General features: G+C 71.5%; 49 protein-coding genes and 3 pseudogenes. 34 read left to right on the top strand and 18 right to left on the bottom strand.

The features are described 5' to 3' along the window. Nucleotides 1-490 precede the first annotated feature (490 nt). Nucleotides 491-646, bottom strand: a pseudogene (locus tag Vqi01_RS16905) (acyl-CoA dehydrogenase); the annotation flags it as partial. Between the two features lie 108 nt (nt 647-754). After that, nucleotides 755-1432 carry a Crp/Fnr family transcriptional regulator gene (locus Vqi01_RS16900; protein WP_204035759.1) on the bottom strand — a complete coding sequence of 226 codons (678 nt, stop codon included), beginning with the start codon at nt 1430-1432 and terminating at the stop codon, nt 755-757. A gap of 246 nt (nt 1433-1678) precedes the next feature. Here Vqi01_RS16900 and Vqi01_RS16895 point away from each other — a divergent pair, with 246 nt between their 5' ends. From Vqi01_RS16895 to Vqi01_RS16870, 6 genes are all read left to right on the top strand, one after another. Further along, entirely contained in the window at nt 1679-2335 is a 657-nt protein-coding gene (locus Vqi01_RS16895) for an adenosylcobinamide amidohydrolase (RefSeq protein ID WP_204035758.1), read from the top strand. Nucleotides 2336-2392: 57 nt separating this feature from the next. Further along, nucleotides 2393-3535 (top strand): CapA family protein, encoded by a 1143-nt coding sequence (locus Vqi01_RS16890; RefSeq protein WP_204035757.1) that lies wholly within the window; start codon nt 2393-2395, stop codon nt 3533-3535. 92 nt (nt 3536-3627) lie between these two features. Continuing rightward, nucleotides 3628-4407 (top strand): endonuclease III, encoded by a 780-nt coding sequence (gene nth / locus Vqi01_RS16885; protein WP_204035756.1) that lies wholly within the window; start codon nt 3628-3630, stop codon nt 4405-4407. A gap of 35 nt (nt 4408-4442) precedes the next feature. Then, nucleotides 4443-5012, top strand: a complete 570-nt coding sequence (locus Vqi01_RS16880) for a TlpA family protein disulfide reductase (protein ID WP_372444372.1) — start codon at nt 4443-4445, stop codon at nt 5010-5012. 13 nt (nt 5013-5025) lie between these two features. Further along, nucleotides 5026-5745: an NUDIX hydrolase gene (locus tag Vqi01_RS16875; RefSeq protein ID WP_204035754.1), complete on the top strand. Its 720-nt coding sequence runs from the start codon at nt 5026-5028 to the stop codon at nt 5743-5745. A gap of 63 nt (nt 5746-5808) precedes the next feature. Further along, on the top strand, nt 5809-6987 hold the full coding sequence (locus Vqi01_RS16870) for a MarP family serine protease (protein WP_204035753.1): 1179 nt from the start codon (nt 5809-5811) through the stop codon (nt 6985-6987). 66 nt (nt 6988-7053) lie between these two features. Here Vqi01_RS16870 and mycP read toward each other — a convergent pair whose 3' ends face one another. Next, a complete protein-coding gene (gene mycP, locus Vqi01_RS16865; RefSeq protein ID WP_204035752.1) occupies nt 7054-8379 on the bottom strand; it encodes a type VII secretion-associated serine protease mycosin in 1326 nt (441 codons plus the stop codon). A 73-nt stretch (nt 8380-8452) separates the two neighbouring features. After that, entirely contained in the window at nt 8453-12397 is a 3945-nt protein-coding gene (eccCa, locus tag Vqi01_RS16860; protein ID WP_204035751.1) for a type VII secretion protein EccCa, read from the bottom strand. Nucleotides 12398-12498: 101 nt separating this feature from the next. On the opposite strand from eccCa, the gene eccD reads away from it, so the two are divergent. After that, nucleotides 12499-13899: a type VII secretion integral membrane protein EccD gene (gene eccD, locus Vqi01_RS16855; RefSeq protein ID WP_204035750.1), complete on the top strand. Its 1401-nt coding sequence runs from the start codon at nt 12499-12501 to the stop codon at nt 13897-13899. 27 nt (nt 13900-13926) lie between these two features. Here eccD and Vqi01_RS16850 read toward each other — a convergent pair whose 3' ends face one another. Then, on the bottom strand, nt 13927-14433 hold the full coding sequence (locus Vqi01_RS16850) for an inorganic diphosphatase (RefSeq protein ID WP_204035749.1): 507 nt from the start codon (nt 14431-14433) through the stop codon (nt 13927-13929). A gap of 410 nt (nt 14434-14843) precedes the next feature. Here Vqi01_RS16850 and dacB point away from each other — a divergent pair, with 410 nt between their 5' ends. Genes dacB through tilS form a run of 3 tightly spaced genes read left to right on the top strand, consistent with a single transcriptional unit; the run spans nt 14844 to nt 18495 of the window. Then, complete coding sequence (gene dacB, locus Vqi01_RS16845) at nt 14844-16337, top strand: D-alanyl-D-alanine carboxypeptidase/D-alanyl-D-alanine endopeptidase (protein WP_204035784.1); 1494 nt, start codon at nt 14844-14846, stop codon at nt 16335-16337. 51 nt (nt 16338-16388) lie between these two features. After that, nucleotides 16389-17456: an Rv3626c family coenzyme F420 biosynthesis-associated protein gene (locus Vqi01_RS16840; RefSeq protein WP_204035748.1), complete on the top strand. Its 1068-nt coding sequence runs from the start codon at nt 16389-16391 to the stop codon at nt 17454-17456. A gap of 10 nt (nt 17457-17466) precedes the next feature. Next, nucleotides 17467-18495 carry a tRNA lysidine(34) synthetase TilS gene (tilS, locus tag Vqi01_RS16835; protein WP_204035747.1) on the top strand — a complete coding sequence of 343 codons (1029 nt, stop codon included), beginning with the start codon at nt 17467-17469 and terminating at the stop codon, nt 18493-18495. Here the strand turns inward: tilS and Vqi01_RS31625 are convergent. Beyond that, a pseudogene (locus Vqi01_RS31625) lies at nt 18456-18569 on the bottom strand (AraC family transcriptional regulator); the annotation flags it as partial. The gene tilS and the pseudogene Vqi01_RS31625 overlap by 40 nt on opposite strands. Before the next feature lie 210 nt (nt 18570-18779). Between Vqi01_RS31625 and hpt the strand changes: the two are divergent. The 3 genes from hpt to folE all read left to right on the top strand — a co-directional run bounded on the left by hpt (nt 18780) and on the right by folE (nt 22390). Continuing rightward, nucleotides 18780-19355, top strand: a complete 576-nt coding sequence (hpt, locus tag Vqi01_RS16830; RefSeq protein ID WP_204035746.1) for a hypoxanthine phosphoribosyltransferase — start codon at nt 18780-18782, stop codon at nt 19353-19355. A gap of 321 nt (nt 19356-19676) precedes the next feature. Next, entirely contained in the window at nt 19677-21692 is a 2016-nt protein-coding gene (ftsH, locus tag Vqi01_RS16825; RefSeq protein ID WP_204035783.1) for an ATP-dependent zinc metalloprotease FtsH, read from the top strand. A 38-nt stretch (nt 21693-21730) separates the two neighbouring features. Next, complete coding sequence (gene folE, locus Vqi01_RS16820) at nt 21731-22390, top strand: GTP cyclohydrolase I FolE (protein ID WP_204035782.1); 660 nt, start codon at nt 21731-21733, stop codon at nt 22388-22390. A gap of 84 nt (nt 22391-22474) precedes the next feature. Here folE and Vqi01_RS16815 read toward each other — a convergent pair whose 3' ends face one another. Together Vqi01_RS16815 and Vqi01_RS16810 are read right to left on the bottom strand one after the other, a co-directional pair. Then, nucleotides 22475-23167, bottom strand: coding sequence for a hypothetical protein (locus tag Vqi01_RS16815; RefSeq protein WP_204035745.1), 693 nt, complete (start codon nt 23165-23167; stop codon nt 22475-22477). Beyond that, complete coding sequence (locus Vqi01_RS16810; protein ID WP_204035744.1) at nt 23164-25737, bottom strand: FtsK/SpoIIIE domain-containing protein; 2574 nt, start codon at nt 25735-25737, stop codon at nt 23164-23166. The genes Vqi01_RS16815 and Vqi01_RS16810 overlap by 4 nt, the downstream gene beginning before the upstream one ends. A 197-nt stretch (nt 25738-25934) precedes the next feature. On the opposite strand from Vqi01_RS16810, the gene Vqi01_RS16805 reads away from it, so the two are divergent. After that, a complete protein-coding gene (locus Vqi01_RS16805; protein WP_204035781.1) occupies nt 25935-26492 on the top strand; it encodes a hypothetical protein in 558 nt (185 codons plus the stop codon). Between the two features lies 1 nt (nt 26493). Here the strand turns inward: Vqi01_RS16805 and Vqi01_RS16800 are convergent, their stop codons facing one another. From Vqi01_RS16800 to Vqi01_RS16770, 7 genes are all read right to left on the bottom strand, one after another. Continuing rightward, complete coding sequence (locus Vqi01_RS16800) at nt 26494-27093, bottom strand: hypothetical protein (protein WP_204035743.1); 600 nt, start codon at nt 27091-27093, stop codon at nt 26494-26496. A gap of 13 nt (nt 27094-27106) precedes the next feature. Next, entirely contained in the window at nt 27107-28282 is a 1176-nt protein-coding gene (locus Vqi01_RS16795) for a M23 family metallopeptidase (protein ID WP_204035742.1), read from the bottom strand. Further along, nucleotides 28279-28836, bottom strand: coding sequence for a hypothetical protein (locus Vqi01_RS16790; protein WP_204035741.1), 558 nt, complete (start codon nt 28834-28836; stop codon nt 28279-28281). The genes Vqi01_RS16795 and Vqi01_RS16790 overlap by 4 nt, the downstream gene beginning before the upstream one ends. After that, nucleotides 28833-30770 carry an MraY family glycosyltransferase gene (locus tag Vqi01_RS16785; RefSeq protein WP_204035740.1) on the bottom strand — a complete coding sequence of 646 codons (1938 nt, stop codon included), beginning with the start codon at nt 30768-30770 and terminating at the stop codon, nt 28833-28835. Before Vqi01_RS16785 ends, Vqi01_RS16790 begins: the two co-directional genes overlap by 4 nt. 1 nt (nt 30771) lies before the next feature. Next, complete coding sequence (locus tag Vqi01_RS16780; RefSeq protein WP_204035739.1) at nt 30772-34041, bottom strand: ATP-binding protein; 3270 nt, start codon at nt 34039-34041, stop codon at nt 30772-30774. A gap of 97 nt (nt 34042-34138) precedes the next feature. Continuing rightward, nucleotides 34139-34501 (bottom strand): hypothetical protein, encoded by a 363-nt coding sequence (locus Vqi01_RS16775; RefSeq protein ID WP_204035738.1) that lies wholly within the window; start codon nt 34499-34501, stop codon nt 34139-34141. Nucleotides 34502-34514: 13 nt separating this feature from the next. Then, nucleotides 34515-34832 carry a hypothetical protein gene (locus Vqi01_RS16770; RefSeq protein WP_189048808.1) on the bottom strand — a complete coding sequence of 106 codons (318 nt, stop codon included), beginning with the start codon at nt 34830-34832 and terminating at the stop codon, nt 34515-34517. A 342-nt stretch (nt 34833-35174) separates the two neighbouring features. Between Vqi01_RS16770 and folP the strand changes: the two genes are divergently transcribed. The 7 genes from folP (at nt 35175) to Vqi01_RS16735 (ending at nt 39814) form a co-directional block, all read left to right on the top strand. Next, complete coding sequence (gene folP / locus Vqi01_RS16765; protein ID WP_239098445.1) at nt 35175-36119, top strand: dihydropteroate synthase; 945 nt, start codon at nt 35175-35177, stop codon at nt 36117-36119. Then, the gene (gene folB, locus Vqi01_RS16760) at nt 36116-36481 is read left to right on the top strand and encodes a dihydroneopterin aldolase (protein ID WP_204035737.1); all 366 of its coding nucleotides are present in this window, start codon (nt 36116-36118) and stop codon (nt 36479-36481) included. The genes folP and folB overlap by 4 nt, the downstream gene beginning before the upstream one ends. Beyond that, complete coding sequence (folK, locus tag Vqi01_RS16755; protein WP_204035736.1) at nt 36478-37005, top strand: 2-amino-4-hydroxy-6-hydroxymethyldihydropteridine diphosphokinase; 528 nt, start codon at nt 36478-36480, stop codon at nt 37003-37005. The genes folB and folK overlap by 4 nt, the downstream gene beginning before the upstream one ends. 29 nt (nt 37006-37034) lie before the next feature. Further along, nucleotides 37035-37520: a DUF3180 domain-containing protein gene (locus tag Vqi01_RS16750; protein WP_372444371.1), complete on the top strand. Its 486-nt coding sequence runs from the start codon at nt 37035-37037 to the stop codon at nt 37518-37520. 136 nt (nt 37521-37656) lie between these two features. Next, nucleotides 37657-38877, top strand: coding sequence for an ABC transporter permease (locus tag Vqi01_RS16745; RefSeq protein WP_204035734.1), 1221 nt, complete (start codon nt 37657-37659; stop codon nt 38875-38877). Nucleotides 38878-38941: 64 nt separating this feature from the next. Next, on the top strand, nt 38942-39247 hold the full coding sequence (locus Vqi01_RS16740) for a hypothetical protein (protein ID WP_204035733.1): 306 nt from the start codon (nt 38942-38944) through the stop codon (nt 39245-39247). A gap of 75 nt (nt 39248-39322) precedes the next feature. Beyond that, nucleotides 39323-39814 (top strand): hypothetical protein, encoded by a 492-nt coding sequence (locus tag Vqi01_RS16735; protein ID WP_204035732.1) that lies wholly within the window; start codon nt 39323-39325, stop codon nt 39812-39814. 12 nt (nt 39815-39826) lie between these two features. On the opposite strand, the gene Vqi01_RS16730 is transcribed toward Vqi01_RS16735, so the two are convergent. Continuing rightward, a complete protein-coding gene (locus Vqi01_RS16730) occupies nt 39827-40822 on the bottom strand; it encodes an ABC transporter ATP-binding protein (RefSeq protein ID WP_204035731.1) in 996 nt (331 codons plus the stop codon). Nucleotides 40823-40824: 2 nt separating this feature from the next. On the opposite strand from Vqi01_RS16730, the gene Vqi01_RS16725 reads away from it, so the two are divergent. The 4 genes and pseudogenes from Vqi01_RS16725 to Vqi01_RS16710 all read left to right on the top strand — a co-directional run bounded on the left by Vqi01_RS16725 (nt 40825) and on the right by Vqi01_RS16710 (nt 45174). Further along, nucleotides 40825-41511, top strand: a complete 687-nt coding sequence (locus Vqi01_RS16725; RefSeq protein ID WP_204035730.1) for an ABC transporter permease — start codon at nt 40825-40827, stop codon at nt 41509-41511. A 49-nt stretch (nt 41512-41560) separates the two neighbouring features. Then, a complete protein-coding gene (locus tag Vqi01_RS16720) occupies nt 41561-42283 on the top strand; it encodes an ABC transporter permease (protein ID WP_204035729.1) in 723 nt (240 codons plus the stop codon). A gap of 4 nt (nt 42284-42287) precedes the next feature. Beyond that, nucleotides 42288-43502, top strand: a pseudogene (locus Vqi01_RS16715) (ABC transporter substrate-binding protein). A 145-nt stretch (nt 43503-43647) separates the two neighbouring features. Beyond that, complete coding sequence (locus tag Vqi01_RS16710) at nt 43648-45174, top strand: hypothetical protein (protein ID WP_204035727.1); 1527 nt, start codon at nt 43648-43650, stop codon at nt 45172-45174. Between the two features lie 46 nt (nt 45175-45220). On the opposite strand, the gene Vqi01_RS16705 is transcribed toward Vqi01_RS16710, so the two are convergent. Together Vqi01_RS16705 and Vqi01_RS16700 are read right to left on the bottom strand one after the other, a co-directional pair. After that, on the bottom strand, nt 45221-46402 hold the full coding sequence (locus tag Vqi01_RS16705; RefSeq protein WP_204035726.1) for an NADH-quinone oxidoreductase subunit D: 1182 nt from the start codon (nt 46400-46402) through the stop codon (nt 45221-45223). A 52-nt stretch (nt 46403-46454) separates the two neighbouring features. Next, a complete protein-coding gene (locus Vqi01_RS16700) occupies nt 46455-47864 on the bottom strand; it encodes an SAM-dependent methyltransferase (RefSeq protein WP_372444369.1) in 1410 nt (469 codons plus the stop codon). A gap of 112 nt (nt 47865-47976) precedes the next feature. On the opposite strand from Vqi01_RS16700, the gene Vqi01_RS16695 reads away from it, so the two are divergent. From Vqi01_RS16695 to Vqi01_RS16655, 9 genes are all read left to right on the top strand, one after another. Then, a complete protein-coding gene (locus tag Vqi01_RS16695; protein ID WP_204035725.1) occupies nt 47977-48936 on the top strand; it encodes a Rossmann-like and DUF2520 domain-containing protein in 960 nt (319 codons plus the stop codon). Continuing rightward, the gene (panC, locus tag Vqi01_RS16690) at nt 48933-49823 is read left to right on the top strand and encodes a pantoate--beta-alanine ligase (protein WP_239098443.1); all 891 of its coding nucleotides are present in this window, start codon (nt 48933-48935) and stop codon (nt 49821-49823) included. The genes Vqi01_RS16695 and panC overlap by 4 nt, the downstream gene beginning before the upstream one ends. 32 nt (nt 49824-49855) lie before the next feature. After that, nucleotides 49856-50275 (top strand): aspartate 1-decarboxylase, encoded by a 420-nt coding sequence (panD, locus tag Vqi01_RS16685; protein WP_204035724.1) that lies wholly within the window; start codon nt 49856-49858, stop codon nt 50273-50275. 152 nt (nt 50276-50427) lie between these two features. Further along, the gene (locus Vqi01_RS16680; protein ID WP_204035723.1) at nt 50428-51324 is read left to right on the top strand and encodes a septum formation family protein; all 897 of its coding nucleotides are present in this window, start codon (nt 50428-50430) and stop codon (nt 51322-51324) included. 62 nt (nt 51325-51386) lie between these two features. Beyond that, nucleotides 51387-53081: an L-aspartate oxidase gene (locus tag Vqi01_RS16675; protein WP_204035722.1), complete on the top strand. Its 1695-nt coding sequence runs from the start codon at nt 51387-51389 to the stop codon at nt 53079-53081. A 76-nt stretch (nt 53082-53157) separates the two neighbouring features. Continuing rightward, a complete protein-coding gene (gene nadC / locus Vqi01_RS16670) occupies nt 53158-54087 on the top strand; it encodes a carboxylating nicotinate-nucleotide diphosphorylase (protein WP_372444368.1) in 930 nt (309 codons plus the stop codon). A 32-nt stretch (nt 54088-54119) separates the two neighbouring features. Then, nucleotides 54120-54878: a type III pantothenate kinase gene (locus tag Vqi01_RS16665; RefSeq protein ID WP_204035721.1), complete on the top strand. Its 759-nt coding sequence runs from the start codon at nt 54120-54122 to the stop codon at nt 54876-54878. 270 nt (nt 54879-55148) lie between these two features. Next, the gene (lysS, locus tag Vqi01_RS16660; RefSeq protein WP_204035720.1) at nt 55149-56657 is read left to right on the top strand and encodes a lysine--tRNA ligase; all 1509 of its coding nucleotides are present in this window, start codon (nt 55149-55151) and stop codon (nt 56655-56657) included. A 115-nt stretch (nt 56658-56772) separates the two neighbouring features. Further along, a complete protein-coding gene (locus tag Vqi01_RS16655) occupies nt 56773-57123 on the top strand; it encodes a histone-like nucleoid-structuring protein Lsr2 (protein ID WP_204035719.1) in 351 nt (116 codons plus the stop codon). Nucleotides 57124-57671 lie beyond the last annotated feature (548 nt).

Below are 57671 nucleotides of genomic sequence, written 5' to 3'. Positions count from 1 at the left end.
CAGCGGTTACTTCCCGCCGAGATATGCGGCGTGCTTCGTCAGGTCGTCGAGGCTCTGCAGCAGGGTTTGCGGTGACGAAGAGGATCTTGAAGTCGTGCTGCGGAGACTGCGGGAGGCGCGTCGCGCCGTCACACGTGGACGGAGGGGCCTGAAGGAATAGAGCCCGCCCTCCTCGACACCTGCGTTCTATGGCCCAGCCTGCAGCTACCGGCCGATCATGCTGAGGGGCTCTTACCCAGCACCGTCGCGCAGGATGCCGCAACTCGTGGTCTTTGCACGAGATGCCGCAACTCGCGGCCTCAGCGGCCCCGGACACCCCGACACGCCGCAACCCGCGCCGCCCATCGGACCGGAGACCGCTGCATGCCGCACCTCGCGCCTACCCGATCGGCCCGAGATACCGCAACCCGCGCCACCCCAGGCACAGCATCACCGGGCCCGACGGCCCGCGGCCCGGCTCACTCGGCGGCTCGGGACCCACCTCGTCGCCACCACCTATTGCCGGTCTCTCTTTGGTGCGACTTGTCCTGGCCGAGTTTCCGGCTGCGTACTTCGCCATGTTGGCGGAGATGCCGGCCTTCAGGCCCTGGCCGGCGTCGTACAGCACGGCAGCCTTCTGAATCATCAGCCGGGCCAGCTCGACCTGCGACCACCGCGAGACCTATCCCAGCGGCACGCCGGCCGCCCCGGACCGCCCGGCCACCGACCTCGCGCAGGTGCGCCAGCAGCTCTGGGACTCGGCCACCTCGGGGCGTCAGACGCGGGCGCGGCGGGCCAGGCGCTCCGGGTCGAGGATGATGATGCTCTTGCCGTCCAGTCGGAGCCAACCGCGCGAGGCGAAGTCCGCGAGAGCCTTGTTGACCGTCTCCCTGGAGGCGCCGACGAGCTGGGCGATCTCCTCCTGGGTCAGGTCGTGCGTCACCCGCAGCACGCCGCCGTCCCGGGTGCCGAACCGGCCCGCCATCTGGAGCAGGTTCTTCGCGACCCGCCCCGGCACGTCGGTGAAGATCAGGTCGGCGAGCGCGTCGTTGGTCCGGCGCAGCCGGCGGGCGAGCACCCGCAGCAACTGCTCGGCGATCTCCGGACGGTTGTTCAGCCAGGGGCGCAGGGCCTGCTTGCGCAGCCGGGCCAGGCGGCTGTCGGTGACCGCGGTGGCGGTCGCCGTACGCGGGCCCGGGTCGAACAGCGACAGCTCACCGACCATGTCCGAAGGGCCCATCACCGCGATCAGGTTCTGCCGGCCGTCCGCTGCTCGGCGACCTACCTTGATCTTGCCAGACAGCAGGATGTAGAGGCTGTCGCCAGGCTCACCCTCGTTGAAGACGACCTCGCCCTTGCGGATCTCGATCGTGTCCATCTCCTTGGCGAGCGCCTCGGCCGCCTCCGGGTCGACGCCCTGGAAGATCCCGCTGCGGGCCAGTACCTCGTCCATCGCGCACCTCCGGTTACGCGTGCCGTCCGTCGGCGGGGTTTGCCGTCCGCTGATCCGTCGCGCGCCGACCAGTCTAGGCGCACGTGAGCAGGAATCGGAGGTGCACCCCTGGAATCTTGATCGTTGGATGTGCAATCCTCCGTCGAGATCACCCAGTGGTGTTCCACGCCGACCCCGGCCGTCCCGTCGGCCCGCCCGGTCCGGGCCGCCGTCGGCCGAGGCCGCCGCCGGCCATAGGGTCACGGCGTGCTGAGTGACCCCCTGCTGACCGAGCGCCACGAGAACGGACGGGACGTGCCGCTGCTCGTGTGGCGTGCCGGACGCCCCCTGCGCGCGGTCAGCACCGCGCCGTTGGGCGGCGGGATAGGCGTACGGCGGTGGGTGCTGAACGCGACCGTGCCGATGTCGTACGACCGGGACGACCCCGCCGACCACCTGGCCGGCATGGCTCGGTGCCTCGGGCTCGACGGGCCCGGGGTGGGGCTGTTGACCGGGGTGGACGTGGGCGAGGTGGTGGCGCGGACGGACGGCGGCGTGCGGGTCTGGGCCACCGTCGGCCTGGGCACCCCGGTGCCGGCGGCGGCCCCGGCCGTGCCCGTGCCGCAGCGGGTCGGCACGGTCAACATCGTGGCGTACGTCCCGGCCCGGCTCGGCGACGCGGCACTGGTCAACGCCGTGGCCACGGCCACCGAGGCCAAGGCGCAGGCGATCGGGGACCTGGGCCTGCCCGGCACCGGCACCCCGACCGACGCTGTCACCGTTCTCTGCCCGCCGGACGAGCCGGTCTGTGACTACGGCGGGCCGCGTTCGACCTGGGGGGCACCGCTCGCCCGGGCGGTGCACGCCGCAGTGCTGGCGGTGGGGACCGACACCGTCCCATGGTCGGATCGGCTTCCGGGCTGATTCTCCCACCCGATCGGCCCTCGTGATCGAGTTACCCGCCCGGTAGCGTCGCTCACGATGTACTCTGCCGCCCCTCTCCCGTCCCGTTCGCGTCGCCGCATGGTGGTCAGCGCGTTCCTCGTCGCCCTTCTGTTGGCCGGCTGCGGCGACTCCGGTGAGCGACCGGTCTGGCAACCCGGTGCGGGTGGCGGTGCCACCGGTGGGCCGGTCGAGTCGAGCGCCCCCGCGGTCAAGCCGATCTCGCTCTCCGCCACCGGCGACATCGTCATGGCGATGGCACCCAACCGGCTACCGCCCAACAACGGCAAGGGCTTCTTCGACTCGGTCAAGAAGGCGCTCGCCGCCGACCTGGTGATGGGCAACCTGGAAGAGCCGTTGACCGTGGACACCGGCACCGGCAAGTGCGGGGCCAACTCCACCCGCTGCTTCCAGTTCCGGGCCCCGCCCGAGTACGCCGCACATCTGGCCGACGCCGGGTTCGACCTGCTCAACCAGGCCAACAACCACGGCAACGATTTCGGGCCGAAGGGGTACGAGAACACCCAGAAGGCCCTGGAGGAGCACGGTCTCGCGCACACCGGGGCGCCCGACCAGATCACCGTGGTCGACGTCAAGGGCGTCCAGGTGGCGGTCGCCGGCTTCTCCTCGTACGCCTGGTCGAACAGCCTGGTCGACATCCCGGCCGCGAAGAAGGTGATCGCCAAGGCCGCCACCATGGCCGACATCGTCGTGGTGCAGGTGCACATGGGCGCCGAGGGCGCGGAGATGACGCGGGTCCGACCGGGCACCGAGATGTTCCTCGGCGAGAACCGGGGCGATCCGATCAAATTCTCCCGGGCGATGATCGACTCCGGGGCCGATCTGGTGGTCGGCCATGGCCCGCACGTGCTGCGCGGCATGGAGTTCTACAAGGGCCGGCTGATCGCGTACAGCCTGGGCAATTTCGCCGGAGGCGGCAACTCCCTGAGCAACAACGGCCGGCTCGGCTGGGGCGGGGTGCTCAAGGTCAAGCTCAACCCGGACGGCAGTTGGGCCGGCGGCTCGTTCGTCTCCACCTACATGAACGACGCCCGCAAGCCGACGATGGATCCCGACGACCGCGGCCTCGGGCTGCTCCGGGAGCTCACCGAGCTCGACTTCCCGGAGTCCGGCGCACGGTTCGACGACTCCGGGAAGATCAGCCCGCCGGAGGCCGGCTGATCCCGTCCGGCGCGCGGCGATCCCGGTGGCCCACTCCGCGTCGGTCTCCGGGCTCGGCCGGCGAGTCTGAGCGACGACGTAGGCTGGCCGTCGTGACCAGAAGTGCCACCGAGACCGACCTCGGGCGTACCCGACGGGCGCGGCGGATCGGCCGTGTGCTTGCCGAGACACATCCCGACGCGCACTGTGAGCTGCACCACTCCAGCCCGCTGGAGTTGGCCGTCGCCACCATCCTCTCGGCCCAGTGCACGGACAAGAAGGTCAACGAGGTCACGCCCAAGCTCTTCGCCCGCTACCCGACCGCCGTCGACTACGCCGGGGCGGACCGCGCCGAGATGGAAGATCTGATCCGGCCCACCGGCTTCTACCGCAACAAGACCAGCTCACTGATCCGGCTCGGTCAGGCGCTCGTCGAGCGGTACGACGGGCGCGTCCCCGGCCGGCTGGTCGACCTGGTGACGCTGCCCGGAATCGGCCGTAAGACCGCCAACGTCATCCTCGGCAATGCCTTCGACGTGCCCGGCATCACCGTCGACACCCATTTCCAGCGGCTGGTGCAACGCTGGCGGCTGACCACCGAGACCGACCCGGTCAAGATCGAGCACGCGATCGGAGCGATGTTCCCGAAGCGCGACTGGACCATGCTGTCGCACCGGATCATCTTCCACGGCCGCCGGGTCTGCCACGCCCGCAAGCCCGCCTGCGGGGCGTGCACCCTGGTGAAGCTCTGCCCGTCGTACGGCACCGGGCCGACCGATCCGGCCCTCGCCGCGAAGCTGCTCAAGGGTCCCCGGGCCCGCGACCTCGCGGCCGCCGCCGGGGTCGATCCCGACCTGGTGCCCGTGCAGGCGGTCCGGGCGGAGGCGCCGTGATCCGCCGCCTCGCCCTGCTGTCGCTGTCGCTGGTGATGCTGGTCACGACCGGCTGCACCAGCGAGCCCGACGCCGCCCCGTCCAGCCGACAGGAAGCGGCAGCCAGCCGACCGTCGCCCTTCGAGGACTGCGCTGCCCTCACCGGCGGCCCGGCGGGCCCCGGCGACCCGGTCGCAGCCGCTGATCTGCTACCCGAGCTGACCCTCACCTGCTTCACCGGTGGCGCCCCGGTCGCCCTGCGGGACGTGGCCGGTCCGGCTGTGATCAACATTTGGGCCTCCTGGTGTGGGCCCTGCCGCAAGGAGTTGCCCGCCTTCCAACGGCTCAGCCAGCGCAGCGAGGGGCAACTGCGAGTCATCGGGGTGAACACCCGGGACACCCGCGAGGCCGCGCAGTCCATCGGCGAGGACTTCGGCATCCGCTTCCCGATGATCTTCGACCAGGGCGAGGCGCTGCAGCGTGCGCTGCGCCGCAATGCGTTTCCGCTGACCATCTTCGTCGCCGCCGACGGGCGGATCCGGCACATCGACACCTCCGGCGCGCTGGACGACGCCCGGCTCGCCGAACTCGTCCGGCGGCACCTCGACATCACGGTGCCGGCATGAGCGAGGTATCGGCATGAGTCACGGCCGGACGGCGAACGGTGGGCAGCGGCAGCCGCCAGCCTGGATGGCGCCGCTGCTGGTCCGGCTCGGCACCGCGCGTCGTGAGGACTTCACCCGCCTGCGTACGCCGGAGCGCGGTGGCCGGGAGAGCGCCGTGCTGGTGCTGCTCGGCGAGGCGACCGACACCGGCCCGGACGTGCTGATCCTTCAGCGGGCCGCCACCCTGCGCAGACACGCCGGCGAGCCGGCCTTCCCCGGCGGAGCCGCCGATCCGGAAGACGCCGACGCCGCCGCGACCGCGCTGCGCGAGGCCAACGAGGAGGTCGACCTCGACCTGGCCAGCGTCACCCTGCTGGCCGAGCTGCCGAAGCTGTGGATCCCCGTCAGCGAATTCGTGGTGACCCCGGTGCTCGCCTGGTGGCACGCGCCACACCCGGTGCATCCGCGGCAGCCGGCCGAGGTGGCACATGTGGCCCGGTTGCCGATCGCCGAGCTGGTCAACCCGGACAACCGGGTTCAGGTGCGCCACCCGAGCGGCTGGGTGGGGCCCGCGTTCTCCGTACGCGGGATGCTCGTCTGGGGTTTCACCGCCGGGGTGCTGGCGGTGCTGCTCGACATGGGCGGTTGGAGCCGGCCGTGGCCGCGTGACCGGGTGATCGACTTGCCGCCGGTCGCGGCCTCGCCGGCCCCGTCGGCCGGTACCGACGAGGCCGACGAGAGCGCGGTCCGCTGATCGGGCCGTCACCTTCCGCAAGCGATCGTCATCCCGCGAGCCACTGGCCCGTACGCTTGAGCCGTGTCGGCCGTGGATCTCGTACTGCTGTTACTCATGCTCGTGTTCGCGATCAGCGGATACCGACAGGGGTTCGTCATCGGGGTGCTGTCGTTCTCCGGGTTCTTCCTGGGCGCCCTGGTCGGCCTCCAGGTCGGGCCGATGTTCGCCCAGCAGTTCGTGGACAGCGGCACCCGGGTACTGATCTCACTGGTCGCCATCTTCGGCCTGGCCGTGGTCGGCCAGGCGCTCGCCGGGTGGCTCGGTTCGCACCTGCGCCGCACGATCGGCAGCGACGTGGGCCGGCGGATCGACGACATCGGCGGCGCGTTCGTCTCGCTCTTCGCGGTGCTCCTGGTCGCCTGGCTGGTCGCGGTGCCACTCGGCTCCTCCTCGCTGCCCTGGCTGGCCGCGTCGGTGAAGAACAGCGCGCTGCTGCGCACGGTGGACGCTGTCATGCCCGACCAGGCCCAGCAGCTGTCCAGAGCGCTGCGGAACACCGTCGACACCAACGGCTTCCCGGACGTCTTCGACGGCCTGCGGCGCACCCAGGCCCGACAGGTCGAACCGCCCGACCCGGCCCTCGCCGGCTCCGAGGTGGTGGCCAACGGCCAGCGCTCGGTGGTCAAGGTGCTCGGCTCCGCGCCGAGCTGTTCCCGGCGGATCGAGGGCTCCGGCTTCGTCTACGCCGACGACCGGGTGATGACCAACGCCCACGTGGTCGCCGGCACCCGCTCCGTCGCGGTGGAACTGCGCGGCGACCGGTACGAGGGTGAGGTCGTCGTCTACGACCCGAACCGGGACCTGGCCGTGCTGTACGTTCCCGGGCTGCCCGGCCCGTCGATGCGGTTCGCCGCCGGCAACGCCTCCACCGGCGCGGACGCCATTGTGCTCGGGTTCCCGTTGGACGGACCGTACAACGCGCAGTCGGCGCGGGTCCGGGACGTCGATTCGATCACCGGCCCGGACATCTACTCCTCGGGGAACGTCACCCGGGAGATCTACACGATCCGGGCGCTGGTGCGCAGCGGCAACTCAGGTGGCCCGTTGGTCTCCTCGAACGGTCTGGTGCTCGGGGTGATCTTCGCGGCGGCGGCCGACGACCCGAACACCGGCTTCGCGGTGACCGCCGCCGAGGCACGCCCGGTGGCGCTGGAAGGCGCTCAGCGCACCCGCGGCGTCGGCACCGGCGACTGCACCTGACGCTCAGTCGCCGCCCGGCAGCCGGCCGAGCCGCCGGCCACCGTGCTTCACCCGGCACCGCTTCGGTCAGCGCTGTGACTGCCGGAACCGGCGCACCATGAGCGCGGCACCGGTGAGCAGGGCGACGAAAATCGCCGAGCCGATCCAGAGCCGTTCCGTGGCGGCATCGTCCGGCGACCCGGCGGCACGGGCCCGCCACCGGGTCTCCTGGCGCGGCCCGCTCAGGCCGAGTTGGTCGGCGTCCGATTCGTCCACCTGGGTCAGACCGGGCGCCGTACCGAACCCGCTGACCCCCGGCGAGTCGTTGTCGTCCAGTGGATTGTGGTGGATCAGCGGCACGTCGGCGGTGAGTGCCGCGATCGGGTCGACCAGGCCGTAGCCGAACCGGTCGTCGCGGCCGGTGGGGCCGATGTCCTTGGCGGTGACCAGCAGCCGGTTCACCACGTCGCCGGCGGACATCTGCGGAAAACGGGACCGGATCAGGGCCGCGGTCGCGGCGACCAGCGGCGCGGCGAAGCTGGTGCCCTGCACCCGCCAGTAGCCGGAAGGCGGGCGAGCGCCGACGAGTCCGCTGGCCGGAGCGGTGAGGACGGTGGCGCGGCCGGTGATCGCGCCGCTCCACAGGTTGTTGCTGTTGCGTTCAAGACCGGAGACCGCGACCACGCCCGGCTCGCGGGCCGGGTACCACACTTTCGCGTCCGGAGAGGTGGCGAGGTTGCCGGTACAGGCGACCACCACCACGTCACGGGCGAAGGCGTAGTCGATGGCAGCGGCCAGGGCGGCGCTGTCGCCACTGCCGCCGAGAGACAGGTTGATCACGCGCGCACCGTTGTCGACCGCCCACCGCACGCCCTTGGCCACGATGAGGGCGTCGTCGTAGCGGTTCTCCTCGTCGAGAACCCGCACGGGCAGGATCCGGGCCTCCGGCGCCAGCCCGACCACGCCCTGTCGGTCGTCGTTGCGCCCGGCGATCAGGCCGGCCACCGTCGTGCCGTGGCCGACCGGATCCGGCTCTGCCGTGCCATCCGGGGAGACCAGGTCGAGCCCGGGGAGTACCCGGCCGACCAGATCCGGATGGGAACCGTCCACCCCGGAATCGATGACGGCGACCGTCACTCCGCGCCCGGTCGAGGTCCGCCAGGCGATCTCCGCGCCCAGTTTGTCGAGTTGCCACTGTTCGTCGCGGATCTGGTCAGCGCGTTCGATCACGTCTGCGGGCGCGTACGCCACCGGGACGCTGAAGGCGGGTGAGGTGACCGGCATGGCGGTGGCGGGTGTGACCGTGACGGCGGCCGCCAGCACGGTGGCCAACGCCACGAGCAGCGTCCGGTGAGCGAGCCGTCGGGGCCCGAGCGGGCCGCTGTGCCGCACCCTGGTCACATTCTCAGCCATTCGTCGCAGGACACATGACGATCGGAGATTACCGGTTCCGTCCCGGTTTCAGGGGCGTTCCGTGGACTCCGGGTCACTGTGGCGGCAGGTGGGCCAGCTGGACCAGGCGTACCCCCTCGCGTCGGGTGAGCAGCCGGCCGCGTCCGGGCGGCAGTGGACCGGGCCGTACCGCGCCGAGCAGCGCGCCTTCCTCCGGGTTGCCCGACATCACCAGGCCCGAGGTGGACAGTTCGCGCAGCCGCTGCATGACGGGCTCGTACTGGGCGCGGCCGGCACCGCCGCATCGGCGTACCAGTACCAGGTGCAGTCCGACGTCCCGGGCCTGCGGCAGGTGCTCCTCCAGGGCCCGCAGCGGGTTCGCCGGCCCGCTGGCGACCAGGTCGTAGTCATCGACCAGGACGAACAACTCCGGCCCGGACCACCACGACCGGTCGCGCAACTGTGCCGGGCTGACCTCCGGGCCGGGAATCCGGCCCTGCATGTAGCCGGCGGCTGACTCGATCAGCTCGGCGGTGTGCGCCGCGGCCGTGCCGTACCCGATCAGGTGAGGTGTCTCGATGACACCGAGCAGGCTGCGCCGATAGTCCACCAGGATCACCCGAGCCTGCTCCGGGGTGAACCGGGTGACGATCGAGGTGGCCAGGGCGCGCAGGAACGACGACTTGCCGCACTCGGCGTCGCCGTAGACCACGAAGTGCGGCTCGGTGGCGAAGTCGAGGACGACGGGACGCAGGTCCGCCTCGGCGATTCCGATCGGCATCTGCAACCCGGTGGTGGCATCGAGGTCGAGATCGGCGTACGGCAGCACCGCGGGAAGCAGCCGCACCCGCGGGGCCGCCGGCCCGGACCAGGCTTCCTGCACCCGCCGCACGAGGCCGACAGTGTCCGAGTCGGCGGAGCGCGGCAGCGCGGTGAGGAAGTGCAGGCTCTCGGCGGTGATGCCCCGCCCCGGCTTCTGCTCCGGTACGTCGACCGCCGCGCGGCGGGCGACCAGTGAGTCGGACGGATCACCGAGGCGTAGCTCCAGCCGGGAACCGAAGAGGTCCCGGATGGCCGGGCGGAAGTCCAGCCAGCGCACCGCGCTCGCCACCACGTGCAGGCCGTACGACAGGCCGCGGGTGGCAAGGTCGGTGATCAACGGTTCGAGGTCGTCGTACTCCGCGCGCAGGGTGGCCCATCCGTCCACGACGAGGAAGACGTCGCCGAACAGGTCGTCATCGGGCTCACCGGCCCGGGCCCGGGCGGCGCGATGCTGTCGCCAGGCGCTGATCGACTCCACCCCGGCTTCGGCGAAGGTGCGTTCCCGGTCGGCCAGCAGGGTGGCCATCTCGCCCACCGTGCGTCGTACGCCGGTGGGGTCGGTCCGGCCGGTGACGCCGCCGACCTGGGGCAGGTCACGCAGCGCGGCCAGCCCGCCGCCGCCGAAGTCGAGACAGTAGACCTGCACCTCGGCCGCGGTGTGGGTGAGCGCCAACGAGCAGATCATCGTGCGGAGCGCGGTGGACTTGCCGCTCTGCGTACCGCCGACGACCGCGACGTGGCCCGCCGCGCCGTCCAACGCCAGCCAGAGCACGTCGCGGCGCTGCTCGTACGGCTTGTCGACCACGGCCACCGGCACCTGCAGCGCCCCGTGCAGCTCCGGATTGCCGAAGGTCAGCCCGCGGTGCGGATCCACCACGAGCGGCCCGACCAGTTCGTCCAGCGCAGGTGCGCCGTCCAGCGGCGGCAGCCACACCTGGTGGGCCGGTGGTCCCTGCCCGGCAAGCCGGGCGACCAACATGTCCAGCAGGGTCTCCTGGTTCTCCTCCTCCTGCTCGGCAACGGGTGCGGGAGGCGGCGGGGCGGGTGTGAAGTGGGTGGAGAAGGTGAGCAACCGAGGCCGGGCGGGTCCGACGGCGGCGGCCTCCGCGCCGCGACGGCGTACCGGCCCGGAGACGTAGGCGGTCTTGAATCGCAGTAACGGCTCGGTGCCGAAGCGCAGGTAGCCGTGCCCCGGAGAGCGGGGCAACTGGTGCGCGTCGGGCACCCCGAGCACCGTTCGCGACTCCAACGCGGAGAAGGTCCGCAGGCTGATCCGGTACGACAGGTGGGTGTCGAGGCCGCGCAGCCGACCCTCCTCCAGCCGCTGCGAGGCCAGCAGCAGATGTACGCCCAAGGACCGGCCCAGCCGACCGATCTGGACGAACAGATCGATGAAATCGGGCTTGGCCGACAGCAGTTCGGAGAACTCGTCGCAGATCAGCAACAGCGATGGCAGTGGAGCCAACGGGCTGCCCGCGGCCCGGGCCCGCTCGTAGTCGCGGAGGCTGGCAAAGTTGCCGGCCCGGCGCAGCAGTTCCTGCCGGCGGACGAGTTCTCCGTTGATCGCGTCGACCATGCGGTCGACCAGGGGCAGCGCGTCGGCCAGGTTGGTGATCACCGCCGCGGTGTGCGGCAGCCGGTCGAAGGAGGCGAACGTCGCCCCACCCTTGAAGTCGACCAGCACGAAGTTGAGCTGCTCGGAGGAGTGGCTGGCGGCCAGCCCGAGCACCAGCGTACGCAGCAGCTCGGACTTGCCGGAGCCGGTGGCGCCGATGAGCAACCCGTGGGGGCCCATACCGTCCTGCGCCGACTCCTTGAGATCCAGCTCGACCGCACCGCCGTCCACGCCGACGCCGATGGGGACCCGCAGTCGCTCCCGCGCCGATCGCGGGGCCCAGCCCTGGTCGGCAGTGAAGCTTTCCGGGTCGCCGATGCCGAGCAACTCCGGCAGTCCCGGCTCGATGCCGGGCGTCGTGTCCGTCCTACTGGTGGCGGCGGCCAGGCGCAGCGGTGCCAACCGGCGGGCCACCGCCTCGGCCTCGGCGATCGCCAGTGCGTCGGCCCTGCCGACCTCCGCGGGTCCGTCCGCCGAGTGCGACCGCAACCGGCCGCCGCGCAGATCGAGTAGCAGTGCGTAGCGGTCGAGCAGCCGGGGTGGCGGGGTGCCCAGGTCGATCAGGGTGACCGCGTCGATGCCGCCGTCCCCGGCCAGTTCGTTGGTGCCGGTGAGGTCGCCGCCGTCCAGGACGATCACCAGGTGCGGCCCGTCGGTGGCGGGACCGGCCGGGCTGAACCGGGACCGGGGGGCGAGCACCTCGTCGAGCAGGCGTTCCAACTCGACCGCCGAACTGGTCACCAGCCGCACCGGACCGAGAGCGTCGCCGCGGGTCGGGTGCTGGGCGTGCGGCAGCCACTTGACCCACTCCCAGGCGCCGCGTCGTTCCGGCCCGGCGCAGACGGCGACGAGCAACTCGTCCGGGGCGTGGAACACCGCGAGCTGGGTGAGCATCGCCCGGGCAAGCGCCTGTGCGTCCGCCGATCCGCTAGGGCCGGTCGACGTGCCCCGGACGAAGATCCGGGCGAAGCTGCGCAGCGACACGGCCACCGGCAGGTCGGGCACCACGGAGTACGCGTCGAGGAATCGGCGCAGGGCGCCGGCCGTCATCGGCTCCAGCTCCTCCAGCGGGCGGGTGACCGGCGGGACCAACGGGGTGGCCAGGGTCTGCGGCCCGACCCCGACCCGCACCACGGCGAAATCCGGATCGGTGGGGCGCCGCTCCCAGACCCGGTGGCTGTCCACCGTCGACCAGAGCAGCGCCGGATCCGGATGGCGGTAGAAGAGGCCCACGCGCTGCCGCATCGCAGTCTGCCGAGCCTGGCGTCGCAGCGTCGTCAGGTGCCGCAGGTACTCCCGGCGGGCCGCCATCATCTCGGACTTCTTCGGGCTGCCCGAGGCACTGCCCCAGGTGGTCACCAGCATGGCCAGCGAGGAGAGGCCGAACATGCCACCGACCACGTACGAGTAGGCACCCCCGCCCCGGCCGAACATCATCGCCATCGCGACCGTGCCACCGAGCATCGGCAGCACCATCAGCATCTGGTGCCAGCGTCCGCCGGTGCCCGCCGGAATCTCCGGCGGTGCCTCGACCGGCAGCTGACCCGCGGGAATCTGCGGTGCCGGACGCCGCGGCGGCCGCCGGATGACGACAGTGGACACTCGACCTCCTGACCGCGCTCGGTAACGCGAACCTGGCTCATCGTAGGTAAAGTCCTTCCGTCCGCGCAGCCGTCACCCCCGTTCGACATGGAGATCAATCGATGACAATCGGGCTGGCTCGGGTCACCGTCAGTGCCCCTCAGCGACGGGTGGACGTGGCCCTGCCAGAGCAGGTTCCGCTCGTCGAACTGCTACCCGAGGTGCTGCGCCACGTGGGCGAAGGCCTCGCCGACGATGGCGAACGGCACGGCGGCTGGGTGCTCCGGCGCTGCGACGGCAGCGTGCTGGCGACCGCGCAGCCCCTGCTCACCCAGGGCGTCCGCGACGGCGAGGTGCTGCACCTGGTGCCGGCCCGCGCCCAATGGCCCGAGCTGGAGTACGACGACGTGGTGGAGGTTATCGTCGACGGCGCACGGCGGCGCGGCGGTGCCTGGTCGCCCAACGCCACCCGAGCCGCCGCGCTGGGCGGTGCCGCAGTCCCGCTCGCCGTCGGCCTGCTCGCCCTGCTCGCCGGTGGACCGGGCCAGGCGGCCGGTTGGCAGGCCGCGACCCTGGTGGCAGTGCTGCTCGTGCTGGCCGGCACGGTGCTGTCCCGCGCCCAGGGCGACGGGCCGGCGGGAGCGACGGTCGGTGGCTATGCGCTCCCCTACGCGGCGACGGCCGGTGCGCTCGCCGTCAGCTCGGGCGACCCGGTCGGTCCGCTCGCCCCGCTGCGCTGGATCGGCGCGGCCGAGCTGCTGGCCGGTTCAGCGGCGCTGCTGCTGGTCTCGGTGCTCGGGCTGCTCGGGGTGGCGACCCGGCTACGGGTCTTCGTGGCGGGGGTGGTGACGGGCGCGGTCGGTGTTCCGGCCGCCCTCGGTGCCCTGCTGCTCGGTCCGGCCGGCACGGCGGCCGTGTTGCTCTGCGTGCTGCCCTTCGCGATCGGGGCGATTCCGCTGCTGGCCATTCGGCTGGGCAAGGTGCCGCTGCCGCCGATCACCCTGCCCACCGGCGCCCCGGACGACCCGGACCGGGCCCGCGACCTGCCCGACCGGGGACGGGTGTACGCGGCGGTAACCCGCACCGAGGAGATGCTGACCGGAATGCTGATCGCGCACGGGGTGCTGGCCGTGGCCGCCGCGGTGGTTCTCGGTGTCACCGGCGGCGGTGCCGGCCGGCTGCTCGTCGCGGTGGCCTCGGCGGTGCTGCTGCTGCGGGCCCGGCTCTTCGCGGCGATCCGACACCGGGTGCCGCTGGTGCTCGCCGGGTCGGCCGGATACGCCGTCCTCGGCGCGGTGCTCACCGCACAGACCGGCCCGACCGGTCAACTCGCCCTGGCGGTCGGCGGGCTGCTGGTCGCCCTGATGGTGGTGGCCAGCGGCATCACGTACGCCCGCCGGCCGGTCTCCCCGTACCTCGGTCGGCTCGCCGATGTCACCGACACTGTCCTGGTGGTTTCCGTGGTGCCGATCGCCTGCGCGGTGCTCGGCCTCTACGAACGGGCCCGAGGGCTGCTCGGCTAGCAACCCCGGGCCGGTCGACAGATCGGGTCAGTGCGTGGATTCCCCGCGCTCCGCGGCCTCCCTGGCCCGCTGGTACGACGCCTGGATCTCGGCCTCGGCCTCGGTACGCCCCACCCAGGTCGCTCCCTCGACCGACTTGCCCGGCTCCAGGTCCTTGTACACCTCGAAGAAGTGCTGGATCTCCAGCCGGTCGAACTCACCGAGGTGGTGAATGTCACGCAGGTGTTCCTGTCGCGGATCCTCGTAAGGGACGCAGAGGACCTTGTCGTCGCCGCCCTTCTCGTCCGTCATCCGGAACATGCCGATGGTGCGGCACCGGATCAGGCAGCCTGGGAAAGTCGGCTCGGGTACCAGCACCAGGGCGTCCAGTGGGTCGCCGTCCGCGCCCAGGGTGCCCTCGATGAATCCGTAGTCCGCCGGGTACTGGGTGGAGGTGAAGAGCGTGCGGTCCAGCCGGATCCGGCCGGTCACGTGGTCCACCTCGTACTTGTTGCGGTGACCCTTGGGGATCTCAACCGTGACGTCGAAATCCATCTGCACGCTCCCTCGTTCGCCCACGCTGGCTTGACGCGGAACCGGCGGCCAACCCGGACAGGCGAATGCGCACCCACCGACTCCGACCGCCGCATAGTCTTCGGACCGAAGTAGTGTCACCCAGGTCAGTTCCAGACGGGGAGGAGGGGGTCGTGGGGAGGGAAGATTCACACTACCGTCCCGGGGGTGCCGGTGAGGCGGGTACCGGTCAGCCGCCGGCGAAGCCGGCGACCGGGCGGGTCCCGGTGCCCGACGCGCAAGCCCTCCGGCCGCAATCTCCGGCTCCGCTCACACCGCCAGCGTCCGGCCCGTCCGCCTCGTCACACAGGGGCACGGCCTCAGTGCGGGGCGCCACCGAACCGACGCCCGAGTTGACGGCGGGAAATCGCCCAAAGCCGGACGGAACAACTCTGGCACCCGATCAGCCACCGGGTGGCGGCGGCCCGCCCGCCGGCGCGGTTGCGCAGCCGCCCCGGTCTCCCTCCCGCCGGCGACTGCCGCTGGTGCTCGCCGCCGTTCTGGTGCTCGTTCTCGTCGCGGTGGGGCTGGTCGTGGCTCGCCCCGGGCCGGTGGGGCGTTGGCTGGGCGACGGATCCGCCGGTCCCGCCAGCACCGGCGTGCCGGAACCCGTGCCGGTCGCGGTGCTGGCCACAGCCGACGTCGGCGCGCCGATGCCCAGTGCCGAAGGGCTGCGCGCCGTGCTCGACCCGCTGGTCGGCGATGCCGCTCTCGGCGGTCGGGTCAACCTGGCGGTGGCCGACGTGCTGACCGGGCAGTCGCTTTTCGAACGGGGTGGCGGTGAGGGCACCGTGCCGGCTTCGGTGACCAAGCTGCTGACCGCGGTGGCGGTGCTCACCGCGCGTGGCCCCGGATACCGGATTCCGACCCGGGCGGTGGCCGGATCAGAGCCGGGTGAGGTGGTGATCGTCGGCGGCGGGGACCCGGCCCTGGCAGCCGGTGCCAAGGGCTTCTATCCGGGGGCGGCCAGCCTGAAAGACCTCGCCAACCAGGTGCGTACGGCACTGGGTGGGATCGCGCCGACCCGGGTCGTCGTCGATGCGTCGCTCTACCCCGGGCCGGTGCACGAGCCGGGCTGGGACGAGGACATCCCCACCCACGGGTACGGCGCCGCAGTGACCGCGCTGATGCTCGACGGCGCGCGCAAGGATCCCAAGGCCGGCCAGGGGTGGGCCGAGCGGGTTCCCCAGCCGGAGCTCACGGCCGGCCGGGCCTTCGCCCGCCTGCTCGGCGTACCGGAAACCGCCGTGCGGCGGGGCACCGCTCCAGCGGCGCCGACCGGGACGCCGGCCGGGACCGTCGAGCCCGGCGCCGAGCTGGGCGTGGTGCACTCCCCGCCGCTGATCCGGCTGGTCGACATCATGATCAGCGAGAGCGACAACATCGTCGCCGAGGCGCTGGCCCGCCAGGTCGCCCTGGCCCGTGACCAGCCCGCCTCGTTCGCCGGTGCCGCCGCGGCGATGACCGACGTGCTGTCCGAACTGGGCCTGCCGACCGACGGCATGAGGCTCGCCGACGGCAGCGGTCTGTCCCGCACGAACCTGGTCAGTCCGGTGCTGCTGACCGAACTGCTGGCGCTCGCGGCCAGCCCGGACCGGCCCGAACTCGGTGGCGTCTTCAGCGGGCTCCCGGTCGGTGGCTGGTCCGGCACGCTGCGCGACCGCTACGGCTCGGCGCCGGGCACGGCCGCCGGAGTCGGGACGGTCCGCGCCAAGACAGGCACGTTGACCAGGGTGCACGCCATCGCCGGGGTGGTGACCACGACCGAAGGACGATTGCTGGCCTTCGCGGTGCTCACCGACCAGGTTCCGCCGGACGGAGGGGAGCCGGCCCGGGTGGCGCTCGACCGGATCGCGGCGGCCCTCGCCACCTGTGGCTGTCACTGAGGGAACCGGCGGACCCGGGCAGGGTGTCCCGACGCGGGTACCGTGGGTCGCATGGCGCAGTTCGTGGACTGGGATCTGGCCGTCGCGACCGCGGGGGCACTGGGCAAGTCGGGCCCCCGGGTGTCGTACGCGGAGGCCACCGAGGTGGTCGCCGACCTGCGCCGGCTGACCGACGAGGCGGCCGGGCACGTCGCCACATACACCGGGCTGACATCGCAGGTGGCGCATCCGCCGGTGCGGGTGGTCGACCGGCGGGACTGGGCCGCCACCAACGTCGCCGGCCTGCGTGAGGTGATCACCCCCCTGGTCGGCCGGCTCACTGAGAACAAGCAGCCCGGCGCGTTGACCGAGGCGGTCGGCTCCCGGGTCACGGGGATGCAGGCGGGCACTGTGCTGGCGTACCTCTCCGGGCGGGTGCTCGGCCAGTACGAAGTCTTCTCCGCCGATCCGGGGCAACTGCTGCTCGTCGCGCCGAACATCGTCGAGGTGGAGCGCAAGCTGGGCGCCGACCCGCGCGACTTCCGGCTCTGGGTGTGCCTGCACGAGGTGACCCACCGGACGCAGTTCACCGCTGTGCCGTGGATGCGGGCGTACTTCCTCGGCGAGGTGCAGGCCTTCGTGGACGCCGCGCAGGGCGGCGAGCATCTGCTGGACCGGCTGCGCCGGGGCATGGGCACCCTCGCCGACGCGGTCCGCAACCCGCAGAGCCGGGCCAGCGTGCTGGACATCGTGCAGACACCGGGGCAGCGGGCGGTGCTGGACCGGTTGACCGCGCTGATGACCCTGCTGGAGGGGCACGCCGAGTTCGTGATGGACGGCGTCGGCCCGCAGGTGATCCCAAGCGTGGAACGGATCCGGGCCGGGTTCAACCGGCGCCGGGAGGCCGGCAACCCGGTGGAGAAGGCGGTCCGGCGGCTGATCGGCATCGACGTCAAGATGCGGCAGTACGCGGAGGGGCGCAAGTTCGTGCACGCGGTGGTCGACCGAGTCGGCATGGCCGGTTTCAACCGGGTCTTCGAGTCACCGTTGACCCTGCCCCGGCTGTCCGAGCTCAGTGAACCGGACGCCTGGGTGGCCCGGGTGCACGGGCCGGTCGGCCCGGTGCCGGACGCGGGCTGAGCAGCCACCCGTGGCCCCGCTCGCCCCGCCGGTCGCCGCGATCCGGCTCGCGGTCCGTCGCGCGCTGGCCGTTCTGCCGACGTACGGGTCGGTGCTGGTCGCCTGCTCCGGCGGGGCCGACTCGCTCGCCCTGGCCGCAGCCACCGCGTTCGTCGCGCCACGGGTGGGCCGCGCCGCTGGCCTGGTGACCGTCGATCACGGGCTGCAGACCGGGTCGGCCCAGCGGGCCGAAGCGGTGGCGCGGTGGGCCGAACAGGCCGGTCTCGCGCCCGTGGAGGTGGTTCGGGTCGACGTCACCGGCCGGCCGGGCGGTCCCGAGGCGGCGGCCCGCGATGCCCGCTACCAGGCGCTGGCCGAGGTGGCCGGGCGGCACGGCGTAGCGGGCCTGCTCACCGGGCACACCCGGGACGACCAGGCCGAGACCGTGCTGCTCGCACTGGCCCGAGGTGCCGGCCCGCGCGGGCTGGCCGGGATGCCCAGCCGCCGTGACCTGAACGGGGTGCCGCTGCTCCGGCCGCTGCTGGAGATCGACCGTGCGCAGACTCGCGCGGCGTGCGCGGCGTTGGGGCTGACGCCGTGGGAGGACCCGCACAACAGCGACCCCGCGTACGCCCGGTCACGGATCCGGAACGACGTGTTGCCCCTGCTGGTCCGGACGCTCGGGCCGGGAGTGCTGGACAATCTGGCCCGCACCGCCCGGCTGGTCGCGGCGGACAACCTCGTACTGGACGGACTGGCCGTCGAGGCGCTGATCGAGGCTCGGCATCCCGAGGGTGGGCTGGTGGTCAAGGTCCTCGCCGACCTGGCTCCGGCGGTCCGTTCCCGGGTGCTGCGAGCCTGGGCCCACGAGTTGGGCGCAGCTCCGGCCGCGCTGTCCCACCGCCACCTCACCGCGCTCGACACGCTGGTCACCGCCTGGCGGGGGCAGGGGCCGGCATACCTGCCCGGTGGGCTGCGGGTGTTCCGCAGCGCCGGCCGGCTGCTGTCGGCGGCCCCGGATCAACCGACCGGGGCGCGGTCGCGGAACGTGCGGCGATAGGCGTGCGGGCTGGCACCGACCCGCCGGGTGAAGTGGTGGCGTAGGGCGGCGGCGTCTGTTCGTTCTGCTCTTCCTCCTGTTCCTTGCCCTCGCCTCGGCTGCGGGGCTGACCGCCGACAGTCGCGACTCGGCCGACCGGAAGCCATCCGAGGCCGGCTGTCGATGGCGATCTCGCCCATGCTGAGATGATCGGTCCGCTTTGCCGGAAGGGTCCGTCCCGGGGTCGCCCGGCAAAGAGGCGGCCCCGGCGACGGCTCACCCAGGGCGTACGGCAGGCTAGGGTCATGGCTGACGGCTCCTGGTACGACGCCGACATCGACCACGTGATCATTTCCGAGGCGCAGATCCGCGAGAAGATCGCGGAACTGGCCAAGCAGGTCTCCGCGGACCACGCCCACGTCACCGACGGGCTGCTGCTCGTCTGTGTGCTCAAGGGGGCGGTCATGTTCATGGCCGACTTCGCCCGGGCGCTCGGGCGGCAGGGGCCGCCCGCCGAGTTGGACTTCATGGCCATCTCGTCGTACGGGCAGGGCACCACCTCCTCGGGAGTGGTGCGCATCCTCAAGGACCTCGACCGGGACATCGCCGGGCGGCACGTCGTGGTGGTGGAGGACATCGTCGACACCGGGCTGACCCTCTCCTGGCTGCTTCGCTATCTGGAATCCCGGTCGGCGGCGAGTGTCGAGGTGGTCGCGCTGTTCCGCAAGCCGGACGCGGTCAAGGTGCACGTGCCGGTCAAGTACGTCGGTTTCGACATCCCCACCGAGTTCGTCGTCGGTTACGGCCTCGACTTCGGCGAGCGCTACCGCGAACTGCCGTACGTCGGCGTGCTCAAACCGGAGGTCTACGCCCGCTCGTGACCTGCCGCGGCCTGGCTACCGGCATCGGTCGGCGTTCAGCTAGCTCTCAGCGGACCGGGCTACCGTGGGTCACGGTGGTGGGGAGATGCGCTTCCGGCCACGCCGGTCGATTCCCGGTTCGCCGTACGCGTAACTGCTGGGCTCGTCAGCTCACACCCGTGCCACACGGTGTACCGTCGAATGACCGTGGCGCGGCAGATTCGTGCCTCGGGGTCAGGGCCGGCCCGCACGGCGGCTCCGGCAGCCGCCCCGGCGGCGACACCCACAGTCGGTCAGGACGTCGATCAGGAGGATGCGGGCGTCGCGGCGCTCGACAACAGCATGGAACGTACGCGTTTCTTCCGCCGACCGGTGTTCTGGGTCATCCTGGTCATCCTCGGCGCAGTCGTGCTCAGCCAGTTGTTCACCAGTGGTCCCAGCTACCACCGGGTGGACACGTCCGTCGCGCTCGACCAGCTCAACAAGGGCGGTATCGAGAAGGTCGTCTTCCAGGACAAGGAACAGACGATCCAGCTCGAGCTGGCCGAGAAGGCCGAGTTCGACGACACCACCACCAACCGGATCGAGGCCCAGTTCCCCTACGAAGTTGGCGACGAGGTCTGGAACCAGGTCCTCGACGCCAAGGCGAACAACCGGGTCACCGGGCCGGCCGACACCGAGGTGTCATCCGACAGCATCTGGGTCAGCCTGCTGGTCAACCTGCTCCCCATCGCCCTGCTCGTGCTACTGCTGCTGTTCTTCATGTCCCAGATGCAGGGCGGCGGCTCCCGGGTGCTCAACTTCGGCAAGTCCAAGGCCAAGATGATCACCAAGGACACGCCGAAGACCACCTTCGCGGACGTCGCCGGCTCCGAGGAGGCCGTCGAGGAACTGCACGAGATCAAGGACTTCCTGCAGAACCCGGCGAAGTACCAGGCGCTCGGCGCCAAGATTCCGAAGGGTGTGCTGCTCTTCGGCCCGCCCGGCACCGGCAAGACCCTGCTCGCGCGGGCGGTCGCCGGCGAGGCCGGAGTGCCGTTCTACTCGATCTCCGGCTCGGACTTTGTGGAGATGTTCGTCGGTGTCGGCGCCAGCCGGGTCCGTGACCTGTTCGAACAGGCCAAGGCGAATGCTCCCGCCATCGTCTTCGTCGACGAGATCGACGCTGTCGGCCGGCACCGCGGCGCCGGTATGGGCGGTGGCCACGACGAGCGCGAGCAGACCCTCAACCAGCTGCTCGTCGAGATGGACGGCTTCGACGTCAAAGGCGGCGTCATTCTCATCGCCGCCACCAACCGTCCGGACATCCTCGACCCGGCGCTGCTGCGCCCGGGCCGCTTCGACCGGCAGATCCCGGTCGACGCCCCCGACATGGAGGGCCGCAAGGCGATCCTCCGGGTGCACGCCAAGGGCAAGCCGTTTGCCCCCGACGTCGACCTCGACTCGGTGGCGAAGCGGACACCGGGCTTCAGCGGCGCCGACCTGGCCAACGTGATCAACGAGGCGGCCCTGCTGACCGCCCGCAAGGACCAGCGGGCCATCAGCAACGATTCGCTGGAGGAATCGATCGACCGGGTGATCGCCGGCCCGCAGCGCCGGACCCGGGTGATGAGCGACCAGGAAAAGAAGATCACCGCGTACCACGAGGGCGGGCACGCCCTGGTCGCCTGGGCGCTGCCGCACGCCGCGCCGGTGCACAAGGTGACGATCCTGTCGCGGGGCCGCTCGCTGGGCCACACTCTGGTGCTTCCCACCGAGGACAAGTACACCCAGACCCGCGCGGAGATGGTCGACACTCTGGCGTACGCGCTGGGCGGGCGGGCCGCCGAGGAACTCGTCTTCCACGAGCCGACGACCGGCGCCGGCAACGACATCGAGAAGGCCACCCAACTGGCCCGAGCGATGATCACGCAGTACGGAATGAGCTCCAAGCTCGGCGCAATCAAGTACGGCACCAGCGGCGACGAGCCGTTCCTCGGCCGCAACATGGGCCACGAGCGGGACTACTCCGACGCTGTCGCCGCCGAGATCGACAGCGAGATGCGGGCGCTGATCGAGCTGGCCCACGACGAGGCCTGGGAGATCCTGGTCGAATACCGGGACGTCCTGGACAACATCGTGCTCGAGCTGATGGAGAAGGAAACCCTCTCCACCGCCGACATGGCGCGCATCTGCGCCCGTGTGGTGAAGCGCCCGCCGATGGCCCCGTACAACGGCTTCGGCAAGCGCCAGCCCTCCACCGAGCCGCCGGTGCTCACCCCGGCCGAGAAGGAGGCGCTCAAGGTGCAGGCCGAGGCGGACGGTGCCCAGGCCACCGTCGGCGGAGCAAACTCGAACAACTCGGACGGTCCACGCTGAGCACCAACGACCCGGCGGCCAGCCGTTCCCAGCGGAGGCTGGCCGCCTCATCGACCGAGCCGGACGACGGCCTTGACTACATCGCTGCCCGGTTGGTCAACGGCCGGCTCACCGGGCGACCGGTCGAGGAGACCATGGACCTCACGCGAATCGAGAGGGCGGTCCGCGAGATCCTGATCGCGGTCGGGGAGGACCCGGACCGCGACGGCCTCCAGCAGACCCCGGCCCGGGTCGCCCGGGCGTACGCCGAACTCTTCGCCGGCCTTCGGGTCGACCCGGGCACCGTACTCACCACCACCTTCGAGGCCAACCACGAGGAACTGGTGCTGGTCCGGGACATCGATGTGATGAGCCTCTGCGAGCACCACCTCCTGCCGTTCCGGGGCAGCGCCCACATCGGTTACATCCCCGGTTCCGACGGACGGATCACCGGCCTGTCCAAGCTGGCCCGACTGGTCGAGGTCTTCGCCCGTCGCCCGCAGGTGCAGGAGCGGCTCACCGCCCAGATCGCCGACCTGCTGATGGATCGGCTGACGCCACGCGGCGTGGTGGTCGTACTGGAGTGCGAGCACATGTGCATGGCCATGCGCGGCATCCAGAAGTCGGGCGCCAAGACGATCACTTCGGCGGTCCGGGGCAGCCTGCAACAGGACGCCAAGTCCCGCGCCGAGGCGATGGCGCTGATCATCCCCCGCTGAGCGAGACCGGCGACAGGCCGGGGCGGCGAGGTGGGTCCTGGTCGAGGCTGGCGCCATCCAGGGCGCCCGTGAGGCGGCCGCGACTCACGCGGCGAGCATGGCCAGGACGATCCCGGTGGTGGCCACCACCGCCGGGATCAGGCAGACCAGCGCGCCGAACCGGGGAGTTCGGTCCACCCGGTCCCCGAGCTGGGCCGGGAACAGGCGCCCGACCGCGAGCCAGCCCACGCCGAATGCGACCGCCGGTGCCGGCAGCCCCACCACCAGCGCCAGGACCCTGACCGGGTCGGTGCCGGCGAACACGTGCACCGCCATTAGGAACAGCGGAACGAGCAGCCCCAGCGGCCCGTACACCAGCAGATTGCGCGCCCGCGGCGGCCAATGTGCCACCCGGGGCAGACCGCGAGCGGCGAGCGTGTCGTCGGCGCCCTGCGTCCACCGTCGAGCATCCCGCAGCGCCGCCAGCACGGCCGATGGGCCACCCGACATCGACCTGGTCGCCTCGGTCAGCTCCGGTGGCGTCGGTGCCAGCGAGATCGGGGAAACACCCAGCTCACGCAGCCGGGCCTCCTGCGACGCCAATCGGGTGCGTACGGCGGCCAACTCCTCCCGGGCGGCCTGCACCGTACGGGCCTGCTCGCTCGCGGCGGTCGCCGCGTCCCGGCGTACCCGGTCAAGCTGGCGCGCCGCGGCCAGATAGTCGGCCCACGCGGTCGCCACCGGGTTCTCGGCCTGGATCGGCACGCCGCCGGCGCTCTGAGGCTGGCTTTGCGTCATGCCGATTCCCCGTCCCCGTCCCCGTTTCCGTCCTCGGGCACGTGGTACGGCACCAGCACGACGCCGCGTTCATCCGGGCCGTCCCAGAGCACCATCCGGTCGGGGCGGGGCCGCCACTCCACGGCCCGACCGAACACCGGCGTGAGCTGGGCGCCTGGTACGCCCGCCACCGCCACGGCGGTCAGCTTGTCGACGGTCTCCTCCGGCCCCACCAGCGCCGCGAACGACGGCACCGTACGCCACCAGCCGAGCACGTGCTGCCCGACCGGGGGTCCCTCGTACAACAGCGCTCGCAGCCGCGAGGGCGGCAGCTGCTCCGGCGACGCCACATCCAGCCCGAACACCACCAGGTAGGCCGGCTCACCGGTCTCCAGGCCGGCAAGCAACCCGGCCAGCTCGACCGTCTCCACCGGATGTCGTTCGGCCAGCTCTGCCGCCAGATCGTCGGCCAACGCACGCGTCTCGGCGTCCGGCGCGGCGATCAGGAACCGCGCCGTGCCCGGCGGATGGTGCGCTGCGGTGCTTCGGGCGGCCATCGCCAACAGCCGGGTCCCCTCCGGGCGTGGACCGAGGACGGCGAGGTTCCGCCCCGCGGCTGGTCCGAGCGGCACGGCCACGGTGCTCCGCGCGACATCCACGGCCCGCCCGAGCAGCGCGGCCGGGGCCAACGACCGTCCGGCGAGCGCTTCCCGGTAGCGCGGATCATTGTTCAGCAGCGGGCGGGCATAGCCGGCGAAGACCACCGGCGGCATGGACCCCTTCGCGCGAGCCGCCCAGAGCCGTTGCCGCAGCCGCTCGACCGTCTCCGGGGCGTCCTGCGGATCGGGAAAGCGGACCATCCGCTCGTGGCCCCGGATCGCGCCCCGCGGGCCACCCAGCCCGCCCGCGGTGTTCACCACCGCGCTGCCCACCGGCAGGCCGGCCGCAGCGTCGTTGGTCGGCTCCAACACTGCCCCGCCACCCGGCAGCGCCACCCGCACCGGGAACTGGCCGAGCAGCGAGTCCCGGTACCCACCGTCGCCGCGGGCCCCCAGACCCAGATCGCCGTCGCCGGCCAGGACCAGATGCACACCGTACGCCCGGCCGGCCCGCGCCAGCGCGTCCAACCGGGCGCCGACGTCGGCGGCCAGCCGGTCCCGCTCGGCGAAAAGCAGCGGCAGGTTGTCCACCACGCAGACGATCCGGGGCAGCCCGCGGTGCGCCCTCAGCTCCGCGAAGCGTTGCCCACCGGCGCGGTCGGATGCCTCCGCGCGTCGGTGGACCTCGATGGTCAACTGATCGAACAGGTCGAGCACGTACTCCCGGTCAGCGGCCATCGCCGCCGCCCGGACCTGAGGGATCCAGGACCGGTCCCGCTCGGTCTGCAGAAACTCCGCGAAGGACTCACCCGCGCCGAGATCGATCAGATACAGCGACAGTTCGTCCGGGCCGTACCGGGCGGCGAGACCGAGCATCGCCGTGGTCAGGAAGGTGGCGCGACAGGCCGGTGACCGGCCGCTGACCAGCCAGTGCGGGGCTAGTTCGCTGAAGCCGAGCGATACCGGCCGACCACCGGCGTCGCCGATCGTGGTGCTCAGCCCGTCGCCGGCGTCCGCCTGCCACAGATCCTCCCCGATCGGCGGCAGAAGGTCGGGCAGGGACAGCCGGCTGCCGGCCTCGACCTGCGCCGCGATTCGCCGGCAGACCGCGTCGACCAACTCGGGCGGTGGATCCGGATCGAGGAACACCGGCGAGTTCAACCCGCCGCCGGTGCCCGGGGTGGCGAAGGGAGCGCCGGGCGGGTCGCCCAGCAGCGCGTAACCGGTGCGCATCGCCAACGTCGTGGCCCTGGGCAGCGGTGACCGGTCGGCCGGCAGCCCGCCCGCGAGGATCAGGTGCAGCCCGGCGGCCGGCCCCTGCTCGGCGAGCGCCTCGATCCGAGCCAGCTCGGTCGGCTCGGTCCGGTCCGGCAGCGCGGCTATCATCAGCAGCAGTAACCGGTCGTGCCGGCGGGGGCCGGACGAACCCGGGGCCACCCACCGCTCCGCCTCGGCCAGCGCGGAACGCAGTCCTGCGGGATCGGTGGCAGGTGGAGACAGCACCCCGGCGTCGCCGAGAGCCGCAAACGGCGCCAGGGCCGCCCCAGTCGCGTCCACCACCCGGACCAACAGGGCCCCCGCGGGGGTCGCTGCCAGCAGCCGCAGCAGTACGGCCCGGAGCAGTCCGGCGACCCGCGGATCATGCGCGTCGGTGTCCACCGCCAGGTGACCGGTACCAAGCAGCGGCACCAGGGCGGGGAAGCGGGCGTCGTCCAGCGGTGCGGCGGCGCCGATCCGGACGAAGGACGGTGGGCCTTCCCCCGCCCGGGTGATCGGGTCGAGGACGTCCAGGGCAGTGCCGGCCCAGCCGGGCGCCAGAATTGCAGCTGCGGTGCACAGCCGTTCGGCCAGTGCGTACTGGCGACGCTGGTCGGCGGGGGCAGGGCGGATGTCATCGAGGACCGAGGCCGCTGCCGCCGCCGTCGCGGTGGCTCGGCGGTGCAGCGCGGCGGCACGAAACGTCCGTGCCTTCGGACCGCCCACCGTGTCCACCTCCTCCGCCCGAGGTCGGCACCACTCGCCGGGCAGGAACGACGGTATCCCAGCAGACGCCCTACCCCTGGGATGCGCGGCGGCACTGTGCCGATGTTGTCGTGGATCTCACCGATCGGTGATGGTCCGTCACGATCTGCTGAATCTGGGGCATTGGGTCGATGGCTGACAAGCGATAGCCTCAGGGGGTGGAATCAGTGCCGCCCCCCGCCGGTTCCCAGGTGTCCCGCGTACCGGCGCAACGGACCCCGCCGGAGGAACTGGCCCCGCCCGCGGTCGCACCAGCACCGCAGCGACCCCGCCGGCGGCTTCGGACGGTGCTGATCGTGGTCGCCGGGACACTCGCGGCGTTGTGCCTGGGTGGCGGACTGGTCGGCTACCTTCTCTACGACAAAGCAACCACCCCCGACCGCAGTGCACCCGATGTCGCAGTGGACAACTACCTGCGCGCCTTTCTCGTGGACCGTAACGACGTGCGTGCAAACCTTTTTGTCTGCGAAGGTAAAACAGATCTGGATCAGCTTGACCTGCTTAGGTCTGAGTTGTTTGCCCGCCAAGAGCAATTCGGAACCACGATGTCGGTTACGTGGGGAATGCTTCAGATAGATCAGACGGATAGAGAAGCTGAAGTGCGGGTCGACCTTACATTCACAGCCCAGGTCGATGGCATCAGGCAGACAGACCGGCAGTCGTGGAAGTTCATCACACGGTTGAGCGACGACTGGCGGGTATGTTCTGCAGCAAGGGTCGATTAGCTCATTCCACCCACAGGAGATGGACCGGCACCTCCATAGTGGTTGGTGACTGGCCGCGCCAGGCCCACCGGTACCACTCCAGCTCCGGTGCGACCCGTACGCAGATGTCGCCCTCCGCGCCCGAGTAGGTCTCGGTCACCGCTCGCAGGTCACGGTGCTCGATCGAGCCGATCATGTGCACCACCCGCCGGCCGAGGACCGAGTCGGCCTCGAAGGCCGGCGTCGGTGGCCGATGCGTTGGCGCGTCGAGCGAGACGAGCCGACCACCACCCCCGTCGGCCGCCGTCGTGGTGGTCTGCGAGGCCACCGTCTCGACCCAGACCCGCTCCACCGGCACCAGAGGCGCGAAGACCTCCACCTGGTCGGACTCGGCGCGGTACCACTCGTGTTCCGGGATGACCGGCACGTAGGTACGGCTGTTCTGCACCACCCGCTCATCGGCCCGCAGGTCGCCCCGCCAGCCAAGGCCGGGCAGCCCGACCAGCACCCGTCGGCCGCGCAGCTCGACTCGTCCGGCCGCCGGGAGAACCTCGATAGGGCGAGGTGGCTGCGGAGCCCAGTCTGGCTGGTCGGCGAAGGGATCGGGAAACGGTTCGGTCATGACGTCGCTGGGCTCACCCGGCGCCCTTCAGCGGCGCGCCCTTTGACTGCATGAACGGCACCGGGTCGATTGCGCTCCGGCTGCTGCGATCGCCGTCGGTGTGCACCTCGAAATGCAGGTGCGGCCCGGAGGAGTTGCCGCTGCTGCCCACCTCGCCGATCACCTCACCAGCCTCCACAGTGTCCCCGGCGACGACCCGGGGGCGCTTCACCATGTGACAGTAGCGGGTGACGATGTCTCCGGCGTGCAGCACGTCGACGAACCAACCGCAGCCGCCCTTGCCCGGCCAGCCGTCCACGTTGCAGCTGTGCCGACCCCTCCGGTCCGGATCGCACCGCGAGACCAGGACCCGGCCGGCCGCGGCGACCCGGATCAGAGTGCCCTTCGGGGCGGCGATGTCGACCCCGTTGTGCGCCGGGCGGCTGGCGGTCCGGAAGCCGGAGCCCACGCCACCGGGAATCGGCGCGGTCCAACCGGAGGCGGCGATCTCACCCGACGCGGCGGCGTCGCACACATCCTGTCCGGCGATCAAGGCGGACCGGGCGGCGCCGCCAGCCAGGGCATCGACGATGCGGGCGGCGAGTTCCTCGTGTTTGGCGTACGCGTCCGGGAAGGCACTGATCTGCACCCGCTGGGCGGCCACGGTCAGCGGCAGCTTCTCCCAGCCGGACACCTCGACGAGCTTTTCGTAGAACTTGCGCGACGCGTACTCGGGATTCATCCGCTGGGCGACGGTGCCCCACGACGCTCGTTGCTGGAACAGGCCGACCGAGTCGTGGTCGGCGCCGATGCCTTCGTGGGGGATGTCCCGCGACTCGGCGACCGTGCGGTTGGCGAGATTGAGCAGTCGCGACTCCTGCATCGCGGTCGCCACGGCGATCACCCAGCCCCGGGGCGGGACCTTCATCTCCTGTCCGACCTTGATGATCACGGCCGCGTTGCGGAGCTGACGCTCGCCGTACCGGGCGAAGCGGGGCATCCTGCCGGTCATGTTGACCTCGAAGTCACCGGTGCACTCGATGCTGGCCGGGGTCAGCTGCTGCTCGGCGGCGTCACCGCCCAGTTCGGTGAGGAAGAACGCGCCGGTGCCACCGGTACAGCAGAGGAACGCCAACGCCGCCGTGAGCGCGGCGGCGAGCGCGCCCACCCGGACCGACCGGCGAGGGAGGCTGCTCTCGTCACTACTCATCCCTGCTCCCAGTCCACAGCGTCGACCAGCCACCGGCCGTCGGGTGCCACCAGTTCGAGCCGGAGTTGCCCGGTGTCGAGCGGAATCAGCACCTCCACGAAAACCTCGCTGCGGGCCTGCACGACCACCTCGTCCGTCACCTCGCTGGCCGGCACCCCGCCCGGATCGGCACCGGTGAGCTTGTCACTGAGGGTGGCGGTCGAGAAGGAGCTCAGCCCCGCGTGCCAGTCCTCGGCGGTCAGGCCGGGCCGGCCCAGCCAGGCCGTCGCGAAGCGCTCCGCGACCTGCTCGGGCGTGGCCTCGCCAGGACGGGTGACCGGCGACGGTGTGCTGGTGGTCGAGAGCGCACCGTCGTCACCCGCGGTCGGGTCCACCGTGGTGATCGGCTGCGTTGGCCGGTTGCTCAACCCGGCCGTCGGGTCGCCGCGGCCGGCGACCAGCCGGGCCGCTCCGACCACGCCGAGCACCAGGACGGCGATGCCGGCGGCCAGCCCGATCCGGGAGCGCAGCACCCGGGTGAGCAGGAACTCGATGCCGCGCCGCACCGCAGTCACCGGGCTTCGGAGCGAACCCGGGGCGCCGGCTTCTCCGGTGCCCGCTCGGTTGAACCGGGACGGTAGATGGCGAAGGACGGGTTTTCATCCGGTACGTCCGGCTCGGTCCACGAGGCGGGCTGTCGGCGACGAGGCCGGGGCGCGACGGGGCGGGCTTCGCGGCGTTGCTCCTCCGCCGGGGCGGGCGGGTCGTTGGTCTCCCGGCCGTCCGGGCGCTTCGGCGCCGCTGGCGCGCCGCTCGGTACCGGGTCCGGACGGGCCTCCGGGCGCACCTTCGGCTGCTCGACCACGACCGTCCGGCGCCGCCCCACCCCCGGCTCGGTGGTGCCGCCGGGCTCGGCGACGTCGAGCCGGGCCGCAGTACGCATGTCCCGAAAGAACCGCCGATGCCAGGAACCGGCCGAGCTGACCGCCTCACTGCTGTCCTTACCACCGAGCTGGGTGATCCGTCGATAGGGGCGCAGCAGCAGCCAGCCCACCACCCCGCACAGCCAGACCAGCACCACCTGCAGCCAGCCCGGCAGGGTGGGCGTGCTCGTGATGAGGTCCACCGCGAAGAGGTAGATGGCCGACCCGGTGCCGAAGATCGCGATGTTGAAGAGGGCGGCGACCACCGCGTTGCCCAGCCGGCGCAGGCCGGCGCTGGCCGGTCGGAGCAGACCGATGGTGCCCAGGATCGGCGCGGCGATCACCGCCCATCGGAAGATCAGGAAGCCGAGTAGCACGAGCAGCGACGCGGTCAGGTCGAACATCGCGAAGAGCAGGGCGGCGAGCACCGCGATGAAGCCGGCCCCGACCCGGTCCATGTCCCGGACGCCCTGCAGGTACTCGTAGGCCTCCGGGTCCTCCTGCTTGATCTGGTCCGCCACCGTCATCCACTGCTGCTTCTTGGCATTGATCGTGGCCTCGCGGGTCTGGGGGTTGACCCGGATCTTCTCCGCCTCCTCCCAGGACAACGACTTGGCGTCGTAGAGGGCCGCACCGTACTTGCGGGCGGTCTCGCTGTCGGCCGAACCGAGCACGCCACGCAACCAGTTGCGGTAAAGCATCGACTCGGTGGCGGTGTCGCTCGCCCGGACCGCAGGTGGGCGCTTGTCGGTGCAGGCGTCCGGGTTGGGCATCGCGCAGCGGCCGGGCGGGACGTCCTTCGAGGCCGGTCCGACCGCATCGTGTACGACCCCCAGTGTGGAAACGAGGGCGCCATCGGCGAGGTTGGCGGACTTGACCGGCCAGGCGGCCAGCGCGGTGATCGCCACCATCACCACGAGGGCCCAGCCCGCTGTGGTCATTGCCGTGCTCATGTCGGACTGCCGGGAGCGCCAGAGCAGGTAAAGACCGACCACGCAGAGCGTGACGATGCCGAAGACAGTGAACACCTTCTGGTAGATCGCCTTGGTCGCCTGGTCCACCAGCGGATCCGCCCAACCCCACATGGTTCCCGGGTCCCAGGCGCGCTCCCGCAGGGCGTTCGAGGCACCGATGATCGCCGTGGCGATCATGAACTCCCCGTTGGCGATGGTGTTGGTGAACTTGTAGTCGGGATGCAGCAGGGTGGTCGCGCACCCCGCCTCGATGTTGTAGGTGCTGTAGCTGTAACCGGCGTAGCCGTAGTCGCTGTAGTAGCCCTTCGGCCCGGGCAGCTTGGAGGCCTCCGGCCGGGAGGCGAACCATCCGGCGACGCCGGAGTCCGGCGCCGTCGGCGTCGGAGGATTGCGGCAGGTTGCCTCGGACTCCGCCACCTGCTGAAGCTTGGTCACGCAGGCGCGGAAGTCGACCTGCCACTCCTGCGTCGTACAGAGTTCTGCGGATGCCTGGTACGCGACCGGAGCGGCATACGCGGGTGTGCTGGTGAGGCCGGGCCAACCGATCGTGGCCACGGCGAGAACGCCGAGGGCCAGGAGAAGCGCCGTGATGCGTACCCGGGCCCTCGCCATGTCACGCCTCCATGTCAGGCAGCACGGTCGGCAGCACTCCGGCGGCGGCGGCGACGGCGGCGGGAGTGGTGTCGAGATGATCCAACAGACCGTCCACGTAGGAAACGTCGACCCGTACCTTCTGCACCCGGCCGTCGACATCGCGCATGACGAACTCGCGGAAGCCGAGCCGGTTGGCGGAGGTCGCGTCGGCGGTGGAGAGCGTGGCGAGGGTTGCTTCATACCCGTCATCCACTGGCACGCGCAGCAGTCGAAGCGCCTCGGAGGCGATCTCCTCGTCCTCGGCGATCCGGCCGACGAAGACGGTGGAGACCAGGTTCTGTACGTCGAGACCGAGGATGTCACGGGGATTCTGCGAAGCGACCAGCGCGGCGAGGTTCCATTTGCGGGAGTCGCGAGCGAGCCGGACGAGAAAGGAGCGGCCGGAGCGCCATCCCTCCATGAAGTGCGCCTCGTCCAGGCCGACCAGTTTGCGAGACGACATGGAGCCGCCGTAGCAGCGCCGGACCGCCAGCCGATGCGCGGTGTGCAGCATCGGCAGGGCCAACGACTCCTCGGCTGACCAGTACTCGCGTTCTATCTTCAGGTCGGGTAGCCGGAGGCCGGCCATGGTGATCACCGTCAGCGCCGCGTCCGGGCCGAGCAGCCCGTCCGGCGGGCGGCCGAAGAAGAGCATGGCCAGCGGCATCTCGGCGGTGTCCAGCAAAAGGTTGGCCAGTTCCCGGCCGGCGTCGTCGTCGAGTTGCCCGAGACAGCTGACCACGTCATCCAGGGTGGAGGTTTCTTCGGCGGGCACCTGGCGTACGGCGTGCCGGAACAGGGTGGCGGTCGAGGCCTCGCGGGCAACCTGGGGCGGCACCAGCATCATGCAGATGTCCTGGACCAGCATCCGGCGTTCGGCGCGGGCGTTGGAGACGGCGATCTCGAACTCGCGGTCGCCGGCGGCACCCGCTACGAACTCGCTGCGCAGTGGCGTGGGGATCAGCGAGTACGGCGCCAGGGTGCCGTGTTCCGAGCCGGTCAGGTTCAGCACGCGGGAGTACGGTCGCAGCTCCGGCATCGCGCAGAGTCGGGCCAGCGGGCCGGACGGATCGAGCAGGGTCACCTGCACGCCGCGCCGGGCGGCCAGGTAGCCCAGCGCGCCGAGCAGTGTCGACTTGCCGCCGCCCGGTTCGGCCACGAAGACCGCGAGGCCGGAGCGTTCGCGTACCTCCATCGGAAAGTGGAGATCGAGGAAGACGGGGCGGCGGCAGGTGCCGGCGGTACGACCGATCAGATCGCCACGGCGGTCCCCGACCGTGGATGCGGCCTGCGGTAGCGCCGCTGCCAACAGGGGGACCGGCATCCGCCGGACGTAGCCGGTGTTGGCGATCGGCTCGCCCGGAATGAACTCCCGAGCCAACCAGTCCTGGTTCTTCGGATGTTGCAGCGAAATGCGCAGCTCGCGAGAGTACAGCTGAATAAGCCGGCGGGCCCGTTCCAGGCACTCCTCCCGGGTACGCCCACCCACCGCGATCCGGTGCCAGCCGTGTGCGCGGGCAGAGTCGACCGGCAGGCCCGTGGTCATCTCGTCGCCGATCACCAGTGCCCGCTTGGCCAACCGCTCCAGCTCGGGTGGGGCGTCGATGCCGTGCTCGGCGTAGTCGAGCTGCTGCGACCGGATCATCCTCAGTCGGTGTTCGAGGTTGCGGAAGGAGTCACCGGAGCCCAGGATGTCGACCCGGGTGGAGAGTTCCATCGGCCACGGCAGCCGCTCGTGGAAGTGCAGCCACGGCTCGTGGCGTTCGGGGATCTCCAACGGCTCCATCCGGCCCACGGCGAGCACCGCCACGTGCCGTTCCTCGCCGGTCATCCGGTTGACCAGCTTCACCGTCGAGCCGTACGGGGTGCGGTAGCGTTCCACCTGCTCGGTGAGGGCGAGCAGGTCGCCGCGTTCCCAGCGCCCGTCGGTGATGGGCGAGAGTGCGCCGGGGGGCGCCATGCAGAGCGCCACCGACCGGTAGAGCAGCCATTCCAGTTCCTGTGCGGTGACCCGTCGCCCACGCATGCCGAACGCGCCCAACACCTCGTCGAACTGCTCGACGGTGCGGCCCAGCTTGCGCCGCTCGCCCTCGGCGACGCCCCGTCCGAAGGTGCGTAGCACCCGTTCGGTGAGCGAGTCGCCGAGCGAGCGGCGGGCAAAGGTGACGCCGAGATAGGTCTGGCCCTCTGCGTGGTTGACCGAGAGCAGGTGCCGCTGTGCGGCCACGAGGTGGTCGGCCCAGCCGGTCGTGCCCGGCACGTCCGGCAGCGGTGCGGCGGTGTTGGCGTCGATGGTGCGGGCCCACTCGTCGGCCGGGAAGGGCCGGGTGGTGCGGCGCAGGTGCAACCGAAAGCCCGCCAGGCCGGCGTACTGCTCGGAGATCGCCGAGAGCAGCGCCTCGCGTTCCGCGTCCGGCCGGAAGGCCCAGCGGACCTCGGGCAGCCAGTACCAGGCGGTGACGGTGTTGGGGGTGAAGGTCAGATGGCCCGCGATCTCGGTGATGGCCAACTCGACCGCCGGGTCACGATCCCCGAACTTGATTTTCGGCGGCCGGACCCGGGTGGGTTTGACGGGTCGGTCGCGGCGGTCGACCGAACGCTGCCGGGGTGGGGTGGCGGCACGGGCGGCCGGTTCAGCGGTCCGAGCTGGGATGCCGGCCGCCCGGGCACCTGTGCCGTCCGGGGCCTTGGCGGGCGGGCCGGCGTCCGGCCGCCGGTCGCTGGCCGGCACCGGCGTCGGCGCGGGGGGCGGGGATGGCACCCGGAACGAGGGCGGAGCGCCCGGGCCGACGACCGTGCCGGCGTCGTCCACCCGCCGGCCGGCTGATGCCGCGGACGCCGGAACGGGCTGCGCGGGCACCGCAGGCGGTGCTGGCCGCCGGGCCGGCGGTGCCGGCCCGGCGGGGCCCGCCTGCTGAGGCAGGGCGCGGGTAGGACCGTTGGTCCGGTTGGCGGAAGCCGAGCGGGCGTACGCCCCACCGAACAGGTCCAGGAAGGGTGAGTCGATGTCGGCACCGTCGCGGGTGGACGGGGAGACCGGCGCGGACTCGGCCGTCGCCGCTCGGCGCGATGCCGGACGGGGTGCCTGGAAGACACCGACGCTGCCGTGCCCAGGGGTGGTGGCGAGGGCCGGATCCAGGGTGGCGTCGTCGAGCTCACCGGATTGGGGGTAGTCGAACGAACGCGCACGGTGACCGCGTGGTGCGGCCGGGCGTCCGGCCGGAGATCCCGGCGTAGGGGAGGGGCTCATGCGATCGCCCTGCCCGCATCCGCCGACGGTGTGGGGCGGCCGTGCTCCCCGAGGTCTACCGACGACCTCTTGGGCGGCCCGTACGGCGTGCAGCCGGTCATGCCAGTTCCTCCCGGATCCTGATCCCGCTGCCGACCAGGCGCGGATCGCGCTGCTCGGCGGCCGGCTCCCGGGTGCGTCGCCAGTCGGTCAGCGCGGTACGGATCACCATGCGCGCCGGCCGATCAGGGTCGACGTACCGGAAGACGAACGAGGTGGTCACGATGGCGAGGGCGATCTCCCACGCGGGGAAGAACTCGACCTGCAGCGTGAACAGCCAATGGATGAACATGTAGAGGGGAACAAGCAGGATGAACAGGCCGTACTGGGCGTACGGCAGGTGGACCGGAAGGGTGTAGCCGGGCGGCCCGAGGTAGACCAGGCGGGCCCGGTAGATGTCGTCGTCGGTGCGTAGCCGCATCTCGTGCCCGCGCCTACTGGAAGATCAGGTTGATCAGGAAGTCACCGATGAAGAAGAGGGTGGCTGCCCCGGCGATGAAGGCCAACCCGACGATCGCGATGGCGGAGCTGGTCAGCACCTTGGAGATCTCGCCCCGGCTGGCACGGCCGATGAAGATGACGCCCAGCACGGCCAGTAGGATCGGTGCGATCTTGCTGGCGAAGAAGGTGACGACGCCCTCTGTGTTGATCCCCTTCGGCTCTTCGGCGGCGAGCGGGATCGACGACGCCACGGAGGAGAGCAGGTGGAGGGCGTTGGTGGACGCCGTTTCCATCAGCTCGATGGCGATCACTGGAACCTCCCCAAGTCGCGGCCGGCGGCGCCGCGGTGGTGCAGTAGGTAAGCCTGACGGGATTGATGCGCACGCCTGCAGTGGCCAAGACCCTGCGTGCGTCGCTCGCCACGGAAGGTGGCGATTTCTGGGCGAATTCTCCCGCTTCGGCCCTCCTTGACCGCGTCACCATCTCGATGCCGGGCAATTCCACAGCGTACGGGCCGCCCTCCTTTGCGACAAGCCGCGAAGAGGCTGCCCGATTCGACCCGGACGACCGATCGTACACCTGTTCCAAATCGCATGTCAGGGCCTTCGACCCGGGCTGCCCGACGTGGTCGAGGGGACCGGTACCGTCTAGTCGTGACCGATCTGGTACGGGCCCCGGCCCCGGTGGTGATGGGCGTCCTGAACGTCACGCCCGATTCGTTCTCCGATGGCGGACGCTACGCCGACGTCGATGCCGCCGTCGCACACGGAGTGCGGCTGCGTGCCGACGGAGCCGGGTTGGTGGATGTGGGTGGAGAGTCGACCCGCCCCGGCGCCGATCGCGTCGACGCCGAGACCGAAACTGCCCGGGTGCTGCCGGTGATCCGGGAGCTGACCGCGGCCGGCGTGCCGGTCAGCATCGACACCACTCGCGCCCGGGTCGCCGAGGCGGCCCTCGCGGCCGGCGCGGTCGTGGTCAACGACGTCTCCGGCGGCCTGGCCGATCCGCACATGGCCCGGGTCGTCCGGGACGCCGGCTGTCCCTGGGTGCTGATGCACTGGCGGGGCCACTCCCGGCAGATGAGCGAGCTGGCCAGCTACCGCGATGTGGTCGCCGACGTACGTGCCGAACTCGATCAGCGGGTGGAGGCGGCGCTCGCCGCCGGGGTGGCCGCGGACCGCATCGTCATCGACCCGGGTCTCGGCTTCGCCAAGACGGCGGCACACAACTGGCAGCTCAGCGCCCGGCTCCCCGAACTGCTGGAGCTGGGCTACCCGCTGCTGTTCGGGGCGAGCCGCAAGTCGTACCTCGGTCTGCTGCTGGCCGGGCCCGACGGCACGCCGCGTCCCATCGGCGGGCGGGAAGCGGCCACCGTCGCCACCAGCCTGCTCGCCGTTGCCGCCGGCGCCTGGGGGGTGCGCGTGCACGACGTGCGCGCGACCGCCGACGCGCTCGCCGTCTGGCAGGCCACCGGCCGCCCGCAGCTGGCCTGGCCGCCCGCTGCCAGGCAGGTCGGGGCAATCGCGCCGGACGCCGTGGCCGTCGGCGTCGCACCCGGCCCCGCAGATCAACGGACTGACCGGGGGGTACGGCGGTGACCGATCGGATCGAGCTGACCGGCCTGCGGGCGCACGGCCGGCACGGGGTGTACGACTTCGAACGCGCCCGGGGGCAGGAGTTCGTCGTGGACGCCGTACTGGAGTTGGATCTCACCTCGGCCGCCCGGTCCGATGACGTGGCCGACACCGTGCACTACGGCGAACTGGCCGACCGTCTGGTCGCGGTGGTCACCGGCGAGCCGGTGAATCTGATCGAGACCCTCGCCGATCGGCTGATCGAGGTCTGCCTGGCCGATCCCCGGGTGTCCGGCGCGACGGTCACCGTGCACAAACCCGAGGCACCGGTTGCGCACGCCTTCACCGACGTCGCCGTCACGATGCGTCGGACGCGGACCCGATGACCCGCGCCGTGCTCTCTCTCGGCAGCAACCTCGGCGACCGGCTCGGTCACCTGCGTACCGCCCTGGCGGCGTTCGGTGACAGCGTGCTGGTGGTCTCGGGGGTGTACGAGACCCCGCCGTGGGGCGACACCGAGCAGCCGGCGTACCTGAACGCGGTGCTGTTGGCCGCGGACCCGGCGGCCGGCCCGTACGACTGGTTGGCGTTGGCCCGGGCGGCGGAGCAGGCCGCGGGCCGGGTCCGGGACCCGCGACGGCGGTTCGGGCCCCGCACGCTCGACGTTGATGTCGTCGCGGTGTGGACCGAGGACGACCGGCCGGTGCTCAGCGACGACCCGGAGTTGATCCTGCCGCATCCGCGGGCGCATCTGCGTGCCTTCGTGCTCCGGCCGTGGATCGACATCCAACCCTACGCTCAGCTGCCGGGGCATGGTTGGCTGACCGACCTGCTGACCTCCGGCCCGGCCGCCGCCGAGGTCACGGAACTGCGCCCGCGACCGGATCTGCCGTTAGAGTCGGGAGCATGACGCAGTCCCCACCTCCCGACGGGCCGCGGATGGGACCGACCCGCATCTCGACCCTGGTGGTGACCGCCCTGGCCGCCGCGGCGGCCGCCTGGTTGCTGATCAGCAGTTTCTACTACAACCAGCTGCCCCCGCTGCCGTGGCTTCCGGTGGTCACCCTGGCCGGCCTCGCGGTGCTGGAGGCGTACGCCGCGATCAACACCCGAGGGCGGATCGAACGTCGGCCCGGTCGTGACCCCGTGAACCCGCTGATGGTGGCCCGCTTCGTCGTGCTGGCCAAGGCGTCCGCCCTGGTCGGGGCAATCTTCGCCGGCTTCTACGCGGGGCTGACCGGCTGGTTGTTCGTGCAGACCACGCGGGCCGCCGGCGAGGACCGCCCCGCCGCCCTCGCCGGCGTGCTGGCCTCGGTCGCCCTGGTCGCCGCCGCGCTCTGGCTGGAGCGGTCGTGCCGAGTCCCGGAGCGGCCGGAGGACGAGCACGAGCCCGACGACCGGGAAACCCGCCCGGGCCGGCGGTAGGCGTCCGACACCCACTTCCAGGGGGTTACGGCCCGGCCGGAAGCGTGGGTACGGTGCCTGCGACCGGAAGGCGACGGCCGCCGCGGTCCGCCCGCACGTCGGTGCTGTCCGGGGCGGCCGCTGGGAGGCAGGAATCATGGGCTACGACGAATCGGGCCGGAAAGGCCCGCCGGAGCCGACCTCCGCGGTGCCCGGCGATGTGGCGGACACCACGCTCGTCGACGACTTGCAGGACGGCGAGCCGGGCCGGGATCGGTTCGGTGTCCATGTGCTCTGGGAGACGCTTCTGCTGCTCGGGTTCGGTGCCCTGATGTATCTGGTCTGGCAGGAGAATCCGGCGACGTTGCGGGGCAGTGGGCTCCGCGCCCTCATCATCGACGTGGTCGGTCTCGGCCTGTTGGCGATGGCCGCCGGGCTGAGTCTGCGTACCGCCGCGGTGAATCTCGCGATCGGGCCGGTGGCGGTCGCGGCCGGGCTGCACTTCGCCGAGCAGAGCGACCGGGGTCTGCTCGTCGCCGTCGGTACGGCCGCCGTGGTCGCTGCGGGCGGTGGGCTGCTGCTGGGGCTGGTCGTCGTGGTGCTGCACGTGCCGGGCTGGGCGGCCAGCCTGGGCGGCGCGGTCGGGGTCGTCGTCTACGTCGAGCAGCGTTCCGCGCCGGTGCTCGTGCAGGGGGACCACGATCCGCGCAGCATCGCCGGGCAGCTCTTCGTCGGGTTCGCCGCGATCGCGGTCATCGGTGGGTTGTTCGGGGCGATGGGGCCGATTCGTCGGCTGGTCGGTCGATTCCGTCCGATCGCCGACCCGGCACGGCGGCGTGGGGTGGCGGCGGCCGTCGTCACCACCGGCGCGTACGTCTGCTCCACTGTGCTGGCGATGCTCGCGGGTGCGCTCGTCGCTTCGGCCGACGGCGCGGTGGCGCCGGCCGCCGGGCTCGACTGGACGGTGCTGGCGGTAGGCGCCGCCCTGCTCGCCGGCACCAGCGCCTTCGGTCTGCGGGGCGGCGTGTTCGGCACGCTCCTGGCGGCCGGCGCGATCGGCCTGTTCTTCGCGTACGCACAGCTGCGTGGCTGGACGGTGAGCCGCTGGGCGGTCGGTGGTGTGGCACTTGCCGCCGGGCTGGTCGTCACCCGGCTCGTGGAGACGTACGGCCGACCGGCGCCGGGACGGACGGTGCGGCCGGCGCCGCCACCGGACGGCGACGCGGCGAACGCCGGCGGGTGGGCGTTGCCACGATCGGAGCCGGTCGGCGACTGGCCGCCCGTTCTGCCCAGCCAGCCGACCGGCGGCGCGGCCGATCCGTGGTGCACCCGTCGGTGGGAGACCGGATCACGGACCTGGGACGCCGACGACCGGTGACGGTTGGCTCGCCGCCGGTGCGTCGTCGGCGAGCCGGGCTGATCTCGCCGGTTAGGCTCGGCGCATGACCGACGCATCATCGATTTCCGGGGGCCGGTCCTTCGAGGAACTGGACGTCCTTTCCACGGAGGAGCTACGCGAGCGGGCGTTCGCGTTGGCCCGGGAAAACCGTGACGTGGGGTTCTTCTGGTCGGTGCTGCGTCACCTGCCGAACGCCGACGAGGCCGCCGCGCTCGACGGGGCCCCGAACTCGGTCGGACCGACGATCGACGAGGCGGTCGCGTTGTGGCGGGAGATGACCGGTCACGGCTACGAGGAGTCCGCCCCGCTGCTGCGGGCCGCCTTCATCGACTACCTGATGCGGCACTGACTGCGACGCCCGACGTAGCACCATAAATCGCACAACGCGTTTGCCCATGTCGATCCGCTGGGAACTAGCGGGGCCATGGCTCTCACCAATCGTTACAAGTCCGCACCGGGCGCCGGCACGCTCGCCGCGCTCATCCTCGTCCTGGTCTTCGGCAGCCCGTGGTACGCCGACTGGGCCAGGAACAACACCGATCCGGACAGCGCCAGCGGGTGGTTCCTGAGACTGCTCGCCTGGCCGGCCTGGCGATTCGACTCGTCCGACTCGATCCAGGAGATCTTCGCCGCGGATCTGAAGGCGATCCTCGTGGTGGTCCTGACCTTCGTCTTCCTGTATCTCCTTCCGGGCTTCCAACTCGCCCGCGCCCGGGGCACCCTCAGCCAGTTCTTCGCCGGCTGGGCGGCGTACGTCTTCGCGGGAGCCTTCGCGGCCCTGCTCACCGCACTGATCCGGACCAACCCGTCGCTGCTCGGCGCCTTCCAGGCCGCTGGCGACGGTGCGGCGTACGGGCTCTTCACCGGCTGGATCATCGGTATCGCGACCCTGGGTGGCTACCGGGGACGCCGCTGATTCGCCGGCTGCTCAGACGGGTGGCTCGGCCAGCGCCAGGACGCGTTCCCGGCGGAGCAACCCGACCGGCTGGCCCTCCGCGGTGACCACGGCGTGACCGGTGGGCGAGGTGAGCAGCACGGCCAACGCGTCGTACGCCGAGCCGCCCAGCGACACCGCCGGCAGTTCCGCGCCGCCGTCGGCGGGCAGCGGTTCGAGTACCTCCCGGGTGACCGGGGTGACCGCGAGCCGACGGATGCCCCGGTCGGCGCCGACGAACTCGCGGGCGAAGGGGGTGGCGGGGGCACCGAGCAGGGCCGCCGGGGTGTCGTACTGTTCCAGCCGGCCGCCCTCGGAGAGCACCGCGATCCGGTCGCCGAGCCGGACGGCCTCGTCCAGGTCGTGGGTGACCAGCACGATGGTCTTGCGCACCTCGGCCTGCAAGCGCAGGAACTCCTCCTGAAGGCGGGCACGCACGATCGGATCGACGGCGGAGAACGGCTCGTCCATCAGCAGCACCACCGGATCGGCGGCGAGTGCCCGGGCCACGCCGACCCGCTGCCGCTGGCCGCCGGAGAGCTCGTGCGGGTAGCGCCGGCCGAACTGCCCCGGATCGAGGCCGACCAACTCCAGCAACTCCCCGACGCGATGCCGGGCGCGATCGGCGGACCAGCCGAGCAGGCGGGGCACCGTGGCGACGTTCGCGGCCACTGTCTGGTGGGGGAACAGCCCGACGTTCTGGATCACGTAGCCGATCTGCCGCCGCAGTCGCACCGGGTCGACCCGGGTGACGTCGGCGTCCCCGAGCAGGATCCGGCCGCTGGTCGGTTCGATCAGCCGGTTCACCATCCGCAACACGGTCGACTTACCGCAGCCGGATGGGCCGATCAGCACGACCAGTTCGCCCGCGTCGACGTGCAGGCTGAGGTCGCGGACCGCCTCGGTGCCGTCCGGGTAACGCTTGCCGATGCCGTCGAGGGTGATCGAGGCTGCGCGCCGACCATCGTCGGCGGCCGGGGTACCGTCCACGTGTGTCCTTCCGCCTGAGTTACCGGGCCGACCCGGGTAACCCGTGGTTTTCCTGGCAGTACCTGCGGGACAACTCTGACACGGTGGTGGCGGCGCTGCGTGACCACACCACGCTGACCCTGCGGGCGGTGTTGATCGCCGCGCTGGTCGCCGTTCCGCTGGCCGTGCTTGCGTACTGGTACCGGCCGCTCACCGGGCCGATTCTCGCACTCACCGGGCTGCTCTACACGGTCCCCTCCCTGGCCCTGTTCGCGTTCATCGCGCCCTACCTGGGCATCGGCGTCGCGACCGTGCTCAGCGTCGTGGTGCTGTACGCGCTGCTGGTGATCGTGCGGAACACCGTCGCGGGGCTCAACCAGGTGCCCGCCGAGGTTCGGGAGGCGGCCGAGGGGATGGGGTATGGCCGCTGGGGCCGGCTGCTGCGGGTGGAACTTCCGCTGGCCCTGCCCGGCATCCTCACCGGCCTGCGACTGGCAACGGTCTCGACGGTGGCGCTGGTCACGGTCGGGGTGGTGATCGGGCGCGGAGGGCTTGGGCAGATCATCTTCGCCGGTTTCCAGAACAACTTCTACAAGTCGCAGATCATGACCGGGACACTGCTCTGCGTACTGCTGGCCCTGGTGCTCGACCTGCTCCTGGTCGGCGTCGGCCGGCTGCTCACCCCGTGGCTGCGCGGGCGGGCCGGATGAGCGGCAGGACAGGCGGCGGTCAGCGCGGCGCCAGCCGTCGGAGGCCGCGATGAATCCGGTACGACAGGCGCTGCTCTGGCTCAACGATCCGCTGAACTGGACGAACCCGGGCGGCATCCTGGATCGGATCGGCGAACATGTGAGCATCTCGGCCGCCGCGGTGCTGCTCGGCTGCCTGGTGGCCTGGCCGCTCGGCCTCTGGCTCGGCCACGCCGGGCGCGGGGGCGGGTTGGTCGTGCTCGTTTCCAACCTCACCCTGGCGGTGCCCACGCTGGCCCTGCTGACCATCCTCCCGCTGACGTTTCTCGGCTTCGGCCGCCCGGCCGTGGTGGTCGCGCTGGCGGTGTTCGCGGTGCCACCGCTACTGGCGAACGCGTACACCGGAGTGCGGCAGGTCGACCCGGAGATTCGGGACGCGGCCCGGGGCATGGGCATGACCGGGACGCAGGTGCTGCGGCGGGTCGAGTTGCCGCTCGCCGTGCCCTACCTGGCCGCCGGCTTCCGCACCGCGGCGGTCCAGGTGGTCGCCACGGCGGCGCTGGCGACCTTCGTCAACGGCGGCGGCCTGGGCGAGATCATCCGACTGGGCTTCGGTCTGAGCATCGCCGTGGGCGGTGGTCAGATCCTCGCCGGCGGGCTGCTGGTCGCCGGGCTCGCCCTCAGTGTGGAGCTGCTCTTCGCGTTCGTCGAGCGGCTGGTCACCCCTCGTCAGCTGCGCCGGGCCCGACGCGGTGCCGGCCGCCGCGCCGTGGACGCGATCACCGGATCCTGACCCGATCGGACACGCCGGCCATGGTTGGCCGCCGGCACGAGAGGGTGGGCGGTGCGGCCGGCCGGATGGTGACGGTCCGGTGACGAATTCCGGCAGAAAGTTGTCGGTGGCCGCCGGCACGATGTTGGGTGGAAGCCGCGGGCAGCCGGAACGGGCATCGCCCGTCGGACACGCGGCCGGCCCGGACGGGTCGCGCCGGGACACGGAAGGCGGGCTCATGCACCCAGGTAGAAGACTGTCCATCGGCCTCGTCGGTGCCATCGCCGCAGCAAGTGTGCTGGCCGGGTGTGGCGAGGCCGGTTCCTCCGGCACGGAGGCACCGCGACAGGCCGCTTCCGGTGCGGGGTGCGCCCCGGTGGCCGGGCAGCAGCTCGTCGCGCTCGAGGACGACAAGGCTCTGCAGCATGCCGACAACGTGATCGCGGCGATCCACAGCAAGGTGGTCACGCCGCAGCTCATCGCGGCGCTCGACAAGGTCTCCGCCGTGCTCGACACCCCGAAGCTCGTGCTGCTCAACAAGGCGGTCGACGAGGACCGGAAGAGCGCCCAGGCGGCGGCGCAGGAGTTCGCCACCGCCAACGGGCTCACCGATGGTGTCGAGCGAGGGCCGGGCGGGCGGCTCACCGTCGGGGCCGGGAACTTCACAGAGAGCGAGATCATCGCCGAGCTTTACAAGATCCAGCTGACCGCCGCCGGTTACCAGGTCACCGTCCAGCAGATCGGCAACCGCGAGCTGTACGAGCCGGCGCTGGAGAAGGGCGAGATCCAGGTCGTCCCGGAGTACGCGGCCACCCTGGCCGAGTTCCTCAACGGCAAGGTGAACAGCGGCGGCCAGCCGGTTTCCTCGTCCGACGTGGACGCCACCGTCACCGCGCTGCGCGGCCTCGGCGAGAAGGTGGGTCTGACCTTCGGCGCGCCGGCCGCCGCGCAGAGCCAGAACGCCTTCGCCGTGACCGAGGAGTTCGCCGAGAAGTACGGCGTGCGGACACTGTCCGAGCTGGCCGAGAAGTGCTCGGGCACGGCGACCGTGCTGGGCGGCCCGCCGGAGTGCCAGCAGCGTCCGTTCTGCAAGCCGGGCCTGGAGCAGACCTACGGGCTCGAAGTGGGCTCTTTTTCCTCGCTCGACCAGGGCGGTCCACTGACCAAGACCGGCCTGCGCAACGGGGAGATCAGCGTCGGGCTGGTCTTCTCCACCGACGCGGCGTACGCACAGAGCTGAGTCGATGGCGCCCCCGGCCGAGTTGCCCGGGGGCGCCACGTCATAGCTGGTCGGAGTGCCTGCTCCGAAAGACCGCCAAACTCTTTTTCATCACCTGCCGCGGGACCGTTCCCAGCCACCTCAACTCTCGGTAGGCTGCGGACCCATGCCCGCCCCGGTACCCGCCGATCCGCGCAGCAAGCGACTACTCACCGCGCTCTTCTGGGGCGGTGTGGCCCTGGCTCCGGTGGCGGCGCTGATCCTGCTGGTCGCCGAAGGCAACGGTCCGTTGCGGTTCGCTGCGGTGCTGGCGATCATGGCCGTGGTGTTGATCGGGCTCTCCATCGCGCTGCGCACCGAGGGCGGGGCCGGCCACGCCGATGAGCTGCGGGAGGAGCTCGACGAGCTGCGGCGGGAACTGCGCGGTGAGATTGTCGCCGCCGCCCAGCGCGGCAACCAGGCACTTGATGAGGCTCAACGGGTTCAGGAGGCGCTGGCCGGGCTGCGGCGCCAGGTCGACGCCGGCGGAGCCGGTCCGGTTGCCGGTGGCGAATCGCCCGGTGCGGGCCGCGCCCGGGTGGCGGCACCGGAGCCGGAGACGCCGCCGGGCTACGCCGAGCGACCCGCCGGGCCGGCCGGGGTGTACGCTGCCGCCCCGGCCGGTGGCCACGGAGCCGGCCCGGGCGGCGAATACGAGGATGAGCAACCGGGCATCGGGTACGCCGCTGGCCGTCCGCCCACGGGCCATGCCGGTGATCGACCGGTCAGCGGCTCCGCCGGGGTCTACGGCTCGGGCGGCCGCCCAGAGCAGGACAACCGCTCGGGCGACCCGGCACCACGTCCGCTCGGCGTGGTGCGGCACACCGAAACCGTGCACGTGACCACCCGGCAAACCATCGTGGACGGTGGGGTGGGCGAGTCCGGCTCGCGTTACGGCGGCTACGCGGCACCGCGGTCGGACTCCCGGAGCGAGCGCCCCTGGCCCGGCCAGCGCGAGACCTGGTCCGCGCCGCGGGATGACCATGACGCCTACCGCGATGATCGCGCGGCACACCGGGACGACCGTGACTGGGGAGCGCCGCGCGACGAGCCGGGCTGGGATGACGGCGGACAGCAGTGGGACGCCCCGGCCGAACCGGCTTCGCCCGGTCGGCGGCAGCGGCCGGACGACAGCGGCGAGTACTGGGCACAAATGCGGGCCGGCGACCGGTGGGCGGCGGTACGCGACGATGATCAGGGGCGCGAGCTGCGCGTCGGTGAACGCCGCGCCGAGGTGCACGCCGACCCCACCGGCACCGAGTACCGGGTGGCGGACCGCTGGGCGAGCGTGCGCCGCGACGAGCCACGGCGCGCCGCCGAAGGCGACGAGGGTTGGCGTGAAGGCTGGGGCGAGCCGGAGCACCGCCCGGCGCTGCCCGCCGGTGGGGTGCCGGTGCCGCCGGAGTGGCGGCCACCCCGCCAACGTGGGTATCAGCCGGAGCCGGCGCGCGAGTACCAGCCCGAACCGACGTACGGGTACTCGCCGGAGCCGGCGCGCGGCTATCCACCGGAGCCGCCGGTCCGTGGGTACCCGCCATCCGAGGCGGCGCGGGGCCCGCGTCCGGAGCACGAGCCGTACGGCCGCCGGCACCACGCCGAGGAGTCCGGCTACGGCCATTCGGGCCACGACGGCGCCCGGAACCGCTGGCGCTGACCCGGCCTGGTCACGGCAAACCGGGCAAAGCATCCGACCCGTCGGGTCACTTGTCGATGTCGCCGACCACGAAGAACATCGAACCGAGGATGGCGATCAGATCCGGCACCAGGCAGCCGGGCAACAGTGTGGCCAGTGCCTGCACGTTCGCGTACGACGCGGTGCGCAGCTTGAGTCGCCACGGCGTCTTCTCGCCCCGGGACACCAGGTAGTAGCCGTTGATGCCGAGCGGATTCTCCGTCCAGGCGTACGTGTGCCCCTCGGGGGCCTTGAGCACCTTCGGCAGCCGGGTGTTGATCGGCCCGGTGAGCCGGTCGACCCGGTCCAGGCACTGCTCCGCCAGGTCGAGCGAGGCGTACACCTGGTCGAGCAGCACCTCGAACCGGGCGTGGCAGTCGCCGGTGGTGCGGGTGACCACCGGCACGTCGAGCTGGTCGTAGGCCAGATACGGCTCGTCGCGGCGCAGGTCCAGGTCCAGCCCGGAAGCCCGGGCGACCGGGCCGGAGGCGCCGAACGCGGCGGCGTCGGCGGCGGAGAGCACCCCGACCCCGACCGTACGGGCCAGGAAGATTTCGTTGCGCCGGATCAGGTTGTCCAGGTCGGGCATCCGGCGGCGCACCTCGCCGATGGCGGCCCGGGCCCGGCCGGTCCACCCTGACGGGACCTCCTCCTTCAGGCCGCCGACCCGGTTGAACATGTAGTGGATGCGCCCGCCGGAGACCTCCTCCATCACCGCCTGCAGCGTTTCCCGTTCCCGGAAGGCGTAGAACATCGGGGTGATCGCGCCGATCTCGAGCGGGTACGAGCCGAGGAACATCAGATGGTTGAGCACCCGGTTCAACTCGGCCAGGGCCATCCGCAGCCAGGTGGCCCGCTCCGGCACCTCCATGCCCATCAGCCGTTCCACGGCGAGCACCACGCCCAGCTCGTTGGCGAACGCGGAGAGCCAGTCGTGCCGGTTGGCCAGCACGATGATCTGCCGGTAGTCGCGTACCTCGAACAGCTTCTCCGCGCCCCGGTGCATGTACCCGACGATCGGTTCGGCGGCGACCACCCGTTCGCCGTCCAACACGAGCTTGAGTCGCAGCACGCCGTGCGTGGAGGGGTGTTGCGGCCCGATGTTGAGCACCATGTCCGTGCCGAGTTGCTCTCCACCGGTGCCCGCCACCAGCCCGGCGCCGGTGCCGACGGTCAGCTCGCGCAGGTCGCCCGTGGTCATGCCCGTCATCGTGCCATGGACGCCGGCCCTCATGCGGGCGCGGCGGCGCCGGGCAGTCGCCTCACCGCTGCCGGAAGTCGGCCGGCGCGGACCGACCCGGCAGCGGCCGGTCGTCCGGCAGGCCAACCGGCTGCCACAGCCACCAGTGCCCGCCGAGACCGGTCGGGTCGGTCAGCTCGGCCGCCGCCGACGCCTCGGCCAGCGCCCGCACGTACCCGGCCGGGTCACGGACGGCCAGGGCCAGCGGTGGCCGGCCGCCGTCGGCCCCGAGCGCGCCCAGCCCCGCCCGCTGCGATTCGAGGAGGTACGCACACCGGGCGACCCGCTCGCCGGCAGAGGCGACCGAGTCCATGGCGACGTGCGCGGTGACGTCGCACGATCCGTCCGGTGCCGGCGGCACCTGCCGTCCGCTGCGGTATCCGGTCAACGATCCCCCGAAGGGCCGATTTCCGCGCAGGTGTCCGTAGTCCACGGCCAACGCCAACCCTCGGTCGACGTGACTGACCGCTGCGGCCCACGCCTCGTCCCGGGTCCGCCCGATCTCTACCCGAAGCGTCAGGTCTGTGGAGGTTTCCGGGCAGCCCGGCCGGCTCCGGGCGGTCAGGCTTGATCCCTCCGCCGGCCGGGCTGCCCGGAAACCCGACCCGGTCGAGCGCCGACCGTCCGTCACGGTCGGATCGGCTGCGATCACTCTCTGCTCGGGCGGCAGCGCATCCGGGCCGCCGTCGACGGGCAGGGGCCACCACGTGTCCAGCCATTCGGCGTCCTCTGGGCTGACTTGATCTCCTGTCGTCTCGACTCCGCTGGTGGGGTCGACGAGAAGGTAGCGCCAGCCGTCGTCGGTGTACGTGGCGATGTCCAGGGGGACGTTGTCGAGCCATTCGGTGGCCAGGAGCAGACCGGTGAGGTTGGCGGGGATCTCGTGCACCCAGGTGATGTGTTCGGGGAGGTCGTCAGGGCGGGGCGCGAGTTCGACGGCGGTGAACCGGATCCGTTTCGCGAGCGGAACCACCGCGTCGGGTGACGGACCGGCGGAGCCGGATGCGGGAGTGAGGGATGCCGAATCGACGGCGGCCGCGGTGGTCAGGGTTTCCGGAAAGCCCGACCGCGGAGGGATCAAGCCTGACCGCCCGGAGCAGTCGGGCTCCCCGGAAACCCCCACGGCGACCTGCGCGGACCGTGGCTCCCCGGAAACCCTCACCGCGACCTGCCTGGATGGCCCCCCGGAAACCCCTGCGGACAGGGCACGAAGAAGCTCCCCGCGCCCGGCACCGACATCGACCACGTCGAACCGGGCGGGAAAGCCGAGGGCGCTGTCGAGCTGGTCGATCAACCGGAGCAGAGCCGAGGCGAAGACCGGGGAGGCGTGCACGCTGGTGCGGAAGTGGGCCGCCGGTCCGGCACCGGAGACGAAGAAACCCGAAGGCCCGTAGAGTGCCCGCTCCATCGCTTCCCGCCAGGGCAGATGCACGGGTAGCTCCCTCCGGTCGCCGGTGAACGAACTCACACATCCTTGTTTCGGATCCGTGCCAGCGACGCATACTTGCCTTGACCGGTACCCATCTCGAGGACTGGATCGTGACATGAGCGCACCCCTGCGCACGCACCCGGCCGCACTTCGGCCCGCGACTGTGCCGGCGAGCCCGGTCGCCAGCCGTACTCTGCTCACAGTCGGCGTCGTCGGCGCCGGCCGGGTCGGTGCCACCCTGGGTGCTGCGCTGGCGACCGCCGGCCACCGGGTGGTCGCCGCCAGCGGGTTCTCCGGGGCGTCCCGGGCCCGGCTGGCCCTGCTGCTACCCACCGTCTCCCCCCGCCCGGCCGCGGCGGTGGCGCGGGACGCCACTGATCTGCTGTTGATCGCCGTACCGGATGACGCGCTCGCAGGCGTGGTCGCCGGCCTGGCCGCCGACGGCGCGCTGCGTCCGGGACAGGTGATCGCGCACACATCCGGGGCGCACGGCTTGGCGGTGCTGGCCCCGGCAGTCGAGGCCGGCGCGCGCCCACTGGCGCTGCACCCCGCGATGACCTTCACCGGTACGCCCGACGACCTCGGCCGGCTGCCCGGCATCTCGTACGGAGTGACCGCCCCGGCGGAACTGCGTCCGTTCGCCGCCCGGTTGGTGGCCGAACTCGGCGGCGTGCCCGAGTGGATCGAGGAGAGCGACCGCTCGCTCTACCACGCGGCGCTGGCGCACGGCGCCAACCACCTGGTGACCCTGGTGAACGAGGCCGCCGACCGGCTACGCGACGCCGGTGTGGGGCAGCCGGAGAGGGTGCTCACCCCGCTGCTGCGCGCCGCACTGGAGAACGCCCTGCGCCTCGGTGACGACGCGCTGACCGGCCCGGTCTCCCGCGGCGACGCGGGCACGGTCGAGCGGCACCTGGCGCGGCTCGCCGCCACGGCGCCGGAGTCGGTCGCCCCCTACCTGGCCCTGGCGCGACGCACCGCCGATCGGGCGGTGGCGGCCGGCCGGCTGCGACCGATGGACGCGGAGCCGCTGCTCGGCGTCCTGCATCGGGACCACAGGGAGGTCGCGGCGTGACCGTTCCAGAAGTAGGCGACACCGCGCGCACGCCAGTCGCGCCGGAGCTGGTGCACACCCGAGCCGAGCTGGCCCGGGCGCGGGCGGCGCTCACCGGCACGGTGGGCGTGGTGATGACCATGGGTGCCTTGCACGAGGGGCATGAGACGCTGCTGCGGGCCGCCCGTGAGCGCGCCGACCACGTGGTCGTCACGATCTTCGTGAACCCGTTGCAGTTCGGGCCGAACGAGGACTTCGACCGGTACCCGCGTACCCTCGACGCCGATCTTGAGATGTGCCGACGGGCTGGCGCGGACCTGGTCTTCGCTCCCACGGTGGCGGACATGTATCCCGACGGTGAGCCGATTGTGCGGGTCGACCCGGGGCCGCTCGGCGAGGACCTGGAGGGGTTGAGCCGGCCGGGATTCTTCCACGGGGTGCTCACCGTGGTGCTGAAGCTGCTCCAGCTCACCCGGCCGGACCTGGCCTTCTTTGGCGAGAAGGACTACCAGCAGCTGACCCTGGTCCGGCAGATGTGCCGGGACCTGGACGTGCCGGTCGAGGTGGTCGGGGTGCCGACTGTCCGGGAGCCGGACGGATTGGCCCGGTCCAGCCGCAACCGCTACCTCTCCGATGGCGAGCGGGAGGTGGCGCTGCGCCTGTCCCGGGCGTTGCGCGCCGGTGTCGACGCCGCCGAGGCGGGTCGCGATGCCGGGGCCGTGCTGACCGCCGCGCACGCCTGTTTCGGTGCCAGCGGGCCCGGTGCCCGACTCGACTACCTGGTCCTCACCGATCCCGACCTGGCGCCGGGACCGGTCCGCGGCCCGGCCCGGCTGCTCGTCGCCGCCTGGGTGGGTGGTACCCGGCTGATCGACAACGCACCGGTCCGGCTCGACCCGACCCGCTGACCTTCCGACCCGTACGCGCGAAAGGCGTCTCGATGTACCGCACCATGCTGAAGTCCAAGATCCACCGGGCCACCGTGACCCAGGCGGACCTGCACTACGTGGGTTCGGTGACCGTTGACGAGGATCTGCTCGACGCCGCCGACCTGCTGCCGGGCGAGCAGGTGGCGATCGTGGACATCACCAACGGAGCCCGGTTGGAGACGTACGTGATCCCGGGGCGGCGGGGCAGCGGCGTGATCGGCATCAACGGCGCTGCCGCGCACCTGGTGCATCCGGGCGATCTGGTCATCCTGATCTCGTACGGGCAAATGGACGACGTCGAGGCACGCACGTACCGCCCGCGGGTGGTGCACGTCGACGCCGACAACAAAATCGTCGAGCTGAACGCTGACCCGTCAACCGCCGCGCCCGGCACCGCCGGCACTCCCCACCCCAACCCGCTGTCCGTGTAAGGAAGGGCCCCCTTTTAACGCCTCGTGCATTGGAAGGGCCCCCTCTTAACGTCTGCCGCCCCATGTGCCGCGATTCCGGCCTGTCACCGGAAGGTCATTTCTGGTTACCCTGAATGCGCCGTCGGGGGACGGTCGCTGGGGGAGGCGGCGTCATGCAGCGTGCGACGAGAACCCTGATCGCGGCCCTCACCGTGGGAGCGATGCTCGCCGGGTGCGCGGGGCCCGGCGGGCTCGACGGTGACCTCACTGACGACTGGGGGGTGTTGCCGCCGCCCGGCCCGTTCATTCCGGCCGCCGAGGTCTGCCACGAGGCGGACTTCGCCCACGTGGTTTCGGTCGCGGCCTACGCGCCGGTCGACTGTTCCGTACCGCACCGGGTGGAGGCCGTACACGTCGGTTCCTTTCCCGGGGCGACGAGCAAGCCGCCGGCGAGCGCGTCGACTGAGATGCGCGCGGCGTTCGCCGACTGCGACACCCGGGCCACCGGCTATGTCGGCGACAACTGGCGGGCCGGGCGGCTCCGCCTCGCGGTGGCGGTCCCGTCCGGGCCGGGCTGGGCTGCCGGGTCGCGGTGGTACCGCTGCGACCTGATGGAGGTCACCACCGCCGATGTGGGGGCCGAAGTGGTGGTGCGAACCGGATCGCTGCGTGACGCCCTCCGCTCGCCCTCGGCGCTGCGCCTCGGTTGCCAGCAGACGCGTACCGACCGCAACGGGGTGGTGCAGGCACTGGTCCCGGTGGACTGCGCGCAGCGCCACGACGCCGAGTTCGCGGGGGTGTGGGCGTCGCCCGACCGGCAGTACCCGAAGCGCGGCGCGGATTGGGCTTCGATTTATGCCGGCTGCCGATCCGTCATCGCCCGGTACGCCGGTGTACCGGACGACACCGACCTGGTCTTCCGCAGCGACGTGGTGGTCCGCCCGCCCGGCGCAGGCCGGTGGCGGGCCGGTGACCGGGGCGTACGCTGCTATCTCTGGCTCAGCGACCGGGCCGTGACCGGATCGCTTCGCAACTCCGGTCGAGCCGGCCTGCCGTTGCGGACGAAGTAGCGGGCACCACTCGTCCCGCCCCGGCCGCCCGAACCGAGATCCCTTCGGGTTGACTGTGGGGTATGGAGTCACCGACCAGCGGACTGCCGACTGTGCCGAACCTGCTGGCCGCCCCGGCACCCGGCTGGGTGGAGAGCACTGACGTGATCGTGGTCGGCTCCGGGGTCGCCGGACTGACGGCCGCGCTGCACCTGCGCGAGGCCGGACTGCACGTCACCGTGGTCACCAAGGTCAAAATCGATGAGGGGTCGACCCGTTGGGCGCAGGGTGGCGTCGCCGCGGTGCTCGACCCGGCGGACACCCCGAAGATGCACGCCTCCGACACCGAGATCGCCGGGGTCGGGCTGTGCGACCCGGCAGCGGTACGCGTCCTGGTTGAGGAGGGCCCGACCAGGTTGCGGGAGCTGATGCGCCTCGGGGCGGAGTTCGACCGCCACCCCGACGGTTCGCTGATGCTCACCCGCGAGGGCGGGCACCGGGCCGATCGCATCGTGCACGCCGGCGGTGACGCGACCGGGGCGGAGATACAGCGGGCCCTGCATGAGGCGGTTTGCCGGGACCCATGGATTCGCCTCGTCGAGCACGCGTTGGTGCTGGATCTGCTCCGTGCTCCCGGCGACGGGCCCGATGGGCTCGGCCCGGCGTGCGGGGTGACCCTGCACGTCCTCGGTGAGGGCAGCGAGGACGGAGTCGGTGCCCTGCTGGCCCGGGCGGTGGTGCTGGCCACCGGCGGGATGGGTCAGATCTTCGCGGCGACCACCAATCCTGCGGTCTCCACCGGCGACGGCGTCGCGCTGGCCATGCGTGCCGGCGCGGCCGTCACCGACGTGGAGTTCGTGCAGTTCCATCCGACCGCGTTGATCGTGCCGGAACACGCCCGTACGCCGGGTGCCGGCCATGCTCAGCAGCCGTTGGTATCGGAGGCGTTGCGAGGCGAGGGCGCACACCTGGTGGACGCCGACGGCAAGCGGTTCATGCTCGGCCAGCACGAACTGGCCGAACTGGCGCCGCGCGACGTGGTGGCCAAGGGCATCCACCGCGTACTGCTGGCCACCGGTGCCGAACACGTCCACCTCGACGCCCGTCACCTGGGCGGTACCTTTCTGGCCCGGCGTTTCCCCACCATCGTCGCCTCGTGTCTGGCGATCGGGGTCGATCCGGGTGAGGATCTGATCCCGGTCGCGCCGGCCGCGCACTACGCCTCCGGCGGGGTCCGCACCGACCTGCACGGCCGGACGTCCATTCCCGGACTGTACGCGTGTGGCGAGGTCGCCTGCACCGGCGTCCACGGTGCGAACCGGCTGGCCAGCAACTCACTGCTGGAGGGTCTGGTCTTCTCCCGGCGGATCGCTGATCACATCGCGTCCGGTCTGCCCGAGCAGGCCCGCCCGGCGGAGACCGGGGCGTGGCGTGGGGGCAGCGGCTGGGTGCTGCCGGCGGCGATCACGCCAGCCCTGCAGCGGGCGATGACCCGTGGCGCCGGGGTGCTCCGCTCGTCCGCGACCCTTGATGCGAGCGCGGCCGAACTGGTCGAACTGGGCGCCGAGCGGGGCGTCCCCCGTACCGCCGATTGGGAAGCGACGAACCTGCTCACGGTGGCGGCGGCGCTGGTCACCGCCGCGTACGCCCGGCAGGAGACCCGGGGCTGCCACTGGCGGGAGGACTTCCCCACGGCCGACGAACGGTGGCGCGGCCACCTGGTCGGCGCGATCGGAGCAGACAACCGGTTGACCACCTGGTGGGAGGAGACCCCATGAGCGGGCGTCAGCGAGCGAATCATCGGCGCAGTGCGGTGGTGCCTCATGGCGGCGCGGAGCGTAGCGGAGTGCTGGCATGAGCGGGCGTCAGCGAGCGGATCATCGGCACCTGACGGCGGAGCGGCAGCGAGGGCTGCGTGACGTCGGGCTGGACCCGGACCAGGTGCGACGGATCATCGAGACCGCCCTGGTCGAGGATCTCGGCTCGGAGCTGCTCGACGTCACCAGCGTGGCGACCATTCCGGCGGCACAGACCGACACCGCCGACCTGGTGGCTCGGGCCGACGGCGTGGTGGCCGGGCTGGCCGTTGCCGCGGCCGTCTTCGAACTGACCGCCCAGATGACCGGGGCGGGTCGTACGCTCGAGGTGTCGGTGCTGGCCCGCGACGGTGCGCGGGTGGCCCGTGGTGACGTGCTCGCCACGGTGACCGGCCCCACCCGGGCGCTGCTCACCGCCGAGCGGACCGCACTCAATCTGCTCTGCCGGATGTCCGGAGTGGCCACCCACACCCGGGCCTGGGCGGACGCGCTGGCCGGCAGCAAGGCGATGGTCCTCGACACCCGCAAGACCACCCCGGGTCTGCGAGCGCTGGAGAAGTACGCGGTCCGGGCGGGCGGCGGCACGAACAAACGGATGGGTCTGCACGACGTCGCCATGATCAAGGACAACCACAAGTTCGCCGCGGGCGGTGTCGCCGCCGCGTACCGACGGGTTCGGGAGGCGTTCCCGGACGTGCCGGTGCAGGTGGAGGTGGACACGATCGCCGAGGCGGTGGAGGCGGTCGAGGCCGGGGCGACGTTCCTCCTGCTGGACAACATGCCCCCGGCGATGCTCGCCGACGTGGTGGCGGCGGTCGGTGACCGGGCCGAACTCGAGGCGACCGGTGGGCTGACCCTGGCCGACGCCGCGGCGGTGGGCGCGACCGGGGTCGACTTCCTCTCCGTCGGGGCGCTGACCCACTCCTCGCCGATCCTGGACATTGCCCTGGACCTGCGTACCCAGTGAGCGCCGTGCGGCTGGCCGTCTAGGCTGCGGGCGTGCTGCTCTGCATCGACATCGGGAACACCACCACCGTGCTGGCGACCTTCGACGGCGACAAGCTGGTGCACTCCTGGCGAATCAAGACCGATGCCCGCTCGACCGCCGACGAGCTGGGCCTGATGTTCCGGGGGCTGCTCGCCGGGGACGCCGTCGAGGTCACCGGTGTCGCTGCCTGTTCGACCGTGCCGGCCGCGCTGCGTTCGCTGCGGACCATGTTGACTCGCTATTACGGTGAACTGCCGAGCGTGATCGTGGAGCCCGGAGTACGCACCGGGGTGCAGTTGGCCATCGACAACCCGAAGGAGGTCGGCGCCGACCGGGTGGTGAACACGCTGGCCGCGTACACCCTCTACGGCGGCCCGTCGATCGTGGTCGATTTCGGCACCACCACCAACTTCGACGTGATCAGTGATCGGGGGGAGTTTCTCGGCGGGGCGTTCGCGCCGGGCATCGAGATCTCCTTCGACGCGCTCGCCGCCCGCGCCGCACAGTTGCGCAAGGTCGAGGCGACCAAACCCCGCTCGGTGATCGGCAAGAACACGGTCGAGTGCCTCCAGGCGGGGCTGTACTTCGGCTTCGCTGGGCAGGTGGACCGGATCGTCGAGCGGATGGCCGCCGAGTTGGGGGAGCTGAAGGCGGTGATCGCCACCGGCGGACTGGCGCCGCTGGTGCTCAGCGAGTGCCGGACGATCACGCACCACGAGCCAATGATCACGTTGATCGGGCTGCGCATGGTGTTCGAGCGGAACCTCTGACGGTGTGTTGCGGTGGGGTTTCCGGGCCGCCCGACCGGCTCCGGGCGGTCAGGCTTGATCCCTGCGCCGGTCGGGCGGCCCGGAAACCCTCGGTGGATCCGCGTCATCCGTCCGCTGCGGCTTGGTCTTGCGAGTGGGTGGCGGCCACGCGAACGAGAGGGGTGGGTGGGGTCGGTCATGACCGGGGGGTTATCCGGTAACGGCCGGCTGGGGGCTTGAGTACGCTCGGGGGCTGACCCCGCCCGAATTCTCCCGCCGAGGAAGCGTGCCGTGACCCAGCAGAGCCCCGTGTCAGTCGACCCCGCCGATGATCTTCCCGAGCAGATGAGGATCCGCAGGGAGAAGCGGGAGCGGATGCTCGCCGACGGCGTCGAGCCGTATCCGGTCACATACCCGCGTACCAGCACCCTGGCGCAGGTGCGGGAGCGCTACGCGGGCCTGCCCACCGACACCGCTACCGGCGATCGCGTCTCGGTCACCGGCCGGGTGATCTTCGTACGGAACACCGGCAAGCTCTGCTTCGCCACCCTCCGGGACGGCGACGGCACCGAGATCCAGGCGATGTTCTCGCTTGATCGCGTCGGTGCGGAGCGACTGGAGGACTGGAAGCGCCTGGTCGACCTCGGTGACCTCGTGGGGGTCACCGGCGAGGTGATCACCAGCCGCCGGGGCGAGCTGTCGGTTCTGGCCGAGCAGTGGGCTGTCACGGCCAAGGCGCTGCGCCCGCTGCCGGTGGCGCACAAGCCGCTGAGCGAAGAGGCTCGGGTCCGGCAGCGCTACGTCGACCTGATCGTGCGTCCGCAGGCGCGCCAGACGGTCCGCACCCGCGCCACGGCGGTGCGCAGCCTGCGTGATTCGCTGCACGGGCAGGGCTTCATCGAGGTGGAGACCCCGATGCTTCAGTTGCTGCATGGTGGAGCGGCGGCCCGTCCTTTCGTGACCCACAGCAATGCACTCGACACCGATCTGTATCTGAGAATCGCGCCGGAACTGTTTCTCAAGCGCGCCGTGGTGGGCGGCATCGAGCGAGTCTTCGAGATCAACCGCAACTTCCGTAATGAGGGCATCGACTCTTCGCACTCACCGGAGTTCGCGATGCTTGAGGCGTACCAGGCGTACGGCGACTACAACACCATGGCCGAGTTGGCCCGGAATCTTGTCCAGCAGGCGGCGCTTGCGGTCGGTGGCTCGACGGTGGTGACCCACGCCGACGGCCGCGAGTTCGACCTGGGCGGTGAGTGGCGTTCGGTGAGTCTGTTCGGTGTGCTTTCCGAGGCGCTCGGCGAGGAGGTCACGGTTCGCACCGAGCGAACCCGCCTGGTCGAGTACGCGGACAAGGTGGGCGTGACGGTCGATCCCAAGTGGGGGCCGGGCAAGCTGGCCGAGGAGTTGTTCGAGGAGTTGGTCGTACCGGGCCTGGAGGCACCCACGTTTGTGCGGGACTATCCGGAGGAGACCAGCCCGCTGACCCGGGGACATCGCAGCGAACCGGGCCTGACCGAGAAGTGGGACCTGTACGTGCTCGGGTTCGAGCTGGCCACCGCGTATTCGGAGCTGATCGATCCGGTTGTGCAGCGGGAACGGCTGGTCGCCCAGGCGCAGTTGGCCGCCCGCGGCGACGACGAGGCGATGCGGCTGGACGAGGACTTTCTCCGAGCGATGGAGTATGGAATGCCACCGGCCGGTGGCATGGGAATGGGAATCGACCGGCTCCTGATGGCGCTGACCGGCCTCGGAATTCGGGAAACCATCCTCTTCCCGTTGGTACGCCCTGAGTAGTCGGCAGGAAACTCGGACGGCTCGTTACCGCATCCTATTGACGCGACAAGCATCGCACGGGTTATTCTGCTCTCGCAGTTGGCAGTAGAAGCCCTGCTGGAAAGGAAAGTGGGACGTGGCCAAGCATATTATTCACAAGCTGGTCGATGACCTGGACGGCGGGGACGCGGACGAGACCGTCAAGTTCGCGCTCGACGGCGTCCAGTACGAGATCGACCTGTCGAGTTCGAACGCCGAAAAATTGCGCGACGTATTTGCCCAGTACATCGCCCACGGCGCCAAGGTGGGCCGGGGCGGTGTGGTCGTGGGTGGTCGTGCCGCCCGCGGTCGTGGTGGCGCCACCGCTGACCGGGAGCAGAACAAGGCCATCCGGGCCTGGGCGCGCAAGGCCGGCAAGGACATCTCCGACCGGGGCCGGATCCCGCAGGAGATCGTCGACGAGTACCACGCCAAGGCCGGTCACTGACTCGGCGCTGACCCGTCAAGCGATGCCGGTCCGGGCACACCTCGGGCCGGCATCGTCATCTGTGGAGCTGGGTTGCCCCCTTACGTCCCGTTTCGGCGACTCTGACCGATCCCCGGGGGCGCCTGGGGCGGGGCAGGTACCGCCAGCACCAGCACCGGAACCGGTCCGGCCGGGGCCGGGACTATTGCTCGTGCGGCGAGCGTTATCCACAACCAGTGGACGCCTTGTCCACAACCTGTGGACGGCGTCGGCGGGATGCCGTCCGCCCGTCGGGACCCTTCCGTGCGCCGTCCCGACGGCCTGCATCTGCCGGCCGAATTTCGCTCTGCGCGTACAGCCGCCACGCCCGGAACAGCCGTTGAGCGTGGATGGTTGTGCAAAACGACGCGTATCGGGCCTCGGGCACAGACACACGAGGTCAGCCGAGTCGGTTCGCGGCGATAGAGTAATGAGGCGCGGACGCCCGTCCCGGGCGCTCGCGCACCGGCCCCGCCGAGAGTCTTGACCACCAAGATCGAGTGCGCACGGCACGTGAGGAGCACGAGGGC

The organism is Micromonospora qiuiae, assembly GCF_016863555.1.
In the GTDB taxonomy this organism is placed as follows: Bacteria; Actinomycetota; Actinomycetes; order Mycobacteriales; family Micromonosporaceae; genus Micromonospora; species Micromonospora qiuiae.
Note: the sequence above shows the minus strand (reverse complement) of the source record. Positions and strands in the feature narration are given on the sequence as shown.

Coding starts and splice junctions, on each gene's coding strand:
- Vqi01_RS16695 (WP_204035725.1), top strand. CDS start 47,977: ATGAGCGCACCCCTGCGCACGCACCCGGCCGCACTTCGGCCCGCGACT.
- Vqi01_RS16680 (WP_204035723.1), top strand. CDS start 50,428: ATGCAGCGTGCGACGAGAACCCTGATCGCGGCCCTCACCGTGGGAGCG.
- nadC (WP_372444368.1), top strand. CDS start 53,158: ATGAGCGGGCGTCAGCGAGCGGATCATCGGCACCTGACGGCGGAGCGG.
- Vqi01_RS16800 (WP_204035743.1), bottom strand. CDS start 27,093: ATGACCGAACCGTTTCCCGATCCCTTCGCCGACCAGCCAGACTGGGCT.
- Vqi01_RS16740 (WP_204035733.1), top strand. CDS start 38,942: ATGACCGACGCATCATCGATTTCCGGGGGCCGGTCCTTCGAGGAACTG.
- Vqi01_RS16815 (WP_204035745.1), bottom strand. CDS start 23,167: ATGACGCAAAGCCAGCCTCAGAGCGCCGGCGGCGTGCCGATCCAGGCC.
- Vqi01_RS16705 (WP_204035726.1), bottom strand. CDS start 46,402: ATGACGGGCATGACCACGGGCGACCTGCGCGAGCTGACCGTCGGCACC.
- Vqi01_RS16775 (WP_204035738.1), bottom strand. CDS start 34,501: ATGCGGCTACGCACCGACGACGACATCTACCGGGCCCGCCTGGTCTAC.
- Vqi01_RS16745 (WP_204035734.1), top strand. CDS start 37,657: ATGGGCTACGACGAATCGGGCCGGAAAGGCCCGCCGGAGCCGACCTCC.
- Vqi01_RS16735 (WP_204035732.1), top strand. CDS start 39,323: ATGGCTCTCACCAATCGTTACAAGTCCGCACCGGGCGCCGGCACGCTC.
- Vqi01_RS16710 (WP_204035727.1), top strand. CDS start 43,648: ATGCCCGCCCCGGTACCCGCCGATCCGCGCAGCAAGCGACTACTCACC.
- Vqi01_RS16780 (WP_204035739.1), bottom strand. CDS start 34,041: ATGAGCCCCTCCCCTACGCCGGGATCTCCGGCCGGACGCCCGGCCGCA.
- Vqi01_RS16785 (WP_204035740.1), bottom strand. CDS start 30,770: ATGGCGAGGGCCCGGGTACGCATCACGGCGCTTCTCCTGGCCCTCGGC.
- Vqi01_RS16850 (WP_204035749.1), bottom strand. CDS start 14,433: ATGGATTTCGACGTCACGGTTGAGATCCCCAAGGGTCACCGCAACAAG.
- mycP (WP_204035752.1), bottom strand. CDS start 8,379: ATGGCTGAGAATGTGACCAGGGTGCGGCACAGCGGCCCGCTCGGGCCC.
- Vqi01_RS16750 (WP_372444371.1), top strand. CDS start 37,035: ATGGGACCGACCCGCATCTCGACCCTGGTGGTGACCGCCCTGGCCGCC.
- eccD (WP_204035750.1), top strand. CDS start 12,499: ATGACAATCGGGCTGGCTCGGGTCACCGTCAGTGCCCCTCAGCGACGG.
- Vqi01_RS16795 (WP_204035742.1), bottom strand. CDS start 28,282: ATGAGTAGTGACGAGAGCAGCCTCCCTCGCCGGTCGGTCCGGGTGGGC.
- Vqi01_RS16720 (WP_204035729.1), top strand. CDS start 41,561: ATGAATCCGGTACGACAGGCGCTGCTCTGGCTCAACGATCCGCTGAAC.
- Vqi01_RS16875 (WP_204035754.1), top strand. CDS start 5,026: ATGAGTCACGGCCGGACGGCGAACGGTGGGCAGCGGCAGCCGCCAGCC.
- folK (WP_204035736.1), top strand. CDS start 36,478: ATGACCCGCGCCGTGCTCTCTCTCGGCAGCAACCTCGGCGACCGGCTC.
- Vqi01_RS16880 (WP_372444372.1), top strand. CDS start 4,443: ATGCTGGTCACGACCGGCTGCACCAGCGAGCCCGACGCCGCCCCGTCC.
- hpt (WP_204035746.1), top strand. CDS start 18,780: ATGGCTGACGGCTCCTGGTACGACGCCGACATCGACCACGTGATCATT.
- Vqi01_RS16840 (WP_204035748.1), top strand. CDS start 16,389: ATGGCGCAGTTCGTGGACTGGGATCTGGCCGTCGCGACCGCGGGGGCA.
- ftsH (WP_204035783.1), top strand. CDS start 19,677: ATGGAACGTACGCGTTTCTTCCGCCGACCGGTGTTCTGGGTCATCCTG.
- Vqi01_RS16900 (WP_204035759.1), bottom strand. CDS start 1,432: ATGGACGAGGTACTGGCCCGCAGCGGGATCTTCCAGGGCGTCGACCCG.
- Vqi01_RS16675 (WP_204035722.1), top strand. CDS start 51,387: ATGGAGTCACCGACCAGCGGACTGCCGACTGTGCCGAACCTGCTGGCC.
- Vqi01_RS16890 (WP_204035757.1), top strand. CDS start 2,393: ATGTACTCTGCCGCCCCTCTCCCGTCCCGTTCGCGTCGCCGCATGGTG.
- panD (WP_204035724.1), top strand. CDS start 49,856: ATGTACCGCACCATGCTGAAGTCCAAGATCCACCGGGCCACCGTGACC.